The organism is Bifidobacterium myosotis, assembly GCF_002259745.1.
GTDB lineage: Bacteria > Actinomycetota > Actinomycetes > Actinomycetales > Bifidobacteriaceae > Bifidobacterium > Bifidobacterium myosotis.
In genome coordinates this window covers 57,672-115,342 of record NZ_MWWW01000013.1, presented here as the reverse complement: position 1 = coordinate 115,342, position 57,671 = coordinate 57,672, and the positions used below count along the sequence as shown (strand labels likewise).

The following is a 57,671-nucleotide window of genomic DNA, read 5'->3' as shown; positions in this document are numbered from 1 at the left end:
CGACGAGGTGGGCGCCAAGTTCTGGGTGGACATGGCCCACTTCGCCGGTCTTGTCGCCGCGGGCCTGCACCCGAGCCCGGTGCCGTACGCGGACGTGGTCTCCTCCACGGCCCACAAGACGCTCGGCGGCCCGCGCTCCGGCTTCATCCTGGCCAAGCAGGAGTATGCCAAGAAGCTCAATTCCTCGGTGTTCCCCGGCCAGCAGGGCGGTCCGCTCATGCATGTGGTGGCCGGCAAGGCCGTGAGCTTCAAGGTGGCGGGCACCCCGGAATTCAAGGACCGCATGCAGCGCACGCTCGACGGCGCGAAGATCCTCGCCGACCGTCTTCTCGCCGACGACGTCAAGGCCAACGGCATCACCGTGCTCACCGGCGGCACCGACGTGCATCTGGTGATGGTCGACCTGCGCAACTCCGAGATGGACGGCAAGCAGGGCGAGGATCTGCTGGCCGCTTGCGGCATCACCATCAACCGCAACACCGTGCCGTTCGACCCGCGCCCGGCCTCGGTCGCCTCGGGCCTGCGCATCGGCACCTCCGCGCTCGCCACGCGCGGCTTCGGGCCGAAGGAATACGAGGAGGTGGCCGACATCATCGGCACCGCGCTCGCCGCCGGCCCGTCCGCCGACGTGACCGCGCTCAAGGCCCGCGTGGACAAGCTCGTTGAGGACTTCCCGCTCTATCCTGACCTCGACCAGATCCACTGATTTACTGATTGATCTACTGATTGCTGATTTACCGGCTCCCCTCCGTGAGGGGAGCTGTTGAACGAAGTGAGACTGAGGGGAGTCGCGGAACCAGCTCGTAACTCCCCTCAGTCGGCTTTGCCGGCGGCTACTCTCAAGGAGGGGAGCCAAGTCGTATTTCCTGCCTGCTCAGTGAGAAACGGCCCGAAACAGGCGGCATGCCGCATTGTGCGTTACCCTTGTCTGTTATGAGCGATGAACTGACCACCAAGGTATTCGACGCCGTGTGCGCGCAGGCCGACCGCGCCGCCCAGGCTCAGCGTCGGCTTGCGCAGGCCGACACCGAGGCCAAGAACGAACTGCTGCTCGCCATCGCCGACGCGCTTGACGCCCACGCCGACGACATTGCCGGCGCCAACGAGTTTGACATGATCGCCTCACGGGATGCCGGCATGGATGCCGGCAAGCTCGATCGTCTGCTCTTCGATGCCCCGCGTGTGGCCGCCGCCGCACAAGGCGTGCGGCATGTGGCCACTCTTCCTGACCCGGTGGGGCAGATCGTGCGCGGCTACAACCTGCCCAACGGTCTGCGCCTGACGCAGACACGCGTGCCCATGGGCGTCATCGGCATGATCTACGAGGCCCGCCCGAACGTCACCGTGGACGTGGCGAGCCTGTGCCTGAAATCCGGCAACGCAGCGCTGCTCCGTGGCGGTCACGCCGCCGAACGCACCAACGCCGCCACGCTGTCCGTCATCGCCGACGTGCTGGAAAGCCATGGCTTCGACCCGGCGCTGGTGCAGTCCGTGGACCGGTACGGGCGCGAGGGCGCCACCGCCATGATGGAGGCGCGCGGCCATATCGACGTCCTCGTGCCGCGCGGCGGCGCGGGACTCATCCAGGCCGTGGTGCGCAACTCCAAGGTGCCCGTCATCGAGACCGGGGCCGGCAACGTGCACATCTACGTGGACCGCTCCGGCGACCTCGGCAAGGCCATCCCGATCATCCTCAACGCCAAGACCCAGCGCGTGGGCGTGTGCAACGCCGCCGAGAAGCTGCTGGTGCATAAGGATGTGGCCGCCGAGTTCCTGCCCGCCATCGCCACGACCCTTGCGCAGGCGGACGTGGTGCTGCAGGCGGACACCGTCTCCTACGACATCATCCAAGGCGCCGCCATCGAAGGCGCCGCGCTCAACCACGCCACTGACGAGGATTGGGACACCGAGTATCTCGCGCTCAGGATGGGCGTCAAGGTGGTCGCCGATCTGGACGAGGCCATCGAACACATCAACCGGCATTCCACCGGCCATACCGAATCGATCATCGCCGAGGACTACGAGGCCATCGAAACCTTCACCAAGCGTATAGACTCGGCAGTGGTCATGGTCAACGCCTCCACCCGCTTCACCGACGGCGGCGTGTTCGGCTTCGGCGCCGAACTCGGCATCTCCACGCAGAAGATGCACGCCCGCGGTCCGATGGGGTTGCAGGAGATGACCACCACCAAATGGATCGGCTACGGAACAGGACAGGTGCGCGCATGAGCGAGAACATCAAGGATACCGCCGGCGAGGCGCAGGACGGCAAGCTCGGACTGAAGATCGCGGCCGAACGGCTGAGCATCGTGCGGTACGTCTTTCTGGTCCAGATCGAGGATGGCATCGCCTCCGCCGCCCAGCGTGCGTCGCTGGAGTATGCGGACGCCGTGCTCATCGGCTGGCCCGAGACCGATTCGCCCGATGTGGTGGATCTGGACGACGATCAGCTGCACACCGTCCGCGAGCACATGGAACTCATGGAAGGCTACATCGCCAAGTTCTCGCAGATGGAGCGCGACGGCGACATCGACGGCATGACTGACACGCTCATCCGCATCACCGAGCGGGTGGCCGAGATTCGTCGTCTCTACCAGCCGGACTTCCCGCTGCCCACGTTCGCGGAGATCCGCCGTGTGGTCCAGGACGAGTGGAACGAGGATATGGGCAAGATCGACCCACAGGAAGGCGACCCCACGGCCGACGAGATCGAGCAGGAGACGCAGGCGGCCGACAAGGACGGCATCGCATGAGCGGCAGCGAACCGGCCGAACTCGTCGCCGTACAGTACGCGGAGACCGTGGAATCGGAATCAGGGCAGATGCCTGAGCCGGACCGCCCGATGGGACGGGACCCGAGGACGGCCCGGAATGGGGGCGACCGCATCGCAACGGGCGAACCCGGCGGTGAGGGCGCCCGACGCATGAGCGACCTGTCCGGTCAGGACATGGAGCATGCCGGACACGGCCGTGGACGGCTTTCGGCGCGCGGCAACTGGCATAGCCGGCTGCGCATCGGCATCATGGGCGGCACCTTCGACCCGATCCATAACGGCCATTTGGTCGCCGCATCGGAGGTCGCATGGGTCTACGACCTGGACGAGGTGATCTTCGTGCCCACCGGCCGGCCCGTCTTCAAGTTGGACAAGCATGTGACCAACGCCGAGGACCGGTATCTCATGACCGTGATCGCCACCGCCTCAAATCCGAAGTTCACCGTCTCGCGCGTCGATATCGACCGTCCGGGCGTCACCTACACCATCGACACGCTGCGTGACATCCGCGCCCAGCATCCGGATGCGGAGCTGTTCTTCATCACCGGTGCGGACGCCGTGGCCGAGATCATGCAGTGGAAGGACGCCGAACTCATGTGGGACCTCGCCCACTTCGTGGCCGTCACCCGCCCGGGATATTCCAGTCCCGACGGAGTGACCCTGCCCGAAGGCAAGGTGGACACGCTCGAAATCCCCGCCTTGGCCATCTCCTCGACCGATGTGCGTCGCCGTGCCGAGCACAACGAGCCGGTCTGGTACCTCGTGCCGGACGGCGTGGTCCAATACATCGGCAAGCACGGCCTATACTCGCACGTCCACGACGAGTAGAGACCGGCGGCCCCGGCCCGCTACTTCGCCTGTGCCAGACCCATCCTGATCTTCAACGTCATCACACGTACGGCGGATTCGGTCACCTTCTTGGCGAACGCCTCGTCGGCCGAGGCCTGCATGTTGAGCCCGCGCAGAATCGGCTCGGCATAGTCCACCTGACCGATGCAGGCCAGGTCGCCTCCCGCCTCGACCATCCTCACGCCGAGCTGTGTGGCGTCGTAGCCGCTCAGGGCTTCGGCGGACAGTGAATCCGAGGTCACCACGCCGTCATACCCCAGGTCGCCGCGCAGGTGCTTCTCGATGATCGCCGAGGAGAACACCGCCGGATTCGCGGGGTCGATGGCCTGATAGGTGGCCAGCGACATCATCACCATGGCCGGTGAGGACTGCCTGATGGCCGTATCGAACGCGCCGATCTCGCTGCCGTCCAACGTGGTGGTCGTGTCGAGAATGCCCTCGGCGGTGAAGTCCGTGTTGCCGGTCACCGCGCCCAGACCCGGATAATGCTTGACCGAGGTTTCGACGCCGGCGTCCCGCATGCCTTCGACGAACGCCACGCCATGCGCCGCATTGCCTGCGGCGTCCAGCCCGAAGTCGCGGTTCAGCGCGCCGATCGGGGCGTTCGAGGCGCGATCCACCGTGACCGTGCCGAGCACCGGTGCCAGATCGACGTTCACGCCCGCCGCCGTCAGCTGCGACCCCCACGTCTTGGCCGATGCGCGCAATTGATCCGTGCCCATCGCCCCCTGTTCGACGGCCGAGGGCATCACGTCGAATCCCGTGCCGGTCAGATGCTGCACCTGTCCGCCTTCCTGATCGGTGGCGATGATGAGCCGGTTGCCGCTCGGCGCATAGCCCTGCAACTGGTCGGCCGCGGCCTTCACGCTCGCGGTGCCGCCGGTCCAATTGCCGATGATGAGTACCGAGCCCGCGTGGTCGTTCTGGATGGTCGACGCCAAGGCCGACGGGTCGGTCCCGGCGAACAGCGGCACCATGACGAGCTGTCCGACACGCTCCGTCATACTCATCGCCGAGACCAGCCGACGCGCCTGGGCGGCGGCCGAATCGTCGGGCTTGGGGGAGGAGATGCGGTTGAGCGACTGGTTCCCACCGCCGTCCGCGGCGTTCTTCGCGCCGGTGCCCGAGCCGGATGCGGCGTTCGCGCCGCGTAGGAAGTCGAACGCGCCCGTGCGCCACCCGTAGGCCACCGTGCCCGCCAAAGCCAGCGCCAGCACGCAGATGACGGCTGCGACCACCATGCCTACATGGGAGGCCTTGCGGACGGAACGGGAGACATGTAGATGGCGTGGACGAACTCTTCTCATGATTCCCAAGAGTAGGTCAGGGTGTGCTCCTGCGCGTCGGCCGGGTTCGCTGGAAGTAGCCTGTGCGCTCGCGGCATAATCCCCATTCCCGACCTGTCTGTAGGCTGGGACCATGTCTTTCAACGACCCTTTCTCGATACTGTTCGGCAACGGAGACGGCGATTCACGCCGCGGCAAGGCCGATGACGACGATCCGATCATTCTTGACGTCGAGGCCGATGGGGATGGCCCCGACCATGGTGGCGCCGGACGCGTCTCCAACGCCGGAGGCACCCGCCCGCCGCACGGCCCCGGCAATCCGCGACTGACCCGCATGCCGGCCGGCTCGGGCGGCGATTCGAGCCGTGGCACCAAGGTGCTGATCGGCGTGGTGTTGGCGCTGGTCGTCATCGTGGGTCTGTTCTTCGGTCTGTCCCGTTTCATCACGGATCTCATGTGGTATGGCCAGCTCGGCTTCCAATCCGTGGTGTGGACCCAGCTGGGCGTCAAGGTGGGACTGTGGGTGGCGTACGCGCTGCTCATGGCGCTGACCGGTTTCGTCGCCGCATGGCTGGCGATCCGCGCCCGCCCGGACGCGGCGGACGGCTCGACCATCCGCATCAACGGCGACGTGATTGAAGTGGGCAAGTCCTTCAGCTCGAAGACCGCCCGCCGCGTGGCCGTGGTGGTCTCGCTCATCGTGGGCGTGATCTTCGGCGCGCAGTTCAACGCCAACTGGAGCGAGATCCTGCTCATGTTCAACGCCCAGAGCTTCGGCGTCACCGACCCGCAGTTCGGACTGGACACCGGCTTCTACGTGTTCGTGCTGCCGGGACTCAAGCTCGTGCTGGCGGCCGTGGCCATGCTGCTCGGCGTCGGACTGGTGTTCTCCCTGATCACCCATGTGCTCATGGGCGGCATCCGCCTGACCATGCCCGTCAAGGGCCGTGGCCTGTTCGCCATCACCAAGCGCGCCCGCCGCCAGATCGCCATCTGGTTCATGCTCAACATGTTCGCCTGGGCCGCGCGTCAGGCCGTGGGCGTGTTCGACCAGCTCACCGTGCAGGGCTCGCGCATCACCGGTGCCTCCTACACCGCAGTGCACGCCAACATCCCGGTCACCTTCATCATGGCCGCGCTCACCGCCATCCTCGGCGTGGTGCTCGGTGTGTGGCTCATGCGCTCCCATGCGCTTGAAGGCCAGGCGTCCCTTGGCGTGCGCGCCTCGGCGGCCATCAAGGCATGGCGCGTGCCGGTGGTTTCGGTCGCCGCGTTCGTGGTGGTCTCCCTCGTGCTCACGATGGCATGGCCGCTGCTGCTGCAGCGCTTCCGGGTGAACCCGAACGCCCAGGAGATGGAATCCACCTACATCCAGCGCAACATCGACGCCACCCGCGCCGCCTACGGTCTCGACAAGCTCAAGACCGAGCAGTACACGGTCACCAGTAAGGGCGAGCAGGGCGCACTGGCCAAGGAGGCGGACACCACCGCCCAGATCCGACTGCTCGACCCGCAGGTGGTCAGCCCCACGTTCAAGCAGCTGCAGCAGTCCAAGCAGTACTACACCTTCGCCGACACCCTCGCCGTGGACAAGTACGAGATTGACGGCGTCTCCCAGGACACCGTGATCGCCGCTCGCGAGCTGGACCTCGACGGCAACGACAACCGCAACTGGGTCAACGACCACACCGTCTACACCCACGGATACGGCGTGGTGGCCGCCTACGGCAACAAGGTGACCGCCGACGGCCAGCCCGAGTTCTTCGAGTCGGGCATCCCCACGCAGGGCAAGCTCACCGATGCCGAGAAGTACGAGCCGCGCATCTACTTCTCCCCGAACACCACCGAGTACTCCATCGTGGGCGCCCCCGAAGGCACCCAGCCGTGGGAGTTCGACTACCCGACCGGTTCCGAGGGCGCGCTGACCACGTTCAAGGGCGACGGCGGCCCGTCCGTGGGCAACCTGCTCTCCCGCATCCTGTACGCGATCCGCTTCGGCTCGGACCAGATCCTCTTCTCCGACCGTGTGACCTCCGACTCGCAGATCCTCTACGACCGCTCGCCGAAGGAACGCGTGGCCAAGGTCGCGCCGTACCTGACGCTCGACGGCCGCGTGTACCCGGCGGTGGTGGACGGTCGCGTCAAGTGGATCGTCGACGGCTACACCACCTCCGACGCCTACCCGTACTCGCAGATGACGAATCTGGGCACCTCCACGAAGGACTCCACCACGGTGTCCTCCGCGACGGTCTCCTCGCTCGGCTCCCAGCAGGCCAACTACATTCGCAACTCGGTCAAGGCCACCGTGGACGCCTACGACGGTTCCGTGGATCTCTACGTCTGGGACCAGTCCGACCCGGTGATCAAGGCGTGGGAGAAGATCTTCCCCGGCCAGTACCACCAGCTGAGCGAGATCTCCGGCGACCTGATGAGCCACCTGCGCTACCCGGAGGGCCTGTTCAAGGTCCAGCGTGACCTGCTCTCCAAGTACCACGTCACCTCGGCCAACCAGTACTACTCCGGTGAGGACTTCTGGCAGACGCCGGTGGACCCCACCGAGTCCCAGGCCCAGCAGGACCAGGACATCCTGCAACCGCCGTACTACCTGACGCTGCAGACCGGCGGCACCGAGGAGCCCATCTTCTCCCTGACCTCCACGTACATCCCGGCCGGCCAGTCCACCCGTGAGATCTTGACCGGCTTCCTGTCGGTGGATTCGGACGCGGGTAGCGAGAAGGGCGTGATCGGTCCGAACTACGGCACCATCCGACTGCAGGAGCTGCCGAAGGACTCGAACGTGCCGGGCCCCGGACAGGCGCAGAACAACTTCAACGCCAATGCGGATGTGTCCAAGGAACTGAACCTGCTGCAATCCGGCGACACCCAGGTGGTGCGCGGCAACCTGCTCACGCTGCCGCTCGGTGGTGGTCTCGTCTACGTGCAGCCCGTATACGTCAAGTCCTCGGGCACCACGTCGTTCCCGCTGCTTAAGAAGACGCTGGTGGCCTTCGGCGATCAGGTTGGTTTCGCGGACACCTTGGACGAGGCGCTCGATCAGGTGTTCGGTGGCGATTCCGGTGCGGCCGCGGGCGATGCGCAGAACGCGGATGGATCCGACTCGGCCTCGCAGGGTTCGACTGGCTCGTCCGGCTCGTCCGACGAACAGGGCGGTCAGTCCGGCGATGCGAACAACGGCTCGACGGACCAGTCCGATCAGGGCAAGGCCGACGGTTCCGGTTCCGGTGCTTCCGGCGGCACGTCCTCCGGCACATCCGGTTCGGGCGCGGCACGCAGCCCGGAGCTGCAGCAGGCCCTCGAGGATGCCGCCCAGGCCATGAAGGACAGCCAGTCCGCCATGAAGAACGGCGACTGGACCGCCTACGGCAAGGCCCAGCAGCAGCTCGAGGACGCCCTGAACAAGGCCCTCGAACTCGACAAGTAGGCCTAGGGCCGCTGCTCATGGGATTCTGGGCATAATCGGGCCGATTATTGGCCGATCGTCCGGTCGCGGACTGCCCGTGCGTGATGTTCTGGGCATAATCGGACCAGTTAACTGGCCGTGGACTGTCCGTGCATGGGATTCTGGGCATAATCCGACCGGTTATTCTGGGCATATACGGTTCATATACGACGTTCTGGGCATATGCGTGTCAGATACAGGCGATTTTCCGCCGTATCTGACACGCATATGCCCAGAACTGTTATTTGGCGTCGGTTCATGGCCGGTATATGCCCAGAACCGACCTCTCCGCGCGCGGCGATGCTAGGCTGTGCGCATGCCCTATACGTTCACGTTCAGACCGGCCGTCGAATCGGATCTTCAGGCCATCACCGACATCTACAACGCCTCCGTCATCGCCGGCGGGTCCACCGCCGACCTTGTCCCGCGCACCCTCGATCAGCGCCGGGCATGGGTGGAATCGCACCGGCCGCCCTACGGCGTCTTCGTGGTGGAGGCATCGACGGCCGAAGGCGGTGCCGCGGCGGGCGGCGGCGAAGCGGGGAACGGCGTCGGCCCCGAAGGCATCGGTCCGGAACGCGTTGTCGGTTCCGGAGACGATACCGGGGCGACGATGCCGGTGGCCGAAGACCGCGACGGGATAGATGACGATGCCAAGCCTGAGAGCAGCATCGATTCCAAAGATGGCACTGGCACCGCGACGCGGGTCATCGGCTTCGGCGCGCTGTCGGTCTTCTACGACCGTGCCGGCTACGACGGCGTCACCGACCTCGCCTACTACATCGACCCCGCATGGCAGGGCAGGGGAGTGGGCACCTTCCTGCTCGGACGGCTGCTTGATGAGGCCCGTGCCCGTCAGATGCGCAAGGCCTGTGGCATCATCTTCGCGGACAACGCCGGCTCCATCGCCCTGATGCGGCGCTTCGGCTTCACCCGGTTCGGTCTCATGCCCTCCGCCGCCACCGACTCCACCGGCACCATGCGAGACATGTCCTACTGGTATCTCGATCTGTAGTCACCTGTATGGAAGTCTGCCGACTGGATTGCCGGGCCTCCCTTTCGATGAGCCGACTCGATGAGCCGACTCGGCAGCCCCGAGGCGTGCTCGGTGCTCAACGGGTTCCTATCGCGGGATGCCCCGATGAAGAACACGGAGCCAGCTCGACTGTCCGGCCGTTCGTTGCGGCTCACGACGGGTCTCACCCCCGGTGTCGGTGTAGCGGAGGCGTGAAGTCGAGGCGGGCCGAGTACAATCTTGAAGGTTGATTTGCCGCCCCGCCGCATGCCGATTGCATGACGCCGGGCACGGCAATGGAAGTGCATGAGAAGCAACGAGGAGCGACATGGCATCGGATTTCTGGCTGATCGTGGGACTGGGCAATCCCGGCAAGAAGTATGAGGGCACCCGTCACAACATGGGCTTCATGACCGCGGACCTGCTGGCCGAACGCTGGTCGGTGGCCTTCTCCGACCACAAGGGCCTCGCCATGCTCGGCAAAGGCGCGATGAACCTCGAGGGCCGTACCGTCAAGTTCTTCCTGGCCAAGCCGCTCACCTACATGAACGACTCCGGCAACGCCGTGGCCTCCATCTCCGCCTACTACCAGATCGAACCGGACCACATCGTGGTGATCCACGACGACATGGACCTGGAATTCGGCCGCATCAAGGTCAAGGCCGGCGGCTCGGCGGGCGGCCACAACGGCATCAAATCCATCGACCGGTCCTTGGGCACGCCGAAGTACGCCCGCGTGCGCATGGGCGTCGGCCACGCCAAGCGCGGCCCCAATGCACACGACAACACGGTCAACTGGGTGCTCGGCGGATTCGGCCCCGACCAACGCAAGCAGCTGCCCGAATTCCTGGCCGACGGTGCCGACGCCGCCGAGGACATCGTCTTCAAGGGCCTCGCCAAGACCCAGGAGATGTTCAATGGCCGCTGACGCCGCATCCGGCACTCCGGCCACCGGCGTCTCCGGCATCGCATCCGATTCCGTGTCCGGTTCCCGCGCCGCATCAGCCTCCGCCGCATCCTCGCAGACCGTAGCTTCCCCGGCCTCCGTCAATGGTCAGCCGATCGATGGCTCACTGGCCGGCGTGCTGGCCCAGTTGCTCAAGGACCCGAACTTCCGCGCCCTGGCCGCCGGCGACATCACGCCATCCGAGGAATCCGGCGCCGACCCGTCGATTCTGGCCGGCATGCCCGACGGCCTGCGCCCGGCACTTGCTGCGGCCATCGCACAAGGTCTTGCGCAAGACGATGCCGCGCAGGCCACCGCACCGACCACCATGCGGACCGCCCCGCAGAACGCTGACGACGAGTCCGGCCATCGCGCCGGCAAGCCGGTGATCCTCGTCGTCGCCTCCGGCCGTGAGGCTGAGGAGACCGTCGGCGCGCTGCGGTCCTGGTATGACGGCGACCCGAACGACATCGCCCAGCTTGAGGCGTGGGAGACGTTGCCTCATGAACGGCTGAGCCCGCGCGCCGACACCGTGGCCAGCCGCATGGCCGTGTTCCGCCGGCTCAAGCATCCGGACGCGCACGACCCGATGTTCGGTCCCATCCGCATTCTGGTGATGCCGGTGCGTTCCCTTATCCAGCCCGTGGTCAGGAATCTGGGTGACGTGGAACCGCTCGTGTTCACCGTGGGGGAGGACCTGCCGCTCGACGAGGCCGCCAGGCGACTCATCGAGAACGCCTACACGCGCGTCGAACTGGTCATGGACCGCGGCGAATTCGCGGTACGCGGCGGCATCCTCGACGTGTTCCCGCCGACCGCGCCGCATCCGGTGCGCATCGAGTTCTTCGGCGACGAGATCGACACCATCAGGGAATTCCACGCCTCCGACCAACGCACCTACGGCGATGGCCTCAGGACCATCTGGGCCACCGCATGCCGAGAACTGCAGCTCACCGACGCGGTGCGCAAGCGCGCCAAGGCGCTCATCGGTTCAATCCCGAACGCCGAGGACATGCTCGAATCCATCGCCAACGCCATCCCGGTCGAAGGCATGGAATCGCTGATGCCCGCGCTCGTGGACCATCTGGAGCCGGTGCCCTCGCTGCTGCCGAAGGACGCCGTCATCCTGCTCAGCGACCCGGAGAAACTGCGTCGTTCCGCCGAGGATCTGGCCAAAACCGCAAACGAATTCCTGGCCGCCAGCTGGCACGTCGCCGCATCCGGTCACGGCGCCGGCGCGCCCATCAGCTTCGACGAGGCGAGCTTCCTCGATTTCGAGGAGACCATCAGCGCCCTCGAATACTCCGAACATGACGTGGTCCGCCTCACCAGTTTCGGCGTGGACGCCACCCTGCCCGGCCATGTGCAGCTCGACGCGCAGAACCCGGCCGAATTCCGCGGCGACGAGGCCAAGGCCAGCCGTGGCATCGAAGGCCTGATCGACGCCGGATTCGACGTCACCATCACCGCAGCCGCAGCCGGCACGCTCGCCCGACTCAAGCGCGCCATCAACACCACCGGCATCGCCACGTTCGACACGATCCGCTCCCAGGCCATCGACGGCTTCGTGGATGGTGCGGCGAAGATCGCCCTGCTCACCGAGCGCGACCTGACCGGCCGCACGTCCGCAGTGGCCGTCGCCAAGACGCCGAAGCGCCGCCGCAAGGCCATCGATCTGATGGAGCTCAAGAAGGGCGACTACGTGGTTCACGAGCAGCACGGCATCGGCCGGTTCGTGGAGATGCGCCAGCGCACCATCGGCACCGGCGCCAACCGGACCACCCGTGAATACCTCGTCATCGAATACGCGCCCAGCAAACGCGGCGCGCCGGCGGACAAGCTGTTCATCCCCACCGATCAGCTCGATCAGGTCAGCAAGTACATCGGCGCCGAGGTGCCCAAGCTCAACAAGCTGGGCGGCTCCGACTGGGCGGCCACCAAGGCCAAGGCACGCAAGCACGTCCACGAGATCGCCGACGACCTCATCAAGCTGTACTCCGCCCGTCAGCGCGCCCGCGGATTCGCCTTCAGCCCGGACACCCCGTGGCAGAAGGAACTGGAGGACGCCTTCCCCTACCAGGAGACCGCCGACCAGCTCACCACCATCGACGAGGTCAAGGCGGACATGGAGAAGTCCGTGCCGATGGACCGCCTCATCTGCGGCGACGTGGGCTTCGGCAAGACCGAGATCGCCGTGCGCGCCGCGTTCAAGGCCGTGCAGGACTCCAAGCAGGTGGCCGTGCTCGTACCCACCACGTTGCTCGTGCAGCAGCATTACGAGACGTTCAGCGAACGCTTCGAGGGATTCCCGGTGAACGTGGCCGCCATGAGCCGCTTCCAGACCACCAAGGAGATCAACGAGACCATCGCCGGGCTTGAAGAGGGCACGGTGGACGTGGTCATCGGCACGCACAAGCTGCTCAATCCCAAAGTCAAGTTCAAGGACCTGGGCCTCGTGATCATCGACGAGGAGCAGCGTTTCGGCGTCGAGCACAAGGAGACCCTCAAGGCCCTGAGAACCAATGTGGACGTGCTGTCGCTCTCCGCCACGCCTATCCCGCGCACGTTGGAGATGGCCGTGACCGGCATCCGCGAGATGTCCACGCTCGCCACGCCGCCCGAGGACCGACTGCCCGTGCTCACCTATGTGGGCGCCTACGAGGACGCGCAGGTCACCGCGGCAGTGCGCCGCGAGCTGTTGCGCGGCGGCCAGGTGTTCTACGTGCACAACCGCGTGCAGGACATCGCGCATGTGGCTGACAAGCTGCACACGCTGGTTCCCGAGGCCCGCGTCGGCATCGCCCACGGCAAGATGGGGGAGAAGCAGCTCGACCAGATCATCCGCGACTTCTGGCACCGCGACATCGACGTGCTCGTGTGCACCACGATCATCGAGACCGGTCTCGATATCTCGAACGCGAACACGCTCATCGTGGACCACGCCGACCGCTTCGGCCTCTCGCAGCTCCACCAGCTGCGCGGCCGTGTGGGCCGTGGCCGCGAGCGCGCGTACGCCTACTTCCTGTACGACCCTGCCAAGCCGATGACTCAGCAGTCGCACGACCGACTGGCCACCATCGCCCAGAACACGGCGCTCGGCTCCGGCTTCGACGTGGCGATGAAGGATCTGGAGCTGCGCGGCACCGGCAACCTGCTGGGTGACGAGCAGTCCGGCCACATCGAGGGTGTGGGATTCGACCTCTACGTGCGCATGGTGTCCGAGGCGGTGGAGAAGTACAAGGAACCCGAGGAGAACGTGGAGCCGGTGGCCGTGTCCATCGACCTGCCCATCGAGGCCTCCATCCCGGTGGACTACATCGATTCGGACAAGCTGCGTCTCGAGGCGTACCGCAAGCTCGCCTCCGCGCGCAACGAGACCGATCTGAAGGATCTGGCCGAGGAGCTCGCCGACCGTTACGGCAAGCTGCCCGAGGAGTTCGAGACGCTGTTCGACGTGGCGCGGCTGAAGTTCAAGGCCCGCAAGCTGGGCGTCTCCGAGATTCTGGCGCAGTCCAACCGTGTGCGCGTGGGCCGTATCGACCCGCCCGAATCCGTGCAGATGCGCATGGCCCGCATCTACAAGGGCACGCAGTACCGCCCGGTCACCCATCAGCTGCTGGTCCCCGCGCCGTTCAACGGCTCGCTTGGCCAAGGCCCGATGAGCTCCGACCAGATCGTGCTGTGGGCCAACCAGCTGTTGGACGATTTGGCTTGGACGCCCAAGCCGCGCAAGTAGCGGCGGCATAGCGGCGGCGGTTTATAGCCTGCGGTCTGGTTGGGGCGGGGCGGAGGTTACGGTCTGCTGCGAGTGGGAGTGGGGCGGAGCCGGGGGACCCCGCGCGACGGCGTCGGATGCCTCAAACGCGCCTCAAACGGACTGTAAGTATGCGGAGCGACGAAGCTGCCGCGTACATACAGTCCCTCCGAAGCCCCGAACGGACGGTATGTATGCGGGATGACGCAGTACCCGCGTACATACAGTCGCTAAGAGTCCCGAAACGGACTGTAAGTACGCGGGACCTTCGACGGGACGCGTACTTACAGTCCGTCTGACCGCCCGGTCGGTCCGGGCTGCGTTCACGGGATGATTGCGTCCGGCGCGTCTCCGGACGCGACCATCCGCTCAAACCAGACAGTCTCTTCGATGCGACTGTTTCTGGGTGCGACTCCCTCTCCTGCATTCGGAATCGACGTGATTCCGAATGCAGGGCGGACCGGAGGAATTATCGGGAACGAATCGATTCAGTTGTTTGAACCGTACGGTCCCTGTTACCTAGAATATGCCGTGTAGCATTGGTCGCTTTCGGGGCCGATGAGAACCGGATATTCCCGCCATCGTTCGAAGCCGTTTTCGTCCCAGTAGGAGACCATATCATTGGGCACCGGTGCGGAGGATCCTGCCGGATAGTAGGTCCATGTACCGGTGTTGCCTCCATTATCGGAACCGGTCCATGAGTACTTTCCGTTGTCAAGGTCTCGGAAGGTGCTGGGAACATAGGTGGCGACCGTTGAAAATGAAGGTTCGGGGGCGCTGGTTGCCACGAATTGCATGGTGCAATTCTCCAGCAAAGCCGGGTGTCCTCCCATCAACCCTGCGAAGTAATCTCCTGCAATCGACGAGCAGCGGCTGTCATCCTCCGCATTCCATTTGGTCACGGCGGCATCGACCGCACCGCGCGCCTTGTCGAGCGCGTCGGCGGCTTCGTCGAGCGCCTTGACGTTCGTACCGGAATCCAACAGCTTGTTCGCGTTGTCCAACGCTTTGGACAACGCATCGCGCACCGCCTGATCATCGACCTTGCCATCGGAGGAGTTCAGCGTCGAGGTCGCGGTGTCGATGACGCCCTTGAGCTTCGACTTCGCGTCGGCGAGCGCTTGCTTCTGCTGCTCCGTGGTCGCCCCGGTCAGGGTCTTCCGGATGCTCGCAATCGTCGTGCGCAGCGCGTCAGCCGTGTTGCGCACGGTCTCGGGGTCGGAGGCACACGAGTCGACCGCTGTGTCCGCCGCCTTTTGCGCCTTCTTCAGCGTCTCGGAGAGGGTCGAGGAGGCATCCGATGCGCCGGCGGCGTCCGCAGCCTGCTGGGCCTCGCCGATGATTTTGTTGAGGTCCGACTGCGAGTCCTTCAGTTGCAGCACCGATTCCTGGCAGCTGGCCACGGCACGGTCGCGGCTCGTGCGCCATACCGCGAATCCGACGATGGCCGCTACGACGATCGCAACGGCGATGACAGCAGTGATGATGACCGTGGTCCTGTTGATGCCGCCGGGATTGCGCACCCTCACGTCCTGTGAGCCATGCGCCTCCTGCGGTTGCTGCCTGGTCTGCTGCTGCGGTGTCGATGTCGGCGTTGCCATCGGCGGCACCGGCACCGGCGGCAACGCGGCGGTTGCCGAAGCCGGGCCGCCCGCGTTCGCGGCGGCATCGGTGTTCATTGCGGCATTGGCATTTGCGGAGATACCAGCGTTCGCGGAAGCATTGGCGTTCGCAGAGGAACCGGCGTCTGCGGGAGCCGTGACGTTTGCTGCATTCGCTGCATCGGAGGCTGACGTCATCTCCGGCATCACCTCATCGGGCAGCTGGCTTCCGCACTTCGCGCAGAACCTGCCGTGTCCGGTCACGGCGGTGCCGCAATACGGGCAGTGCATGGGCGACCAATTCCCGATTCCACTCATCGTCTTCCCTCGTTTCATCCGGTTCCATCCGGATCTCGTCCCTTGCACGGTCCGTTGTCATCCGGCCGCCGGTGTACCCGACCGCCCATGGAACAGTCGCCACGCTCCCACATGTCGAAGTATTGCAGTGGGGAATTCCCGGCTGCCCATGGAACAGTCCCTTGCTCCCACGATAGTCCCGGGACAGCGATGTCTGGCCGCGTCGGACTGAACTGTGACGTCGTAACGTCGGCGGCTTATGGCCTGCGGTCCGGTCGTGGCGGAGCCGGGACTCTGCGTGCCGCCGTCGAATGCCTCAAACGTGCCTCAAAGGGGACTGTAAGTATGCGGAGTGACGAAGCCGTCGCGTACATACAGTCCCTGGGAAGCCCCAAACGGACGGTATGTACGCGGGATGACGCAGTACCCGCATACATACAGTCGCTACGATGCCCGAAACAGACTGTAAGTATGCGGGACCTTCGACGGGACGCGTACTTACCGTCGGTCTGACCGCCCGGTCGGTCCGCGGCCGCCTTTTCGGGATGATTGTGGGCGTGCCTTCGGACGCGACCATCCGCTCGAACCGGACAGTCTACGGGTATCGTCGGGTATCGTCCGTGATCCGCACTGTCCAGCGGCGGGGATTAAGTGGCGGCTATGAGTGATGATTCCGCAACCGTCGATTCCGCAACCGTCGATTCCGCCAACGTCTCCAATGTCGCGAATGTCGCCAACGTCGCCAATGTCGTTGCCGATGTCGCCCGCATTGCCGATTCCACCAATACCGCCAACGTTGTCAACACCGCCAACACTGCCGGTTCCACCAATTTCGTCTATTCCGCCAACACTGACGACTCCGCCGCAGCCGTGCCGTCCGCCAACGTCGGCACTCTCGCAGGCTTCACCATCCCGCGCCTCGGCATGGGCACGATGGCGCTCGCCATCGAGGGCCGCCCCGCCAGCCGTGATCAGGCCATCGAAACGATTCACGCCGCGCTCGACGCCGGCGTGCGCTACCTCGACACCGCCTGGTCCTACTATCTGCCCAGCCGGCCCGGCACCGGAGAGCCGGAGGATATGGGCTACGGCGAGTATCTGGTCCGCGACGCGCTCGCCACATGGCATGGGCCGAGCGAAGCCAAGGACGAGGTGCTCGTGGCCACCAAAACCGGCTGGCTGCGCACGCTTGACGGACAGGGCCGGTACGGTTGGCAGGCCGACGCCCGGCCCGAAACGATGATTGCCAACGCCAAGGAGTCCGCCCGCAGGCTCGGCGTGGACGCGCTCGACCTGCTCTATTCCCACTGCAACGACCCGCAGGTGCCCTATGAGGACCAGATGGGTGCCCTGAAACAGCTCGTGGACGAGGGCGTGGCCAAGGCCGTGGGCATCTCGCGCATCGGCAACGAGGACATCGAAACGGCCCATCGCATCCTCGGGCCGAGCTTGGTGGCCGTGCAGAACCAGTTCTCGCCGGTTCACCGCGACCCCGAACACACGATGGAGACCTGCGAACGATTCGGCCTCGCGTTCGTCTGCTGGTCGCCGCTCGGCGGGTTCCTCGACCCGTTCAACGAGCACCTGTTCGACCGGTTCCGCGAGGTGGCCGAGCGTCACGACTGCTCGTACCAGCGCGTGACGCTCGCATGGGAGCTCGCGCGATACGGCCGCCTGTTCACCATCCCCTCGGCCCGCAACCCGCGGGAGATCCGCGACTCGTTCCAAGCGACCGAACTCACGCTCACGAAGGATGAGCTTGCCTATCTCGACGGCAACGCATGATGACGGGAGAGGGTAAAGGTGCCTATGGGCGTGTTTCTAGTGGGCTGTCTCGCAATTGATTGAGTGGTACTGGCCCCCTCTGATGAGGGGTTGTCAGCGAAGCTGACTGGGAGAGAGACATAAGCTGGCCCTCAATTATTAGTGAGACAGCCCACTAATTAACGTGGTATGACTCGCAGGAAACCGGTGGACGGGCCGGTTATGGGCGTGTCCCTGATGAACTTCCTGATGAACTTGATTCTGACGGACGTGCGCGTGGACTTGCGACAGAGGTGCATAACGCGCGGATGCGCGGTGGCGACATGGTCGAATGACCATGCTCTGATGCGCGGCGGTGCCCGGACGCCCGTCCTCGGGCTCTATTGGTTCACTTGTCGTTTATCCCTTGTTCTATAAGGCTTCCGTTAGTATTCCGTTAGCGCTCGACGAGAAATGTGAGCGTTCACAATGTTTTTTGGGCGTGTTGTTCACAACGTCCACAAATCGCACTAGTCTTAGGACTGTCATTAAGATACACAACCGTTTTAAGGAGTAGTTGTGGCAGCAATTGAAAGCGTGTACGCGCGTCAGATTCTCGATTCCCGTGGCAACCCGACCGTCGAGGTCATCCTCGACACCGAGGATGGCGCTGAGGGTCGCGGCCTGGTTCCGTCCGGTGCTTCCACCGGTGAGGCCGAGGCTTGGGAGCGTCGCGATGGCGACAAGTCCGTCTACGGCGGCAAGGGCGTCCTGAACGCGGTCAAGGCCGTGAACGAGGAGATCGCTCCGAAGGTCATCGGTCTGGACGCTTCCGACCAGCGCGCTCTCGACGATCTGATGATCGAGCTCGACGGCACCCCGAACAAGGGCCGTCTGGGTGCCAACGCCATCCTGGGCGTCTCCCTGGCCGCCCTGTACGCCTCCGCTGAGTCCGCCGGCCTGCCGCTGTACCGCTACATCGGCGGCACCAACGGCCACATCCTGCCGGTTCCGAACATGAACATCATGAACGGTGGCGCCCACGCTGACTTCGCCACCGACATTCAGGAGTACATGATCTCCCCGTACGGCTTCGACTCCTTCCACGAGGCTCTGCGCGCCGGCGTTGAGGTCTACCACACCCTGAAGAACGTCCTGAAGAAGGAAGGCCTGAACACCGGCCTCGGCGACGAGGGCGGCTTCGCCCCGAAGCTGAAGTCCAACAAGGACTCCCTGAACTACATCGTCGACGCCATCTCCGCCGCCGGCTACGAGCCCGGCAAGCAGATCGGCATCTGCCTCGACGTGGCCTCCTCCGAGTTCTACAACAAGGAGACCGGCCTGTACCACTTCGAGGGTGGCGATCGTGACGCCGAGTACATGCTCAACTTCTACGAGCAGCTCATCGACGAGTACCCGATCGTCTCCATCGAGGACCCGTACCAGGAAGAGGGCTGGGAAGACTGGGCCAAGATCACCGCCAAGCTCGGCGATCGTCTGCAGTTCGTCGGCGACGACCTGCTGGTCACCAACCCGAAGCGCCTGCAGAAGGGCATCGACATGGGTGCCGCCAACTCCCTGCTGGTCAAGCTGAACCAGATTGGTTCCGTCACCGAGACCCTCGACGCCATCGAGCTGGCCACCGCCAACGGCTTCACCTCCATGGTCTCCCACCGCTCCGGCGAGACCCCGGACACCACCATCTCCGACCTGGCCGTCGCCAAGAACACCCGTCAGATCAAGACCGGTGCCCCGGCCCGTGGCGAGCGCGTTGCCAAGTACAACCGCCTGCTCGAGATCGAGGAGGAGCTCGGCTCCACCGCTCAGTACGCCGGCTACAGCGCCTTCAAGGCCTGCAAGAAGTACCTGGCCAAGTGAGCACAGGCCCCAGCTTCTGGGGCATACGGGATGGAAACGCCTGTGAAGGCGTGACGTTCCGGTGAACATCGATACCCGTCGCATCCGTTCGGTCGAATGCGACGGGTATTTTCGTATGACATGAGCAAGCAGTCCCGGCCCGGCAAAACCGGCACGTCGAAACCCAGAAGAAAAGGCAGCGCGGGACCGATCGCCTTTTTCGTCTCGCTGTTCATCGTGGCGCTCGGTACCATACAATTGGTCGCCACGTTCCACACCTACGCACTGAACCTCGCCGAACTCAACGGTCTCAAGCGCGAGGAGGCGTCGTTGGTCGCCAAGAAGCAGGATTTGGAAAACGACATCAAACGGTGGAATGACAAGGCCTATGTCACCGCCCAGGCGCGTGAACGTCTGGGATTCGTGTTCCCCGGAGAGCAGGCGGTCCGCGTGCTGCATCCGGAGGCCGTGACCGGCACCGAGGCGAACGATGAGACGTCCGGTTCGTCCGGCGAATCGGACAAGAAGGTGCTGCCGTGGTATAGCGAGCTTGCCTACGCCTTCAAACAGGCCGATGAGCCGGTGACGGACACCAAGTCCGGCTCCACCGCGGATTCGTCCGGCGATACCGGTTCCGGGTCGCAATCCGCTGATTCGTCCAAAGCTGATTCGTCCAAGTCCGATTCGGGACAGGCTGATTCCGGACAGACCGGTTCGTCCGCGTCCGGCGATGCCCAGCAGAATCAGACGAACCAGCCCGCCCAATCAGGCCAGTAGGACGCGCCCGCCCGATTCCGCACCGGAACGGCTGCCCGCCGACCGACCGACGATGCCCCATCGTCCATACCCGACCACCCGACCATCACCATAACTTCGACCATCAGGGAGGAACCCCCAACGTGACCACCGACAGCAGCGACATCACCGCCAAGGCCGCGTCTCTCATCGACGCCGTACTCGCCGAGCCGGCGAGCGATCACGACATCGAACTGGTGCAGCGCCAGCTCGGTCGATACCCGCGCGGCATGGTGGCCGTCGGCGCCCGGTGCGTGTGCGGACGACCGCTGGCCGTGATCACCCGTCCGGTGCTTCCCGGCGGCATTCCGTTCCCCACCACCTGCTACCTGACCGGCCCCGAGGCCGTCAAGGCCGCCTCCCATGTTGAGGCCGCCGGCGTGATGCAGCAGTACAACGACATGCTCGCCGCCGACGAGGATCTGCGTGCCACCTACGGTCGCGCCCACGAGTTGTATCTGGCGTTCCGCCACGAGCTGGCCGTGCGTCTCGGCGACAGCGAGGAGCATATCGAAGGCACTTCCGCCGGCGGCATGCCCGTGCGCGTCAAGTGTCTGCACGCCCTGCTCGCGCAGTCTCTGGTGATGGGGCCGGGGGCGAACCCAATCGGCGACATGGTGCTGGCGAAGGTCAAGGACGAGTTCGACCCCGCCGTCTGCCGCTGTACGCTTGAGGACTGAGCCGGACACCGCACCCAACCCGCAGGACAGGAGTGGGCACCGTTCGGCGGCGGGCCCGGGCTTTCCGCCGAGTTCCCAGCCGCTCAAGGCAGCGACAAGCCGGCGATAAGCCATCGAAAACCATCGATAAGTCACTGAAAAGTCACTGAAATCAAAGGGGGAGAAGCCATGAGCAAGGACTGCGTCACCGTGGCCGGCATCGACTGCGGCACCAATTCGATCAGACTGAAGATCGTGCGCGTCAACAAGGACGGCATGCACGAGGTGGTGCCGCGCATCCTGCGCGTGATCCGCCTCGGTCAGGACGTGGACAAAACGCACCGTTTCGCCGATGAGGCGCTTGAGCGCGCATACACGGCCGCGCGCGAATTCGCAGGCGTGCTCGCCGAACATCCGGTGGACGGCCTGCGGTTCGTGGCCACCTCCGCCACACGCGACGCCGAGAACCGCGAGGAGTTCGAGGACGGCATCGAATCCATCCTCGGCGTGCGCCCCGAGGTGATCCCCGGCACCGAGGAGGCCGATCTGAGCTTCCTTGGCGCCACGTCCGTGGTGAGCCGCGACGATCTCAGGCCCCCGTATCTCGTGGTCGATCTGGGCGGCGGCTCCACCGAGCTCGTCATCGGCGGCGACGGCGTGACCGCTCCCACCACACAAGTGCAGGGCGCGTTCTCAATGAACATCGGATCGGTGCGCATGACCGAACGCCATCTGAGGACAGACCCGCCCACGCAGGCCGAGATCGACGAGGCCATCGCCGACATCGACGAGCACATCGACGAGGCGTTCCGGTATGTGGACGCTGGCAAGGCGCGTACGATCATCGGCGTGTCCGGCACGGTGACCACCATGACCGCGTTGGCGATGGGGCTCAAGGAATACGACCACACGCTGGTGGACGGCCGTCGGATGAGCCTTGAGGACGCCTACGCCGTGGACGACCGGTTCCTGAGGATGACCCGCGCCGAGCGCCGCGAGTACAAGACCATCCATCCCGGCCGTATCGACGTGGTCGGCGGCGGCGCCGTGGTGTGGAGCCGTGTGCTCGCCAAGGTGAGTGCGGCGGCGGCCGATCATGGTGAGCCGATCGACTCCTACGTGGCCAGCGAACACGGCCTGCTCGACGGCATCGTCCTCGACTACGGCCGTCGCCTGCTTGCGCGCTAGCCGCGCGTATGGCGTACAATGATACGGTTGGACTGCGGTTTGCTGCCCGGTCCGACGCCTCCATGGCGAAATCGGTATACGCAGTCGACTTAAAATCGATCGCTTCGGCTTGCGGGTTCGAGTCCCGCTGGAGGCACGTACGGCGAATGACGGCATAAGGCCGAACGTCTTGCAGGGCAGGGCTTCTGGGCCTTTCCGCCGCCGTTTCACGGCAATCCATAGCGGATAACCACCGTGAACGATCACGGAACAATATGTGATTCCTCGCAATAATGGGCGCAACGGGCGCAGAATACGCTCAAAGTGTGCCCACATGATGCCCACATGCCATCGGATGTGAACATTGGGCCTCAGGACGAAGACGACGAAGGCGGTTTGCCGAGGGCGGACTCCGGCTTTTCCCGAAACAAATGCCCGTTACCCTATGGTTCGTCGCATTGAACGAGATCGTCAACATAGATCAGTAATCCGAAACGAGGCATTGTCATGGCGTCACGCTGGACCGAAGTCGAACGAGTCGAACAGGGCGCCCTGCCCACCATGCTCGCGCAGGCCGTCATCATCGGCACTGCGCTGACCGTAGGGGCCATCGCATGTTCCGGGTTCTACCTGTCGATGATCGGCGACCCCGAAACCGGCGCTCCCGTGGTCGCGCTGGTCCCGTGGATGACGGTGACCGTGCTGGTTGCCGTGGCGTTCTCCTACATCGTCGGATTCGCCCTGCTGTGGTGCGCCGAATCATTCACCAACCGCATGGCCGACAAATTCAAGCCGTGGGCCTATGCGGTGGTGGGCCTCATCGGATACGCCATCTGGGGGCTGTTCGTGATGGGCACCACGATGAACTCCCTCGACAGCGCCGTTAACGGTGTGGTGCTCGCCAACTCGGACATGCTGGCGCTGACCGCCAACTACGCCGTGTTCGGTTTCATCGCCTTCCTGCTCGCCCAGGCGTACGCGCCCAAACTTGCCACGCGCAAGGGCGTTGCCATCGCGTTGCTCGTGGTGCAGATAGTGCTGGCGGTGCTCGGCGCGGCGGTGTTGTTCATGATGTTCGGACAGCTGCCCGCGTCGAAGTAGGAGAGAGCGGCGTGTCGCTCACGGCGAAGGGGTCGAGACAATCGTACGGAAGTGCTATTGTAGGGCGCATTGTGTCGTAAAGGAGGACCAATGGCAGATCAGATGCCCAAGGTAAACGCCGAATTCGGTTCCACGCCGGTCATCGAGTTCCCGGCCGAAGAGGCCCCGAAAGGTCTGAAAGCCGTCGAACTGACCGAGGGCGACGGCCCGATGGTGCGTCGCGGCGACACCGTGACCGTGAACTATCACGGCGTGGTGTGGGGCAAGGACAAGGCCTTCGATTCCAGCTTTGAGCGTCACCAGCCGGCCAGCTTCGGCATTGGCGTGGGCCAGGTCATCAAGGGTTGGGACCAGACCGTGCCGGGCCACAACGTGGGCTCCCGTCTCGTGGTCTCCATCCCGCCGGAGTACGGCTATGGCTCCCGCGGCGTTCCGCAGGCCGGCATCGGCGGCGGCGACACGCTGGTGTTCGTCATCGACATCATTTCCACGCGCTGATCGCCGATCAGCGATACAGCAGACGAACGCCGGGGTTGAATCCGGCGTTTTGTCGTATATGCGCTTGCATACGAAGAACAATCCACATACGTAACAGATACGGAAGGGACGATTATGGCAGAGGATAAGGTCTACCTGCTCACGCAGGAAGCGTACAACAAGATGAAGGAGGAGCTGGCCTACCGCGAAGGCGAGCTGCGTGAGGAGATCGCGCATAAGATCGCCGTGGCCCGCGCCGAAGGCGATCTGTCCGAGAACGGCGGCTATCAGGCGGCCCGTGAGGCCCAGAGCAAGAACGAGGGCCGCATCGTCGAGCTCACCGTCAAGCTGCGCGACTCCAAGATCATCGAGAACGCGCCGGAAGGCACTGTGGGCAACGGTTCCGTCGTGACCATCGAGCTCAACGGCAACGAGATGACCTACGTGCTCGGATCCCGCGACATCGTGGCCGGCACCGATTACGACATCATGACCCCGGATTCGCCGATCGGCCAGGCCATTCAGGGCGCCAAGGTGGGTGACGTGGTCTCCTACAAGGCTCCGAACGGCCGTGAGCTGTCCGTGACCGTCAAGGCCGCCAAGCCGCTGGCCTGAGCTGTCTGAGCCGTCGGATTCACTGGATTTGCCCTCCGGGCCGCTGACCTGAGCCTCTGGTCTGGATTGTGGCTTGATTCGGCATCACGTCCGGCATCGCACGGCATGACATGCTGTCCTAACGGGACGAAACGTAAGTTTCAGATGACGCTGACTTACGTTTCGTCCCGTTTTTCATACGTAATGTGGGACGAAACGTAACTGAATGCCGATTGAAACTTACGTTTCGTCCCGTTTTGCTTTCGCTGATATCGCTTCGCACGGTTTCGTGTACGGTTTCGATGGCGACGAGCACGCCATCGAACGCAATGGGTAGCCGGGAGGTTGTGGGGTGCGAGCCCCGACCGTAGGCTTGGCCGAGCGGCCTTGAGCGTGTCGGGTCTCACGCCCCACGACCTCCCGGCGTCATCCTCAAAGGAATACGACGAATCGACTGCTCCTTCAGTTCCGCTTTGCGGATCAGCCGTCCTTGACGGGGGAGTTGCAGCGCAGCGGCCCTTCTGACACAGGGTGTTGGCTCCTTGCGGTCGGTTTTCGCAAGGGAACGCAAATCAGCTCCACAACGCGACGATCACCATGTAGATGGCGACCATATGGCAGGCGTAACCCGCGACGGTGCCACAGTGGAAGATCTCATGGAATCCGAACACTCGCGGCCAGGGGTCCGGCTTGCGCAGCGCGTAGACGATGGCGCCGAGGATGTAGCATGCGCCTCCGGAGCATAGCAGCACCACCACGGCAGGGCCGGCATACGGCGACTTCCAGAACAGCATCATGAACGCCAGTCCGTAGATGCCGAAGACGATGTACACGACGGTGTACAGCCAGCGTGGCGCATTGATCCAGATCACATGGATCACCAGCGCCACCAACGTGCACGCCCACATCGAGATGATGATGAAATTGCGCCAGAATGGTTCCAATGCGAACGAGACCGGCGTGTACGTGCCGGCGATGAGCAGGAAGATGTTCACATGGTCGATGCGCCGCAGCACGTCGGTCACCCGTGGGCTCCAGTCGCCCAGATGGTAGCAGGCCGAATTGGTGAAGAGCACCAGCGATGCGGTCATGAACACCGCGCACGCCCATTTGAGGCCGGCGCCCTGCGCCAGACAGATGAGCACGATGCCGGCCGCCAACGACAGCGGGGCCGCCACCGCGTGAATCCAGCCGCGCATCGCCGGCTTCGGACGTCCATGCACATCGAGACGAATCTTGCGCTCCACTTCGGCCGGGGCGATGCCCTCGACCTTCAGCGCGTGGTTCTCCGACTTCGCCAGCACGCGGCGTGCCTTCTCCTCGGCCTTGGCCCGGATGGCCTCGGCCTTGAACTGGCCTTTGGCGCGGATTGCGTCGGCCTTGGCCTGCAGGGCCTGCTCACGGGCCTTGATGGCCGCCTGTCGTTTGGCCTCCACCTCTGGATTGGGCTTTGCGGCGGCGGGGCGGAACGTGTCGCCATCGCCGGTGCCGTCCCCCTCCCGATTCGACGTGACGGCTTGAGCGTGCTGGCTGTCATCGGTCGCTGATGCCATGATTGCCCCCATTCCAGGACTGATATCCATTCCTTACGCTGCCGTAACCTACGTTAACGTAACTTCGCGACTTGTCAATACGCAAGTCATGTGAACACTATCACCCGGAGATGGCGATACGATGGAATCCGAGAATGAATGCCGAAGAGAATCAAGGGGTCGGGCCATGGTGTATTGCACCGAATGCGGCTTTGCCAACAATGATGACGATGCGTTCTGCACGCAGTGCGGTACGCCGCTGGAACATCCCGCTGCGTCGGCCGGTGCGGGAGCTGACCACACACTGGTGGACCCCGCGCAGACGGCTTCGGGAGCCCCGGGACTCCCGTCGGACGCCGTGGCGGCCGGACAGATGCCGAATGCCGGTCAGACACCCGTCGTGCCAATGCCTCCGTTGGCCGGCGCGGGGCAGCTGCCCGCCATGAACGCGCCCATCACATCGTCCACCGCACCCACCGTGCCGGCGCCTACGGGAGTGATGGCGGTCCAGTCTGGTGTTTCCCCGGCACAAACCTCCTCCAACAAGCGTTCCACGGCCATCATCGTCACGTTGATCGCACTAATCTGCGCGACGGCGCTGGTCATCGGACTGTTCGTGACCCATACCATGGGGTTGTGGGGCGGGCAGCCGGGCGCGTCCACGTCGCAGACCGCCTCCAGCGGCGAGAAAGACGAGAGTGCCTCGGATGACACGGCCGACAAGGACAAGAAGTCCTCGGCGGATGAATCGGACAAGGATACGGACAAGGACAAGGACGAGTCGGACGCCTCGAAGACCGACTCGCAGCCGGAGGAGACCGGCCCGGTCATCACGTCAAGCCAGCTGTCGGCGATCGCCGATCAGTACTCTTCGTCGGACGTGGCCGTCTCCGCGATGGTGATCAACGACGAAAGCGCCAAGGCCAAGTCCTCCTCGGACGCGGTGATCGCCACCACCTCGCAGTCCGGCAAGCAGTTCGTGGCCGCCGGTCTGTATCTGCCGGTGTACCTCGCCGCGATGGACAGCGGCAACGACGACGCCAAGGCGCAGGCAGCCACGATGATGGGCACGATGGACAACGCTTCGGGCAACAATGTGGCCGCGGCGCTCGGCGGCTGGGATGCCGTCAATGCATGGTCCTCCTCCCACGGCTACAGCGGCACCAGCTTCTCGCGTAACTACGGCGACGTGGCCGCCAGCAACAGCGGCTATGAGAACTACAGCTCCTCGAGGGACGCGGCCCTGATGCTCGCCTCGGTGGACGCCAAGGGCGGCGCATCGCTCATGAACGTGGACATCGCTGCCGAAGGCGTCGTGATTCCGGCCGGCATGACCGTCCACGCCCATCGCGGCCAGGGCATTCAGGACACCTGGAACTATTTCGCCATCGTCGAGGCCAACGGGCATAAGGCCGCGGTGTCGGTGGTCACCCAGTATCAGGGCAAGGCCGTGGCCGCCGACCTGATGAGCAAGGTGCTCGCCAGCGTTGACGCGACGTTGAAGCAGTGAGGCGTCATGGCACGTCATCAGCGCCGTCATGCTGTGTCGCGAGCGGGATTCGGCGCGCGGGGAATGATCGTCGTTGCCGTCGCGGCGCTTGTCGCCGTGGCCGTCGTGCTCGCCGGCGTCTTCGTCTGGTGGATGCCGCGTCCCTCGACCTCGACGGGGGAGTCGTCCCGAAATGCCAGCGAGCCGGCATCCGGCCGATCCATCGCATCCGAGGACGTCAGCGGAGCCGCGGATCTCACGACGCCGGGCCATGAGGTCCTGAATCGCAGCGGCGTCCCGCAGCCGAACGCCGGCATCGTCGGTCGCAAGGCCGGCGAAGCGCGCATGGCCGATGTCAAGACGGCCATCGCGACGGCCATGTCCGCCAGTGGCGGCACCTGGTCCGCATACGCCGAGGATCTGACGTCCGGCGCGACCGTCAGCCTCAACGAACAGCCGATGGTCGCCGCTTCGGAGATCAAGCTGTACGTGATGCTGACCATCTATGACCGACTCGCCTCGGGCACGTTGAACACCGGCGGCCGGAACACGGATGCGCTGCTCGGTGAGATGATCACCGTCAGCTCGAACTCGGCCACCAACCAGCTGGTTCTCATGATCGGCGACGGCGACATGGCCGTCGGCATGCAACGGGTCACCGACACCGCGGCACGATACGGATTCGCCTCGTCCAGACAGTTGAGGGCCCTGTCCGATGCGGGAACCGATGGCAGCGGCACCGAGAACTGGACCTCCTCGGCGGACTGCGGCCGTCTGCTCGCTGCGCTCTACCGGGGCCAACTGGTCTCCCCGGAGGCAAGTCAATCCATGCTCACGCTGCTCGAAGGGCAGACCCGACGCAACAAGATTCCGTCCGGAGTGCCGGCCGGAATCCAAGTGGCCAACAAAACCGGAGAGCTCGGCGGCGTGGAAAACGATGCGGCCATCATCTGGGGCAAGGCCGCCGACGGTTCCGCGCGCGATTACGTGCTGGTGATCATGACCTCCGGCGTCGATTCGGCCACCGCGCAGCAGGCCATCGTCGGGGCGTCCTCCGCCGTGTACGCTGCGATGACCGCCTGAGACGGCCGGCGGTTTCGTGCGACATCATGTCCGGCTTCAGGCCGCGTCCTGCGTATCATGGTGCCTATGGCAGATTTCTCACATATCCTCGCAACGCGCCCCGATTTCGACGATGAAGACCGTGAATGGCTCCACCATCTGGTCGCCGACTGGCAGGTGATTGCCGACCTGAGCTTCGCCGATCTGCTGCTGCTGGTGCAGGACGGTTCCGGCAAGTACGTGGTGGCCGAGCAATGCCGCCCCTCCACCGTGATGACGCTGCGCGGCGAGGACGTGGTCGGCGAGGTCATGCCCGACGACATGATGGGCGAGCTGGACGCCGCCATGCAGTCCAGCGTGGTTTTCCGTTCCACCGTGCTCAGGACCGTGGGCAAGGCCACCGTATGCAACGTGTATGCGCCGGTGCGCCACAACGGCAAGACGCTGGGACTGGTCGTGCGCGAGACGAACATGGCCACCCGCGAATCCAACGGCCGGTACGAATCCGAAAGCATCAACGCCGGCAAGCAGCTGTACGAGATGATTCCCCGCGGCCAGTTCCCGTACAAGGACTCGGTCATGAGCCAGCGCCACATCGCCCGCGTGGCGGACGGCTTCATCATCCTCACCATGGACGGCGTGGTGCGCTACGCCGCGCCCAACGCCATCAGTTGCTTCCGCCGCCTGGGTCTGCTCACCACGATGCCCGGCCAGTACCTGAGCGAACTGGGCACCCAGCTCATCAAGGAGAACGACGAGGTGCCCGAGACGCTGCCGCTCGTACTCTCCGGCAAGGCGGCCGTCGATTCCGAGCTCAACGCCAACCGTTCCGCCGTGTCCATGCGCTCGCTGCCGCTGTACGACAACAACGGTCGCGTCGGCGCGATCATCCTGTGCCGTGACGTCACCGAGCTACGCCGTCGCGAACAGGAGCTGCAGACCAAGAACGCCACGATCTCCGAAATCCACCATCGCGTCAAGAACAATCTGCAGGCGGTCTCCGCCCTGCTGAGGCTTCAGGCGCGCAAGACCAAGTCCGAGGAGGTCAAGAAGGAGCTGCAGGAGGCGCAGCGCCGCGTGCAGACCATCGCCATGGTGCACGAGGGCCTGAGCCAGACCGCGGACGAGATCGTGGACTTCGACAAGGTGATCTCCAACCTGCTGCGCATGGCCGTGGATCTGGCGACGATGAAGGACCAGCATATCGAGATCAACTTCATGGGCAAGTTCGGCATGATGCCCGCCCAGGACGCCACGCCACTCTCGCTGGTGCTTACCGAGCTCATCACCAATTCGGTGGAGCACGGATTCGAGGGACGCAAGGAGGGACATATCGTCATCTCCGTGGGACGTTCCGGCTCCAACCTCAACGTGGTGGTGGAGGATGACGGCACCGGCCTTGGCTCCGAGGAGCAGAACGGTCTGGCGCGTTCCTCCGGCTCGGGACTTGGCACGCAGATCATCAACACGTTCGTGACCAACGACTTCGGCGGTTCCGTGCATTGGGAGCCGCGTCGCGAGGGCGGCACCCGTGTGGTGCTCGACATGAAGCTGCGCGCCGCCCAGGAGGAGTAGCATCGGCGTCCCGCGTCGGAGATTCGTGACTTGATACGAGAAAACCCTCCCAATTCGGGAGGGTTTTCCATTACGCACCGACGGCTTGTGCGCCGGCGCTCGTCGGACGAATCGGAGACTGGCCGGAATCAGATCTGCATCTGCATGGCCTGGGAGCGGCGGGCGCGCATGGCGCGACGCTTCAGCGCGCGACGCTCGTCCTCGCTCAGGCCACCCCACACGCCGTAGTCCTGATTGGTATCCAGCGCGCACTTGAGGCACGCGTCAATCACCTTGCAGGTGCGGCAAACGGCCTTGGCCTCCTCGATCTGCTGGTATGCGGCACCGGTGTTGCCCACCGGGAAGAAAAGTTCCGGGTCCTTGTCACGACATGCCGCCTTGGCTCGCCAATCATAAGCGCTGCTCAATGCTTGCCTCCCTAATTTCTAAACCCCTGGCTGGTGTTGTTCCTTACGCTCCTATCAAGGTAACCACGAACCATGGCGTTTTTCAAGAGGTTATGCCTAGAAAGTAGCGAAGTAGTCAAACGGCACATTGGACGAGGCACGCGGCCGCGCCGGTAATCAGCACCGCGCGTCCGGGCGTGTCCAGATCGCGTTGCCCGAGCATGCTCAACAGGTTCGATGGGACGCCCGCCATCAGATCGGCGGAACGCTCGCCGCAGGGGAACACGATGCGCGTGACGCAATGCTCCGGCACACGCACATGCCGCGCGGAGGACACCGCGAATACCACGGTGACGGCGGGGTTGGCCAGCGCGTCGCGGAACGAGGCGGCCTCGTCGTCGGCGTTGAACGGGTCGAGCAGCTCGTCCGCGTCGTCGAAGAGCCGCACGGAGGCATCCGATCCGCCGTGGCCGTCCACTGCCAGTTCCCGCGCCAACGTGGCGAGCAGCGTGGTCTTGCCGCGGCCGTGCGCGCCGATGACCCCGACGTTGCCTCCGGTGACGGGCAAGGTCGCATCCATGAGGGTGATGCCGTTGTCCGCAAGCCCGAACCACAGCCGGTCGGGGAGTCGGTTCGATTCCGCTCGGGGTAGAGGACGCCGTGCGACACGGCTTGGCAGCGGGGCGGTGAACAGCTGCGGGATGGGGACCGATTCCATGAACCGGTCGGCGAGGACGATCTGACGGCAGCAGCGCGCCACGTCATCCACCGAGGCGCAGCGGAAGGCGCTGACCTGTTCGCCGTCATTGCAATACGCCGATCCGGGCAACGCGGGTGGGATCGAGGCTGCGCGGCCGTCGCCGAGCAGCTCCGTCGACTGCATCGCGTCACGCACGCGCAGACAGATGTTGATGGCCATGTTCGCCTTCATATCGGCGTTGACCTGACCGAGCGGATTCTGCGTGCAGGCGATGAGATGCATGCCCAGGGAACGCCCGAGCGAGGCGATGCGCACCAGACGCCCGATGTAATCCGGCAGTTGGTCCTTCAGCGCGTGGAACTCGTCGATGACCACCATCAGGCGCGGCGGCGGCAGTGGAAGATCTTCGATGTGCGCGGCATGGAACGATGCGGCTAGTCGTTCACGACGGGTCAGTTCGGCCTCCAGCGCGCGCAGGGCGCGTGCCGCGTGGTCCAGATCAAGGTCGCAGACGTTGCCCACGGTGTGGGGCAGCCGCTCCAGCGTGCGGAACGCGGAGCCGCCCTTGAAATCAAGGAAGACGAAATTCAGCCGGTCCGGACCGTTGCGGGAGGCAAGCGCCAGACACCAGCTCTGCAGCAATACCGATTTGCCGGAACCGGTGGTTCCCGCCACCAGCGCATGCGGTCCCTGACGGACCAGATCGAGGTCGAAACGACCTGTGCCGGTCGAGCCGAGCGGCACGGCGAGACTGGCGGGCCTCAGCCATTGCGCCACGATGCTGCGCCAAGGCATCCGGTCGAAACCCAGCAGCGTCTCGATGGTGTCCGAGGCCATGGCATCGAATCCGATCGTACCTCCCGTGTCGTCGTTGACGATGGCGCCGGATGGCCCTGCAGCGGCCGCAGCGGGAGTGGTTTCGATTTGGCCGGGGGAGCGCCAGGGGATGGCGATGAGCACCGAGGCGAGGCATCCGATGGCGCCGGGGACCACCATCATCGCGAACATCCATTGCCCTTGCGCGATCATCACTGCGATCATCATGACTTGGGCGAACAGGGGAGCGGCCATGGCGAAGACCATGAGCTTGGCGCGCGGGTCGCTGGCGGCGCCGCCCTTTCCTGCCTGATGGGGCTGCGAGGCGCGTGAGGGGTGTGGACGGCGACGGTGCTGTGCATGTCTGGACATGCCTCCCAGCGTGGACGATGCCGGGGCGCCAGGCAAGCCGTATCGACCCATGTGGTTCCAGCTTGCCGAGTTATCCACATTGGTATCCGAATCGGCATCCGGACATCGGCGCGCCCCGTGCGGGTCAGGACCCAAGCCGCGCGGGATCAGCCTTCGGCAAGGGTGCCCACGGTGCCGGAGGCATGCGTGCCGGCGGCCAGTTCGCTGAACAGTTCGGTGTTCCTCGCGTCATCCAGCAGCACCGACGAACCCACGCCATCCACGTAGTAATCGGGGTCAGTCCAGTAGACGCTGCCCGAGATGCCTTCGGAGCCGGTGGCGTCCTTGAAGGCCATCGCCATCGACACCAAGGTGAGCGGCGAGGTCCGCTCGTCCACGGTGAGCGAGCTCAGACCGGCGTCCGCCACGGCGGTCACCTTGGCCGGATTCGTCAGTGTCTGGGCGCTGGATGCCTTCTTGACGATTGCCGCGATGACCTGACGCTGCCGCTCGTTACGCCCGAAATCGCCCTGCGCATCCGCGTAGCGCATGCGGGAGAAGGACAGGGCCGTGGCACCGTCCGCGGTATGGCATCCGGCCTGCCAGTTGAGGCCGGAATAGGCGTCCTGGACGTCCTGGTCGTAGCAGAGCTGGACGCCGCCGAGTGCGTTCACCACGTTCTGCAGGCCACCGAACTTGATCTGCGCCACATGATCGATCTTCTGCCCGGTGAGCTGCTCGACCTCGCCCACCAGCGCCTTCGAGCCGGCGAACTGCGCCACCGAGTTGATCTTCATGTACTGGCCGTCCACGTTCATCAGCGAATCTCGGGGGATGGAGATCAGGGAGCTCGCGCCGGTCTTGGGCTTGGTGAGCACCAGAATCGTATCGGTGCGGTAGCCGGTGATGTCGTCCACGCCGCCGTAATCGGTCGAACCGTCGCGTTCGTCCGAACCGAGGATCAGCCAGGTGGAGGGCGGGGTGTCCGCGGTGCCGGTCAGCCAGTCGGCCTTATTGAGTTTGCCGTTGACCCAGACCCAGGCGCCGAAGACGGAGGCGGCCAGTGCGGCCAGCAGGACGGCCAGCGCGACGAGGGTGATGTGCGCGGCGCGGTGCCGGCGCGGACGCGCGCCGACAACGGCCATGGCGCCTTCGACCGGGGCTTGGGCCGCCCGCGAGGAGGGCATGGTCGGACGCGTCGCCTGGGCCAGGAAGGACGTCGCCGAGGACACGCCTGCGGGGCGGACCGTGGTGCGCGGGGAACCCGAGGAACGGCGGGTGCGCGTCGGGGTGATGCTCTGCGGTGTCGCGTCGCCTCCTGTGGGGATGACGCGACGGGTCGTGCGCCGCGCGTTGGGGGAGAAGCTGGGGGGCGGTGCGACGGGTCGATCGGCGGGCACCGATGATACGGGGGAGGCGTCGGCGGCGGCGTCATGTGGGACGGAAGCGCTGAAAGCGGGCGCCGCGCTTCTTCGTGAACGGGCGCCGGCCGGACGGATGGCCGGTGGGACGGCGGAGTCGGAATCCGCGGCACGTCGCGGACCGCCTGTCGCGCGGGACGACCAGGTCGGTGCCGGCTGGGCTGTGGAACCGGCGTTGCCCGACGCCGCCGATGTGCGCGGACGGCGGTCGGCGGAGGGAACGAAGCTCGGCGGATTGATCTGCTGTTCCGCTCCACCGGTTTCCTGCGCCATGCAATTCCTCCATGTGCCGTAGATCATGTGCCGTCGATAGTCTGAAAGCCACTTTGTCACAGCGGCGGTCGGACGCGGCAGGCCCGCCATGTTCCTCCGCAGGAACAGCACAATACCGTTCACATGCCATGTGCATCGCGCCAATCCGGGCAAGTGCCTTCGTATAGCACAGTTTTCAGCTGAACGGCGTAATGACACGAGATACCATTTGACAAAAATATGAGGGTATGAGTGTAATGTAAACCGTCAATTGAATGCTTGGGGCAAGGAGAGTCGCATGTGGGGGGTAGTCGACGAATCCGCCGAAGAGCAGGAGCAGTGGAACACGCTATGGGGGCTGTTCAAGCCGGACGGCGACGTGTCCTGGCAGCACAAGGCGTTGTGCGCCCAGACCGACCCGGAGGCGTTCTTCCCGGAAAAAGGCGGATCGACGCGTGACGCCAAGCGTGTGTGCGCCAAGTGCGAGGTCCGTGAGCAGTGCCTCAAATGGGCCATCGACCATGACGAGCGGTTCGGCATCTGGGGTGGCATGAGCGAGCGCGAACGCCGCCGCTACAAGAAAAGCCATCGCGAACAGGCCTGACGCGTGCGCGCATGGCCGGTCGGCGTCGCAATCGCCTCCGCGCAATTGCCTCTGCGCAATCGATTCTGCGGCATGACGCCGTCTGCGTCGTTGCGGGTCGGTGAGTGGTGAGTCCGAGTGGTGGGTCAAGACGTCTCCCACGGCTCCTCTACGTCAGCGCGGCATACGGATGCGCCCGGACCGTCCGGGCACGGCGGGTCTCGCGGATGACAAGCCTTGGTGCCATCGGTGGAATCGTGGCGCCATCGGTGGAATCGGATGAAATCAGTGGTTATGTGGTGGTTTGCCGCCGTACACGCCGACCCGGCGGTGGCGTCTACTAGTGTGGGGGTCTATGAGTCCGACAGGTAACAGTGATATTCAGCAGGCGTTGGCCGAAGCGATGGCATCCAGGCCGTATACCCACCGACAGGATGTCGATGCCGGCATCGCCGCGGTGATCACCGTCGAAGAGGATGTCCGTTTCCTGACGGCCACATTGCGTTCCGTGCTCACGCAAAATGTGCTGCCGGGCACCATCGTCATCGCCGACGCCACCGGTGCCACCGGCCAGCCCGTCACCAGCTCGTTCGAGGTGATTCCCTCGCCGTCGGGCCCGGTCATGGAGATGCCGCAGTCCAAGCACGTCAACGTGCGCATCGTCAGAGCCAAGGGCGCGCGTTCCTTCGGCGATGCCGTGAACAAGGCCCTCGACTATGCCGAACTCAATCCCGAGACCCGCGCGTTGTGGCTCCTGCACGACGACTCCCGGCCCGCGGACGCATACTGTCTGGAGCGGCTGTTGGAGGCATGGCGCAACACGCCCGGCGCCAGCGTCCTCGGCTGCAAGCAGTGCGATTGGGACGGCACCCAACTGCATAACGTGGGCCTGTACGCCGGCCGTCACACCGTGCACTCGCTGGTGGTGGACGGCGAGCCCGACCAGGAACAATACGACGGCCGGCAGGATGTGTTCGCCGTGTCCCTGGCCGGGGCATTGGTCTCCCTGAACCAGTTCCAACGGATCAAAGGCATCAATTCCTGGTTCACCACCTATGGCGAATCGATGGATTTCTGCCGTCGCGTATGCCTGAGCGGAGGCCGTGTGGTGGTCGTGCCGCGCGCCGAGATCGCCCATCGCCGCGCCCGTTACGAGGGCGTGCGCACGCGCGGCGGCGAGGCGCTGACCTCGGACCACGCCGTACGCCATGGTGTGGCCGTGGCCCGTGCCGCCCAGCGCTACCGGTACACGGACATGGCCATGTCCTCCTGGATTGTCGTGTGGCTGTGGCGGCTCATCCGCAGCTTCGGCGTGGCCATCGCCATGCTGTTCGGCAAGAAACCGTTCGAGGCGTGGGTCGAGTTGTGCCTGCCGTGGCTGGCGCTGACCTCCATCCCCGGAGCCATGCGCTCGCGCCGTCTGGTGGCGAAGCAGGCCAAGGTGCCCATGTCCTCGCTGCAGGTGCTCACCGCTGACCGTCGGCAGATCACCCAGTTCCATGACCGGCGCGACGCCTTCGAAGCCCAACAGGGCGTGGTGTTGCTCAGCCCGCTGGAACGGGCGCATCTCAAGGCGCGTATCCGTCGGCGCTGGACATGGGCGCTGATGATGGCGTTCGTGTCATTCGCGGGCATCGTGGGCCTGCACTGGCCGGTGTTCCGGGCCGTGTTCTCGGACGGCTCGCTGTACTCGCATGCGCTGCTGCCCACCGGGGCCAGCTTCCACCAGCTCGCGCAAGCCGCCACCACGCCGTGGGTGTTCGGGGCCGGCACCGGCATACCCGCGCCGCCGACGCCGTGGCTGCTCGTGCTGATGGTCTCCTCGCTCGTCACGCTGGGCCATGTGGGCGGCGCCCTCGCCCTGATGCTGTTCGCCGCGGCTCCTCTTGCCGCATTGTCGTTCTGGGCGCTCGCTGGCATCTTCACCCGTTCGGATGTGGTCCGCGTGCTGGGAGGACTGCTGTGGGCCTCCACGGGAATCATGTTCGGCTGGTATGCGCAGGCGAACCTGCCGATGCTCACCGTGCTCGTGTTCCTGCCCGCCGCCTTCGCATTCGTGTTCCGGGCCGTGGGCATGTACCACACCGAGGACCCGCTCAGACCGCGCCCATCCGTGCAGGCCGCCGCGCTGTCCGCCCTGTGCTTCATCCCCGCGGTGGCCGCCGAGCCGCAGCTGTTGCTGGCTTTGATCGTGGCATTCCCGGCGTTCCTGTTGTTCGTCCGGCGCAAGCGGGCCACACTGCTGCTCATCCCCGTGCCCGCCGCCTTCGCCGTGGCCCCCACGCTGGTCAATGCGGTCCGTTACGCCCATCTGGGCTCGTGGCGCCAATTGTTCGGCGACATCACGACCCCGTCGTCCGACGTCAACGGTTCGCCGGCTGCGTTGAGTCTGCTTGAGGCCGCGGGCCGTGCGTTGGATTGGCGGCCGCTGTCGGCCGATCCGCTCGATCTGGCGGTCACCGTGCTGTTCCTTGTCATGACCGTGCTCGCCATCGCCTCGCTGGTGCTGCCGTTCGCGCTTAGGGCCTCGCGTCTGATGTGGGTGGTCATCCTCTGCGGCGCGGCGCTGGCCCTGGTCTCCAGCAGGGTGGCCATCGCGGTGGATGCCGACGGCGTGGTGGCCGGTTCGGCCTCGCCCGGCATCCTGCTGATGATCCTCGGCTTCCTGTCCTGCGTGTCACTGGTGGCCGGCGGCGCGGTCAAGCGCTTCCACCCGTTGCATGCCGTCGGTGAGATCGAGACGACGCGCCGTGACGGTCTGCGTCCGGTCATCGTCTCCGGTCGTGCCCTGCTGTCGATTCTGCTGGTGTGCTGCGTGGCCGTGCAATGCTGGTACGGGATCGAACGGCACCGCGATGGCGGGCTTGCCATGTCCCGCGCGGGCCTGCCTATGGTCACCACGGACTACCTGTCCTCGGGCGCCGATCACCGGGTGTTGGCCATCAGCGCGCAGACCCGTAACGCCGTCGATTACGCCGTGATGCGCACTTCGCGTGGCGATCTCATCGACAGTTCACCCGCCCAGCGTGCGCGACTCGTGAACGGTGAACACGACGCCATCGACAGCGCGCTTGCCCAGGCGTGCGCCACGCTGTTGTCGAACCCGGACGAGCAGGCCATCGCCACCATCTCCGGTCTGGGCTTCGGCGGCATCTACGTGGTTTCGGACGGCGAATCCGCAGCCACGGCCACGCCCTATGAACAATTGAACGCCAACATCGCCGCGTCGGACGGCACGCAGGCGCTGGTGAGCACCAATGACGGCGTCTACTATCGCCTCACGCTCCGGTCCGCCGAATCCCAGAACGTGGACACCTCTTGGCAGCGCCGCACGCAGAGCAGCGGCTGGCGTGTGGCCTGGCTGGCGTGCCTGTCGGTCGTGCTTGCACTGTACTGTCTGGTCGCCCTGCCCCGCAGACGACTGGTGAACGGATTGGAGGAAGCATGAGCGCAAACGCATCCACGCCCAGACGCGTCGCCCGCGTGATCATCGGGCTGATCACCATGATCGTCCTCGTAGCCCTGTTCGCCGCGCTGATGGTGCTGCCCGGACCCTCGACATGGGTGGACAAGGTCGCGGCGGGCAACAACGCCATCGACCGGACCGTCAGCCCCACGCAATCGGATGCCTACTGCCCGGCGCCCATGGCGCTCGCCGACTCCGGAACCTACGGCGACAGCGCCTTCCAGGCCACGGTCGGCGACCTGACCACGCAGGCCCGCTACGCCTCGTTCGGTTCGGTCTACAGCGCCTCCGCAGCCGAGTTCGGCGGCAAGTCCTCCTCGGATTCCGTCGCACTCAAGGACGCGGACACCACCGACGAGGACGACGTGAAGACCGCATCCGAGGCGATCGATCAGGGCTCTCGCCTCCTCGACACCCGCATGCTCACGGCGCAGACCGGCACGGGCACGGCCGGGGCCATCGCATCGTGGGCGTCGGAAGGCGATCTCAAGGGCGTCTCCGCCGCATCCTGCGTCACCACGGCGTTGCGCGAGTCGTTCCTGCTGCCCTCCACGGCCACCGGCACCACGCAGCAGCTCATCGTCGCCAACCCCTCCACCAAGCCCACCACGGTCGATATCGCCGTATGGGGAACCACGGTGGCCGGCAGACTCACCCTGTCCACGCAATCCTCGCTGGTCGTACCGGCCTCGGGTGAGGGGATGCTGGAGCTGTCCGCGGCGGCCAGCAACCAGAATGGTCTGTACGTGACGGTCTCCAGCAAGGAGACGCCGGTCTCCGCCGTGGTCCGTGTGGTGTCCATGGACGGTCTGACATCCAAGGGCTCCGACTTCGCCACGCCGCTCGGCACCGCCTCCAATGCCTCGGTGGTTCCCTCGATCCGCGAGGGCGATGCCGTCACGGCCTATCTGTTCGCTGAGGCCGACACCAGAACCACCCTGTCATGGATCACGGGTCACGGTCTCGTCGAGGCCAAGGACCTCACCGTGAACGCCGGCAAGGTGTCGGTCGTGGATCTCGGCGATGCGCCGAAGGATGCGCTCGGCCTCGTCTCCAGCGCCGAAGACAAGCTGTTCCTGACCGCCAAGACGACCCGTTCGGGTGATGACGGTCAGGCCGACTTCGCGCTCATCAACGCCGGCGCCGCCGTGGAATTCTCCGGACTGACTCTGCCGGACGGCGTCACCGGCACCATCACGCTGGCCAATCTCGCCAATACGGAGACCAGCGCCACCGTGCATGCGTACGATGCCAAGGGCAACGCGCTCAAGAGCCGCGAGGTCAAGCTTGGGGCCAACGCCGGCACGTCCATTCCGGCCTCGGAGCTGGCCTCCGACGATGCCGACGCTGCCGTGATCCTCGTCGAGGACCAGTCCAAGCATGTGGGATGGGGCGTGCGGTTCACCCGCGACAAGCTGGGCGACGGGAAAGTGGCCGGTCTGGCCGCCATCGGGGCGACGCCGCTGATGCCGGCGACCGCCCATATCTGGGCCCGCAACGATTCCTCCATCGTTCGATAAACCCTCACAGCCCCCAGTCGGGGTCGATCTCCTCCGGACGACGCCCGTACAGTTCGGCGATCCGCGACACCAGCTCGTCGCGAATCGCCAGCTGGAGCTCCATCTTGGTGGGGGCCTCGGTCTGCAACGGCATGCGGTAGAGCACGACGCGCGCCGGAATCCCATGGCTCGCCGGGAAGCACTGCGAGGTCAGATTCGGCTCGGTCTGCCACGGCGTGGGATCGGAGGGCGGCACATCCTCCACCGCGAACTGCAGCGGACGCACCAGCTGAGGCCACGCCTCGCCGAGCCTGCGCACCTGCGCGGCCACCATGTCGTCGAACATGCCGGTACGGGTGCGGTAGCGGGGCAGACGGGTGCCGAACATCGGGGTGCGGGTGCCGCGTCCATGCCGATTCCGGTACACGCGGGCGTTCCAAGGCGGTTGAAGCATGGTTCCCACCATAGGACAAGGCGACGGACATGCGCCTCCAACGACGATTTGCGTTACCATTGGTGCACGGGGAAACTTTGCCTAAGGAGGACACGGACGGATGAAGGTGCGCTCGTGGACCGCATGCGATATGGATGAACTGTGCCGTACGACCAAGGTGTACGGCTTCGATCTGGACAATACGCTGGCCAGTTCCAAACAACCGATGAAGCCCGCCATGATCGAACGGTTCAGCGCGCTGACCGCGCGGGCCGAAGTGGCCCTGATCTCCGGCGGCAGCATGGACGTCGTCACCTTGCAGGTGCTGGATGTGCTCGACGGGACCGCCGACCGCACCCATCTGCACGTCATGCCCACATCCGGTTCGCGATACTACCGTTGGAACGGTTCCGCATGGGCGTTGGTCTACTCTCATGATCTGGACCCGGACACCGTCGCCACGGTCGAATCCAGTCTGGAACGCCATGCCAAGGAACTGGGGCTGTGGGAGGATCGCGTATGGGGGCCGCGCATCGAGAACCGCGGCAGTCAGATCACCTTCTCCGCCCACGGCCAGTACGCGCCGGTGGAGGTCAAACGCCAATGGGACCCGGACAACCGGAAGAAGCAGGCGCTCGCCGAAGCAGTGCGGGCCGACCTGCCCGACCTCAAGGTGCGCTCCGGAGGGTATTCCAGCGTGGACGTGAGCCTCAACGGCATGGACAAGGCCTATGCCGTCCGGCAGCTCGCCTCCGCGCTCGGCATCGAGACGCGGGACATCCTCTTCACCGGCGATCGCATGACGCCCGGAGGCAATGACTATCCGGCGGTCGAGGCGGGGGCGAAGGGCGTGAGCGTCACCGATCCCGGGGATGCGCTTGGCCTGATGGATGCGCTGCTGGCGCGTCTGCCATAGGCGTGCGGGCATGGATGCCGCACGGGCCGACGGTCGGCGTGCCGGAGCCGGATGGCGGGGGAGCGATGGCGCTCTGGGGACGCTGTGCCGTTCGGTGCGCGATGTAGTGCTGCCGCGGGGCTGCGCCGGCTGCGACGCCCCGGACGCCGTGCTCTGCGACGATTGCCGTGCGCTGTTCGACCGGTGTTATGGGCGTGAACTTCAGGGCAGCCTGTCGGACATGGCCTATGCGGCCGCCGTGTATCAAGGCGTGGTGCGGCGTTGCATTCTCGACTGGAAGGACCATGACGATGCCGAGCTCGACGGCCCGTTCGCACGGATTCTGGTCGCCACGTTGGGCCGGTCGGGGCTGATGGCGGCTATGGCGGCGATGCCGACTATGCCGGCTTGTGGTCCGGACCTGAGGCGACCGGTGCTGGTGGTTCCGGCGCCTTCGTCGCCGGCCTCCATGCGGCGTCGTGGCAGACGCCATCTTATGCCGCTGGTCCGTGCGTTGTCCGAGGCGCTGTGTGAGGCCGGGATTCCGTCCCGCACGTCCCTGGCGCTGGTGAGCACCGCGGGAGGCGGTCGTTCGGTGCAGCAGATCTCCGCGGCCCAGCGCGCCCAGCGCATCGGCGGTCATATCGCTGTGGCGCCCGGCGCATCACTGCAAGGTGCCCCGGTGCTGCTGGTGGACGACATCATCACCACCGGCTCCACGCTGAGGCAGTGCACGGACGTGCTGCGACACGCCGGCGCGCTGCCGGTCGGCGGGCTGGCGCTGGCTCAGGCGGTGGCCTCCCATCGCGGGGACTGCGAAGGTGACGAAGGTGACGTAGGGGAGGCCGGTGGTGATGGGGGTTCACCGTCACGCAACGCATGAATCACGCTTACGACCACGCCCCAGATGGGCGGCGGCGCACAGCCGTCCGGGACGTAATCCGGATACGCGGGATTCTCGGCATGCAGCACCAGATGCGCGCCTGCCGCAACTAGCCGTTTGACCGCCAGCTCGCCGTCCAGCACAGCCACCACCACGTCGCCGTGTGCGGGCTCCTTCGACCGGTCCACGATGAGCAGGTCGCCGTTCGCGATGCCGGCGTCCCGCATGGCATGGCCGGCCATCTGCACGACGAACAACGTCGGCGACCCCACCCATGGCTGCGGATTCATGCGACCCCACTTCTCTCGAACGTATGTTCGATTATAGTATGTGGGGTGCATATCCCGCGACTATCCGCGCCTACTTGCGACTATTCGTGGTTATTCATGGTTATTCGGCGATGTGGTATTTGGGCAGCGTGATCTCGAAGTCCGCGCCGCGTTCGTCATCCACCACCTTGACGGTGCCGCCGTGCAGCTGCGCCGCCCACAACGCGATGGACAGGCCCAGCCCGGTGCCGCCCGATTCGGTGCCGGGGCCGGTCTTGCCCTTGACGAATCGGCGGAAGATGCTGGAACGGTCCGAAGGAGCGATCTGCGAACCGTAATTGACCACATTGGTCACCACGGTGCCCATGTCGCGGTCCTCGCGCGCCTCGACCAGTACGGTGGTGCCATCGGCCGAATGCTTGAGCGCGTTGGCGATGATGTTGGTGAACAGCTGGCGCAGACGGTCCTGATCGCCCTCCATCGAGATGTCGGCGGGCACATGGACCAGAATGTCGTGGGCATGTCCGCCGTCGGCGATCTCCAGCGGTTCGATGGTCTCGTCAAGGAAGTCGGCGAAATTGAACTTCTCGATGTTCAGGCTGGCGGCGCCGGCCTCCATGCGGCTCAGGTCGAGCAGGAACGCGATGAGATCGGACAGACGTTTGGTCTGGGTCAGGATGCCTTCGAGGTTGGCCGGGGTGGGTTCGGTGACGCCGTCGGCCATGTTCTCCACCATCGCCTGCAGCGCGGAGACGGGCGTGCGCAGTTCGTGGCTCACATTGGCGATCAGGTCGCGGCGCATTTTGTCCGCGTGCTCGAGCTCGCCCGCCATCTCATTGAAGGAGCGCGCAAGCTGTCCCACTTCGTCGTGGCGGTCCTGATCGATGTCCACGCGCACGGTGTAGTCGCCCTCGGCCATCGCCTCGGCCACGTCGCGCATCTGGCGCAGGGGAGCGGTGATGCCGCGGGAGAACACGTAGGTGATGCCGAGAGCCACCACCAGGGTCAGCGGCATGGCGATCCATCCCGACCAGCCGTATTTGAGCAGAAACCAGCACATCGCGAACGCGATGGCGGTGGCGATTACGATCAGGGAGCTCAGCTCGAGCTTGAGCGAGGAGAAAAAATCAACCGACTTGGTGTACTTGCGCAGCACACCAAGTCGGCGCTTGGGTTGTTGTTTCGGCATACGTCCGAATATATCCGAACCGTATGCCGAGGATGATCGGGAGCCTGTCGGGTCTGGGCTGCCTGCCGGGCTCCTTGCCTAGACTACTTGGCCGGCGGCTCGAAGGCGTAGCCCACGCCGTGCACGGTGCGGATGGTGTCCGCGCCGAGCTTGTGGCGTAGCGCCTTGACGTGGCTGTCCACCGTGCGGGTGCCGGAGGCGTCCACCCAGTCCCAGACCTCCTCGAGCAGCTTCTCGCGGGTGAGCACGGACTTCGGTCGGCGGGCCAGCGTGGCCAGCAGGTCGAATTCCGTCGGGGTCAGATGCACCTGTTGGCCATCGACCGTCACGATGCGCTGGGCGGGGTCGATCACCATCGAGCCGAAATCGAGGATCTTCTCGTTCTCGGAGTTCTTGGCGATAACCTTGGCCCGCTCCACGCGGCGCAGCAGCGCCTTGCAGCGGGCGATGAGCTCGCGCATCGAGAACGGCTTGGTCATGTAGTCGTCGGCTCCGGCGCCAAGGCCAATCACCTTGTCCGCCTCGTCGTCACGGGCGGTCAGAATCAACACCGGCACGGGTCGTTCGGCCACGATGCGTTTGGTGGCCTCGAGACCGTCCATCACCGGAAGCATGATGTCCATGATCACCAGATCGGGGCGGAGCTGCGTGGCCGCCTGCACGGCGGAGGCGCCGTCGCCGGCCACGCGGGCGGTCCATCCCTCAGCGGTGATGCGCTGGGCGATGGCCGTGGCGAGCGTGGGCTCGTCCTCGACCACCAGCACCGTGTGCGGTGTCGTATTCTGACGCGCTGTGGTATTGAGCATAAAACCGGTTCCTTTGTCCTTTTCGGTGGTTGCCCTCTATCAGTCCTCTTCCGGCTTCAAGAATACAACCCCGAGGGCGGGAACGGTGATGTTCGCGGAGTACGGGCGGGAATGGTACTCACCCTCGACCGCCTCCACCGTGCCGTTGTGGATGTCGGAACCGCCGTACTTGGCATCGTCGGTGGTGAACACCTCGGTCCACTTGCCGCCGGTGGGCAGCGCCACCTGATAGTCGGACCAGGCCTCGCCCGAGAAGTTGACCACCACGGCCAGCGTTTCGCCCTTGGAGCCGATGCGCAGGAAGCTCAGCGTGTTATGGTCGCCGTCGTCGCTGGTGAGCCACTGGAAGCCCGCCGGGTCGAAGTCCTGGCTCCACAGTGCCGGATTGGCCTTGTAGAAGGCGTTGAGGTCGGCGACGAAGCGCTGGATGCGGCGGTGCTCCTCCCAGTTGAGGCAGTCCCAGTCGATGGAGGCGTTGTAGTCCCACTCGCCCCACTGGGCCAGTTCATTGCCCATGAAGGAGAGCTTCTTGCCCGGGTGCGCCCACTGGTAGGCGAACAGGGACCGCACGCCGGCCAGCTTCTGCCAGCCGTCGCCCGGCATCTTGCCGTAGAGCGAGCCCTTGCCGTACACGACCTCGTCGTGGCTGATGGGCAGCACGTAGTGCTCGGAGTAGGCGTACACCATCGAGAAGGTGATCTCGTTGTGGTGCCACTTGCGGTTGATGGGCTCCTCATGCAGGTACTCGAGCGTATCGTGCATCCAGCCCATGTTCCACTTGAGGCCGAAGCCGATGCCGCCGGCGCTCGTGGGCGCGGTGATGCCCGGCCATGCGGTGGACTCCTCGGCGATCATCATGATGCCCGGGTTGTTCTTGTACGCCGTGGCCGTGGCCTCCTTGAGGAAGTCGATCGCCTCCAAGTTCTCGCGGCCGCCGTAGATGTTCGGCCTCCACTGGCCGGGCTCGCGGCTGTAGTCGAGGTAGAGCATGGAGCTGACGGCATCCACGCGCAGGGCGTCGATATGCAGGTCCTCAAGCCAGAACAGGGCGTTGGCCACGAGGAAGTTGCGCACCTCGTGACGCCCGAAGTTGAACACGTAGGTGCCCCAGTCCGGGTGCTCGCCGCGCAGCGGGTCCGGATCCTCGTACAGCGGGGTGCCGTCGAAGCGGCCGAGCGCGAAGGCGTCCTTCGGGAAGTGGGCGGGCACCCAGTCCATGATCACGCCGATGCCGGCCTGATGCAGGCTGTCCACCAGGAAGCGGAAGTCATCGGGGGAGCCCAGACGGGAGTCCACGGCGTAGTAGCCGGTCACCTGATAACCCCAGGAGCCGGAGAACGGGTGCTGGGCCAGCGGCATGAACTCCACATGGGTGAAGCCCTCCTGCTTGACGTATTCCACGAGCTGCTTGGCCAGTTCGCGGTAGGTCAGGCCATGACGCCAGCTGGAGGCGTGCACCTCGTAGATGGAGACCGGGCCGGCGGTCGGCTCGGTGGTGCGGCGGTGCTCCATCCAGTCGTCGTCCTGCCACTTATAGTGCGACTCGGTCACGATGGAGGCCGTGTTCGGCGGCACCTCGTGCTGGCGCTCCATCGGGTCGGCCTTCATCACCCACTGATGGTTGGCGTTGAGGATTTGGAACTTGTAGTGTTCGCCTGCGGCCACGCCGGGGATGAAGATCTCCCACACGCCGGAGGAGCCGAGCGATCGCATGGCATGGCGATGGCCGTCCCAGTCGTTGAAATCGCCCACCACGCGCACGGCGTGGGCATTCGGCGCCCACACGGAGAACGAGGTGCCCACCACCTGGCCCGGGCGTCCGTCGGCGCCGCCCATCGGGTCGTCGTAGCGCAGCACATGTGCGCCGAGCACTTCCCACAGCCTCTCGTGGCGGCCCTCGCCGAACAGGTAGGTGTCCATGTCGCCGAGCGTGGGCAGGTAGCGGTACGGGTCGTCCTCGATGATGAGTTCGCCCGTCTCCCACTCGGTGCGGATGCGGTAGTCGGGGATTTCGGGCTTGTCGGGGGTGCCCGCTGCGGGCAGGGTCGCGACGAACACTCCGTTGTGCTCGTGGCGCATCGGGTAGTTGCCGTCCTGGGTCAGGACGGTCACCGCCTTGGCGAGCGGGCGCAGCGTGCGGATGGTGACGGTATCGGCGTGCTTGCCGGTGCCGAGATGACCTCCCAGAACAGCGTGGGGGTTGTAGAATTCAGCGTTGCTTACCGCATCGAGGTCGCCGGTGGCGACTGGTACGGTGGCGGTATCTTCCTTGATGTGCGTTTCTGTAGCCATGCCCCAAAGTGTATATGCGCCTAGGGGGGAAACGCGACATTGGCGCGTCGAAAAATGGCGAATTCACGCGCTTTTTATCTCTTCCTGCGCACTGTGAGCGCTCCCATGGGCAAGGTCCGGGGTATCTGGCATAATTATTCGAGTTTTTGTGTGTAAGCCGATCGGTTCTCGGAGGGTACATGTCTTACAAAGTCGGCGATATGGTCGTCTATCCGCGTCATGGTGCAGCCAAGGTGGAGGCCATCACCGAGCGGACCGTCAAAGGGGTGACCCGGCAGTATCTGCAGCTGTCCGTGCTGTCCTCCGATGGTTTGGTGATCAACGTTCCGGTCGAGAACGCCAAGAAGGTGGGCGTCCGTGACATCGTCTCCGCATCCGAGGTGGCCAAGGTCTTCGAGATCCTGCGCACGCCCATCGTCGAGAAGGAGATGAACTGGTCCCGTCGATACAAGCTGAACGTCGAGAAGATCGCCACCGGTGACGTGAACAAGATCGCCGAAGTGGTGCGCGACCTCGCCCAGCGCGATGTGGACGAGCACGGTCTGTCCGCCGGCGAGAAGCGCATGCTCACCAAGGCCCGTTCCATCCTCACCTCCGAGATCGCGCTGTCCGAGAAGATCGACGAGACCGATGCCCAGCGCCTGCTTGACGTGAACCTCGGCTACGAGCCCGCCCAGCCCGGCGATGAGAAGCATCACACCGAGGAGCCCGAGGAGGCCGCCGCCGATACGCTGGCCCGTATCGAGTCCCAGAAGAAATCCAAGAAGAAGTGATTGTCACCCCGGTTCCGCCTGAGACGGACCGGGGGTTTGTTTGGCTCTGTTAAACCAGAATTGACATGGGTTAATTTCCTAGGGGGAATCCGTCCCACCAATTCACAGCTTATGTCAATGGTTGGTGTATCAGAGCCTTGTTTTTTGGTCTGTCCAACCGGTATCGGCATGTCTTTCCCGTGGGGCTTCTCTTGCCAGAGTTGCCGGCACGAGGTGATTGAGAAGGAATCCGTCAGCGGTATCGGCATGCCGAGTCGGGTTAGCATAGTCTTTGTTGTTATCCCGTCGCCGTACATTCCGGCGTGATGCGGAAGGACAATGCAATCGTAGGGGAGGCACGCATGGCCAACGACAATCTGTTGATCGGGCAAGGATTTGACGCCCACCGGTTCGCCGAGCCAGGTTCCGGCCGACCCCTGTGGCTGGCAGGACTGCACTGGCCCGTGCCTGAAGACGCGGACGCCGTTCAGGTCGCCCGGTACGAGGGCATCGAAGGGGATTCCGACGGCGATGTGGCCGCCCATGCCCTGATCGACGCGGTACTCTCCGCTGCGGGGTTAGGCGATATCGGCTCCCTGTTCGGCGTGGGCGCAGGGGCGCACGGTGCCGGCATGCACGGCTGCGAGATGCTGCGGGAGACCGTCGCGTTCGTGCGCGACCACGGCTATGAGTCATCCTCGGCTTCCGTGGCCATCATCGGCAATCGTCCCAAGATCGGCACTCGCCGTGCCGAAGCGGAGGCCGCGTTGTCCGAGGCGATGGGATGCCGGGTCTCCGTGACCGCGACCACCACCGACCATATGGGCTTCACCGGCCGCGGTGAGGGTATTGCCGCCATCGCCACGGCCTTGGTACGGCCGGTGTGATGAACGATTATCGGATCGTGGTCGCTGGATTGTAGCTGTCGAATCCGTTGCTGCTGTTTTATCAATCGCCTTCAGGGCATAGGTTCCGTCGCCCGCTGATTGTCGATTGTTAATTGTGCTGCGTACCTATACGCTGCGGCGATGGGTACGGCGCCGGCTGCGTCGTCCGCATGATATCGGCTGCAGTATCGGCGTTCGGTCGTCACCAAACTGCCGTGTTTCGCGACAATATCTCACTGAGCGGCTCTTAGCGTGACATTGTCGCGAAATTACGACGGAGTTCGCGACAATGTCTCACTGACTCCGTCTCAGTGTTACATTGTCGCGAAAACATACGTTTTTTCGCGACAATGTAACACTGGAAGCACCACTGACGTCCCGATTATCGAGAACGAAACCAGCCGTCACTGTGATGTCACCGTGATTTCAGCGATGCAATGGCTTTGGCGATGGCCCAGAACAACGTCGAAATCGTGACGATGATGAAGCTCGGGGGAGCGGGGAACATCGCGGACAACACCAGCCCGAGCCAGATCGAGACCAGACACAGCACGCTGGCGATGACCATTGCCTTGAACGGCGAACCCGCAAGGATGTTGGCGGTCGCGGCCGGGGTGATGACCAATGCGAAGATGAGCAACGTGCCCACGGCCGGCACGGCGATGGTAATCACGCCTGCCATGATGGCCATGAACGCCACATTCATCAGTCCGATCGGCACGCCCTTGGCCTGTGCCACCTGCTCATCCAGCGAGCTGAACAGCAGCGGACGGTAGATCACGGCCAACAGCACCAGCAGGAGTGCGTCGAAAATGGCGAAACCGATGATCTGATCGGTGGTGATGGTCAGAATCGACCCGAACAGGATCGACTGCATCTGCTGGGATGCGGAGCTGGAAAGTCTCGCGAAGAACAGACCCAGACCGGTCGCGAACGCCAGTACCGTGCCGGTGGCGATCTCACGTTCGGAGACGCGCTTGCCCAATGCGCCAATGACCAGTGCACCGCCCAAGGCGAACACACCCATGCCCAGCGAGACCGGAAGACCCAGCAACACGGCGCCCGTCGCTCCTGGTAGTCCGATATGTGCCAGTGCATGCGCGGCGAAGGTCGAATGACGCGCGATGGTGAAGTATCCCATCACGCCGGCGGCCAGCGCGATGAACAGTCCGGCCGCGAAGGCGTTGGTCATGAACGGGGCGGTGAGGGTGCCCATCCATTCAGGGTCGAAGGAGAAATCGATGGTGCTCATCACCTGCCGTCCTTTCCGGTGTCACGGCCGTTGTGGCTGTTGTGACCGTCGAGTTGAGGATTGGTGTTGCTGTTTGGCCGGGGTCGGCCGGTGCCGCCCGCGCAACCGCTTCCGTTATTGCCACTGGTGTCGTCGGTGACGGTGTTGTCCGGGCCGTCACCGTGATTGACGTGGACATGATCATGTACGGGATTCTGCGCGACACCGGTAGCGCGTTGTATGCCGTCATCGGCATTGCCGGAGACGACGGTGGGCTGTGCATCGTGCCGCTCGCCGGATACATGGTGGTGCATCTGGGCCACTTCCGCGACCGTGTGCATGTCCTGCATCTGATCGCGCGGCTCGTCCGGCGTGGGAGTCACGAACATGTCGCCCTGCGGCGTGGTGACCACCTGCACCTGCGTGCCGTACAGATGGGTGAGCAATGTGGAATCGAGTACCTTGCCCATATCCGCGTAATGGGGGTGTCCGTCCAAAAGGTATACGGCGCCGGTCAGAATCGGCAGCAGCATGTTCAGATCGTGTGCGACCACCTGGATGGTCATGCCGAGTTCGCGGTTGAGCTTGGCGAGCACATGCACGGTGGCGCGCTGGCTTGCCAGATCGAGATTGGCGAGCGGCTCGTCCAGCATCAGCAGCTTCGGATCGCATACAAGCGCCTGGGCGATGGCCACACGCTGGCGCAGGCCGCCGGATAGCTCGGAAAGACGGTACTTGGCCTTGTCCGCGATGCCGATGAACTCCATCGCCTCATGCACCTTGGCCCGCTGCGCCTTGGTGACCGGGTGGATGCCGAACCGCGTGCCGGTCAGTCCCAACAGCACCGACTGTTCGGCGGTGAGGTTGGAGTCGATGTCCGAGGCGTAGCTTTGCGGTACGTAGCCGATCTGTGCGTTGCGCTCGCCGGCGGGGCGTCCAAGAACGGTCAGTGTGCCGGCGGCCAGCGGAAGGAGGCCGAGTTCGGCCTTCATCATGGTGGTTTTGCCGGTGCCGTTGGTGCCGACTATGGCGGTGACCGAGCCGGAGGGAATGGCGAAGGTGCCATGCTGCCAGATGACGCGATCGCCGCGGCGCACGGCGGCGTCCTTGAAGACGATGCAATCGGATGATTCACTCACGTCGCACGATTATCGCAAACGATGCTGACAATCGTTCTCAATATTGAAGGTGGCGGGGAACGGGCGCAACGGGAAGGTATGGGCGTTCGTCACAGTGCTCCGGTGGAGTCCCGTGATGGTGAGCCGCGATGGTGAGTTGTTCCGCATGGGGTGTCGGGCCGCATCGTGGATGCATGAAGCGTATACGCATTGTCCCCATAGCGCCTATTGCGGCATTTTTGGGTTTGAGTGGCACGAAACTGTGCCCCCGCAGCTGATTTGGCCCACGAATCGGACTCCGGGGGCACAGCCGTTGCCCCGGCAGCTGATTTTCATCCGATTTTAAGCTGCGGGGGCACACGGTCATAATTGAAAAACCGCATGATTCCGCCATTTTCGGAAGAGACGGCAATTCGACCCGCAATAGAGGTGTGCCCCCATAGCCCAAATCAACGTGAATTTGAGTTCCGGGGCACACCTCTGCTCATAATCAACGACAAAACACCTGGGCGTCGGCCCGTATGAGGGGTTTCGAGGTTCTTCCGGTTGCGGCAAGCCTGACGGTCGATGGCTACTCGTGATAGCTACTTGCCGGGGTCGGGCTGTCCGGCGTTGGACGGTACTTGTGTATCGGACGATGTATTGGAGTCGTCGGTACCGTTCTCGTCCGAACCGTTGCCCGTGTAAGCCTTGCACTGACGGATGTACTTCTGCGATGCGGGATCGTCGTTTGTGTTGTCGTCGGACGTGCCGTCCTTGGAATCCGTACTGTTGCCGTCGCTTGGCTCGGCGGTGCCGTCGGATTCATCCGCGGACGTGTCGTCATCGGTGCCGGCCTCGCAACCATAGCTGGGGTCGACCGCGTCAATGATGGTGTTGACGAGCTGGTTGATCCATGCATCCAGTGTCTGGACGTCGGCCGGCATCTGCTCGGTGACGCCGACCACCGGCACGTCGGAGCGGCCGGCCGTACCCGTGATCATATTGGTCGCATCACTGGCTTCCTGCGTGTTGTTGATGAGCACGTCCACCTTGCGTCCCTCGATGATCTTCTGGAACGATTGCAGATCGGCCGGGGCGGCCTCGCCGCCGGAGGCCTGCGACTGCGTGTAGTCTTTGGGCGTGGAGTCCTCGAAGCCAAGATCGGCCATGAGGTAGTAGGCGACGGGTTCGGTCGCCGCATAGGTGAGGTTTTCGTGGGACTTGGTGAAGTCCGCGGTCCAGGAATCCAGCTGCTTCTCGCCGTCCTGCCAATCCTTGAGCCGCTGCTGGAAGTCCACCTTCTTGCTCGGCATCGCCTTGACGTAAGCTTCGGTGATTGCGGTGGCCATGCCGGAACGGGCATCCTTGGAGAACCACAGGTGCGGGTTGTCGCCCTCCACCGCGCCCACCACGGATGCGGCGGAAACGAGGGTCGTGGACTTGGAAAGCGACTTGGTGGCCCATGAGTCGTATCCGGCGCCGTTGGCCACCACGACCTGGGCCTTGGAAAGTTTGGCCACATCCGAGGTCTTCGGCTCGAAATCGTGGGCGTCCACGTTGGTGGAGCTCACGATGGAGGTGACTTCGACGTCGTCGCCGCCCAGCTCGGCGGCCAAGGAGCCCCACTGGTTGATGGAAGCCACGACGGTAATTGGCCCGGTGGCCTCGGTGGTGGTGTCCGGCTCGGTTTCCGTCTCGGCCGGCGCGGAATTGTCGGCACCGCAGGCGGCGGTGGCGCACAGCAGAACAACGCTCACGGTCGCTGCCGCGAACCGTGCGAATCGAGTGAAGCGAATCCCCATGGCATGCCTTCTTCATTGAGCCGTCGAAACAAAACTGACTTGTTTCAACAGTAGCCTATCGTTGCGAATAATCACCGAATCCTGACAGGAAGGATAACGATGTCCACAAAAATCGACGGCAAGAAGGTGGCGGCCGAGATCAAGGCCAACCTTGCCGAACGTGTGGCGAAACTCAAGGCCCAAGGAGTGGTGCCGGGTCTGGGCACGCTGCTGGTGGGCGAGGATCCCGGCTCGCTCAGATACGTGGCCGGCAAGCACGCCGATTGCGCCGAGGTGGGCATCAATTCGGTGAGGAAGGACCTACCCGCCACAGCCTCGTTCGACGAGATCGCGGACGCGGTGCGCGAACTCAACGAGGACCCCGCCTGCACCGGATTCATCGTGCAATTACCGTTGCCTCGCGGCATCGACCAGAACGCCATCATCGACCTTATCGACCCGGCCAAGGATGCCGACGGCATGCATCCGTACAATCTCGGCGAATTGGTGCTGCATGTGCGTGGAGACATCACCACGCCGCTGCCGTGCACTCCTCGCGGCGTGATCGAGCTGCTGGACGCCTACGACATCGATCTGAACGGCAAGGAGGTGTGCGTGCTCGGCCGGGGCATCACGATCGGGCGTACCATCGGCCTGCTGCTCACGCGCAACGCCGTCAACGCCACGGTGACGCTGTGCCACACCGGTACGCGCGATGTGACGGACCATATGCGCCGGGCCGACGTCATTGTGGCCGCGATGGGTTCGGCCGGATTCGTGACGCCGGACAAGATCAAGGAGGGCGCCGTGCTGGTCGACGTGGGCGTCAGCCGCGTCTTCGATGATGAGGCCGGACGCTACCGCATCAAGGGCGATGTGGACAAGGACTGCTACGACAAGGCCTCCGCCTACACGCCCAACCCCGGCGGCGTGGGCCCCATGACCCGTGCCATGCTCCTCGCCAACGTAGTCGAAATGGCCGAGCGCTCGCTGTAAGCGTTCCTTGGAATTGACCGCTGTGTGGTGGGGGTGTGCGCATCGCGACACACTCAAGGCCGTTCGGCCAAGCCTACGGTCGCGATGCGCACACCCCCACCACACGCCTCTCGATAGTCTATAGCTTTTCAACTACGCAATACGGAGGCGCAGGGGTGGGGCATGTGCATCGCGACCATAAGCAGCGGAAGCGTGTGCTAAGCTCTGCGAGCACGCGCCGGAGCGAGGCCGAACGGCCTTGAGTGTGTCGCGATGCACATGCCCCACCTCTGCGGCGGTCAGCTTTGACGGGACGGCTCAGGGTGTGAAGTCACGAGGTGATGTGGCAGTATCCGGGCGACACGCCCGGATTCCTCTAAGAATTTTGACTATAGATGCCTGTATTCTGAATATTTGTGCCCTTATTGGGCGTGCGCATAACTGAATATCGAGTAATTATCCATCCATCTATTGAGAAACCATATATATACATGGCAGAGAACAACACTGAAGTCACCAAGGTCGCCATCAACGACATCGGCACCGAAGAGGACTTCATCAAGGCAGTCGATTCCACCATCAAGAACTTCGATGATGGTGATCTGGTCGAGGGTACCGTCGTCAAGATCGATCACGACGAGGTCCTGGTCGACATCGGCTACAAGACCGAGGGTGTGATTCCCTCCCGCGAACTTTCCATCAAGAAGGACGTCGATCCCGACGAGGTCGTCAAGGTTGGCGATCCGATTGAGGCCCTTGTCGTCACCAAGGAAGACAAGGAAGGCCGTCTGATTCTGTCCAAGAAGCGTGCTCAGTACGAGCGCGCCTGGGGCGACATCGAGAAGATCAAGGAAGCCGACGGCGTCGTTGAGGGCACCGTCATCGAAGCCGTCAAGGGCGGCCTCATCGTCGACATCGGTCTGCGTGGCTTCCTGCCGGCCTCCCTCGTGGAGATGCGCCGCGTCCGCGACCTGTCCCCGTACATCGGCCAGAAGATCAAGGCCAAGATCCTCGAGCTCGACAAGAACCGCAACAACGTGGTCCTCTCCCGTCGTCAGTACCTCGAGGAGACCCAGTCCGAGGTCCGTGAGACCTTCCTGTCCCAGCTCAAGAAGGGCCAGATTCGTGAGGGCGTGGTGTCCTCCATCGTCAACTTCGGCGCCTTCGTCGATCTGGGCGGTGTTGACGGCCTGATTCACGTCTCCGAGCTGTCCTGGAAGCACATCGACCACCCGTCCGAGGTCGTCAAGGTCGGCGACAAGGTCACCGTCGAGGTGCTCGACGTCGATCTCGATCGCGAGCGCATCTCCCTGTCCCTCAAGGCGACCCAGGAGGATCCGTGGCAGCGCTTCGCTCGCACCCACGTCCCCGGCCAGATCGTCAAGGGCAAGGTCACCAAGATCGTTCAGTTCGGTGTCTTCATCTCCGTCGAGGACGGCATCGAGGGCCTGGTGCACATCTCCGAGCTCGCCAACCGTCACGTCGACAACCCGGAGACCGTGGTCAAGCCGGGCGAGACCGTGTTCGTCAAGGTGATCGACGTCGATCTCGATCGTCGCCGTATCTCCCTGTCCCTCAAGCAGGCCAACGACTCCGTCGACCCGAACTCCGAGGACTTCGATCCGGCCATCTACGGCATGCCGGCCGAGTACGACGAGCAGGGCAACTACAAGTACCCCGAAGGCTTCGACCCGAACACCAACGAGTGGATCGCTGGCTTCGAGAAGCAGCGCGAGGAGTGGGAGGCCCAGTACGCCGCCGCTCACGAGCTGTGGGAGGAGCACAAGGAGTTCGTGGCCAAGGAGCTGGCCAACGCTGCCGAGTCCGCTGCCGCCGACGGTCAGGGCCCGAAGGAAGAGAAGCCGGTCGAGGAGACCTCCAACTACTCTTCCGCTGCGCCGACCACCGGTACCCTCGCCGACTCCGATCAGCTCGCCGCCCTGCGCGACCAGCTGCTCGGCAAGTGAGTTCGCCGCGAAGCTGACGCCTAGCGTTTGATGAAAACCCGGTCCGATTGGGCCGGGTTTTCTCGTATGCGGTGTCCCTAGGGGAACCGGGCCGCGAATCGGGGTTGCAGGCTGTCAACATTCATCGACGAATTGCTGACGAGGGCTGCTGACTACCGGCTACTGGCCCAATGGCATAGCGATGGCGGTATTCCGCTACGATGAAACGCATGATGAGAATCGGATTGACGGGCGGCATCGCCGCGGGGAAAAGCACGGTGGCGGCGCGCTGGCGCGAGTTGGGCGCACTGCACATCGACTACGACGCCCTGGCACGCAGGGTGGTCGAGCCCGGGGGAGTGGCGTTACCGGAGATCGCCAAGGAATTCGGCCCCCATGCGCTCAATGCCGATGGCACATTGAACCGGTCGTGGGTCGCCGATCATATCTTCGGCAAAGCGGCCGAGCCGGGGGCGCGCGAACGGTTGGACGCCATCGAACATCCGCTGATCTACGATGAGGCGCGTTGGCTGGAGGCGAATGCCGCGGCCGCCGCCGAGCGCGACGGGAATGGCGCTCCGCTGATTGTCGTCCACGACGTGCCGCTGCTCGCCGAGGTCATCGACACGATTCCATTCGAATTCGACCAGATCGTCACCGTCGAGGCGCCGGTATGCATGCGTCTCGACCGGCTGATCGAGAATCGCGGCATGACCGTGGAACAGGCCGAGGATCGTATCCGCAGCCAGTCGAGCGAGGAGGAGCGTCGTGCCATTGCGGATGTTGTCATCGACTCCACCCAGCCGTTGCCCGACATGCTGGCGCAGGCCGATGCGCTGTACCGGCAGTGGGAGGCGTGACCGCACGGCGGTTATCCCGTAAGGGAACCTCGTTATGAGCCCGGTCTAGGATGGTGACCCATGGGATTCAACATCGAGCGTGCGAACAAGCCTTTTGTGGTCAAATCACCGTACCAGCCGTCCGGCGATCAGCCGCAGGCCATCGCGGAACTGGCGCAGCGCATCGAAAACGGCGAGAACGATGTGGTGCTTATGGGCGCCACCGGCACCGGCAAGACGGCCACCACCGCGTGGCTCATCGAGAAGCTCCAGCGTCCGACCCTCATCATCGAGCCCAACAAGACCCTGGCCGCGCAGCTGTGCGCCGAATTCCGCGAGCTGATGCCGGACAACGCCGTCAGCTATTTCGTCTCCTACTATGACTACTACCAGCCCGAGGCGTACATCCCGCAGACGGACACGTACATCGAAAAGGACTCCAACATCAACGACGATGTGGAGCGTCTGCGCCACCAGGCCACGGCGAACCTGCTGACGCGCCGCGACTGCGTGGTCGTGGCCACGGTTTCCTGCATCTACGGCCTCGGCACGCCGGAGGAGTACGCCGGCCGCATGCTGCTGCTGAAAGAGGGCATGGAGATTAATCGCGACGACCTGCTGCGCAAGTTCGTGGCCATGCAGTACAAGCGCAACGACATCGCCTTCACGCGCGGCACTTTCCGCGTGCGCGGCGACACGGTGGAGATTATCCCCGTCTACGAGGAGCTGGCCGTGCGCATCGAATTCTTCGGTGACGAGATCGACCGCATCTCCACGCTGCACCCGCTCACCGGTGACGAGATCGCCCATGAGAGCGAAATCCACATCTTTCCGGCGTCGCATTACGTGGCGGGGCCGGCCCGCATGGAGCGCGCGCTCAAGACCATTCGCGAGGAACTGGACGAGCGTCTGGCCGAGCTCAGGAAGCAGGGCAAGGAGCTTGAGGCGCAACGTCTCAACATGCGCACCACATATGATTTGGAGATGCTTACGCAGGTGGGCGTGTGCTCCGGCGTGGAGAACTATTCCCGTCACTTCGACGGCCGTGCGCCCGGTACGCCGCCGCATACCCTGCTCGACTTCTTCCCGGACGATTTCCTGCTGGTGATCGACGAGTCGCATGTGACGGTCCCGCAGATCGGCGCGATGTACGAAGGCGACGCATCCCGCAAGCGCACACTGGTGGAGCACGGATTCCGTCTGCCGTCCGCGATGGACAACCGTCCTCTCAAATGGCCCGAGTTCCTGCAGCGCGTCGGTCAGACGGTGTATCTGTCCGCGACGCCGGGCGATTACGAACTTGGACTGTCCGACGGAGTGGTCGAACAGATCATCCGACCGACCGGTCTGTTGGACCCGAAGATTGAGGTGCGTCCGGTCAACGGGCAGATCGACGATCTGCTGGGGGAGATCAAGGCGCGAGTGGCCCGCAACGAGCGCGCGCTGGTGACCACGCTGACCAAGAAGATGGCCGAGGATCTGACCGATTACCTGCTTGAGCGCGGCATCAAGGTGGAGTACCTGCATTCCGACGTGGATACGCTACGCCGTGTGGAACTGCTGCGCATGCTACGCGAGGGCAAAATCGACGTGATCGTTGGCATCAACCTGCTGCGTGAGGGTCTCGACCTGCCGGAGGTCTCGCTGGTGGCGATTCTCGATGCCGACAAGGAGGGATTCTTGCGTTCCTACCGCTCGCTCATCCAGACCATCGGACGCGCGGCCCGCAACGTGTCCGGCATGGTCATCATGTATGCCGACGAGACCACCGAGGCCATGCGCAAGGCCATCGACGAGACCGATCGCCGTCGGGCCAAGCAGATGGCCTACAACCAGGAGCACCATATTGATCCGAAGCCGCTCATCAAGAAGATCAGCGACGTCAAC

At 64.4% G+C, this 57,671-nt stretch carries 43 protein-coding genes, 1 tRNA gene and 2 pseudogenes (2 of these 46 cut by a window edge); 32 read left to right on the top strand and 14 right to left on the bottom strand.

Features of this window, described 5'->3' with window-relative positions; translation table 11 throughout:
• The 4 genes from glyA to nadD form a co-directional block, all read left to right on the top strand.
• Nucleotides 1–706, top strand: partial view of a serine hydroxymethyltransferase gene (gene glyA / locus BMYO_RS06405; protein ID WP_094667664.1) — the 3' portion only. 602 nt of this gene lie to the left of the window's left edge; only the last 706 of its 1,308 coding nucleotides appear in the window; its start codon lies beyond the left edge, outside the window; its stop codon occupies nt 704–706.
• A 227-nt stretch (nt 707–933) separates the two neighbouring features.
• Entirely contained in the window at nt 934–2,229 is a 1,296-nt protein-coding gene (locus BMYO_RS06400; RefSeq protein WP_094667663.1) for a glutamate-5-semialdehyde dehydrogenase, read from the top strand.
• Nucleotides 2,226–2,753 (top strand): phosphoribosylglycinamide synthetase, encoded by a 528-nt coding sequence (locus tag BMYO_RS06395; RefSeq protein WP_094667662.1) that lies wholly within the window; start codon nt 2,226–2,228, stop codon nt 2,751–2,753. The genes BMYO_RS06400 and BMYO_RS06395 overlap by 4 nt, the downstream gene beginning before the upstream one ends.
• Before the next feature lie 170 nt (nt 2,754–2,923).
• Entirely contained in the window at nt 2,924–3,601 is a 678-nt protein-coding gene (gene nadD / locus BMYO_RS06390; protein ID WP_094667741.1) for a nicotinate-nucleotide adenylyltransferase, read from the top strand.
• 20 nt (nt 3,602–3,621) lie between these two features.
• Here the strand turns inward: nadD and BMYO_RS06385 are convergent, their stop codons facing one another.
• Nucleotides 3,622–4,863 (bottom strand): glycoside hydrolase family 3 N-terminal domain-containing protein, encoded by a 1,242-nt coding sequence (locus BMYO_RS06385; RefSeq protein ID WP_233428182.1) that lies wholly within the window; start codon nt 4,861–4,863, stop codon nt 3,622–3,624.
• 178 nt (nt 4,864–5,041) lie between these two features.
• Between BMYO_RS06385 and BMYO_RS06380 the strand changes: the two genes are divergently transcribed.
• From BMYO_RS06380 to mfd, 5 genes and pseudogenes are all read left to right on the top strand, one after another.
• Nucleotides 5,042–8,350: a UPF0182 family membrane protein gene (locus BMYO_RS06380; protein WP_094667660.1), complete on the top strand. Its 3,309-nt coding sequence runs from the start codon at nt 5,042–5,044 to the stop codon at nt 8,348–8,350.
• Nucleotides 8,351–8,684: 334 nt separating this feature from the next.
• A pseudogene (locus BMYO_RS12430) lies at nt 8,685–8,864 on the top strand (N-acetyltransferase family protein); the annotation flags it as partial.
• Entirely contained in the window at nt 8,856–9,383 is a 528-nt protein-coding gene (locus tag BMYO_RS12425; RefSeq protein WP_420807297.1) for a GNAT family N-acetyltransferase, read from the top strand. The pseudogene BMYO_RS12430 and the gene BMYO_RS12425, both read left to right, overlap by 9 nt.
• 328 nt (nt 9,384–9,711) lie before the next feature.
• Nucleotides 9,712–10,311, top strand: coding sequence for an aminoacyl-tRNA hydrolase (gene pth / locus BMYO_RS06370; protein WP_094667658.1), 600 nt, complete (start codon nt 9,712–9,714; stop codon nt 10,309–10,311).
• A 154-nt stretch (nt 10,312–10,465) separates the two neighbouring features.
• Nucleotides 10,466–14,065, top strand: coding sequence for a transcription-repair coupling factor (gene mfd / locus BMYO_RS06365; protein ID WP_420807296.1), 3,600 nt, complete (start codon nt 10,466–10,468; stop codon nt 14,063–14,065).
• Nucleotides 14,066–14,598: 533 nt separating this feature from the next.
• On the opposite strand, the gene BMYO_RS06360 is transcribed toward mfd, so the two are convergent.
• Entirely contained in the window at nt 14,599–16,002 is a 1,404-nt protein-coding gene (locus BMYO_RS06360) for a hypothetical protein (RefSeq protein ID WP_143249130.1), read from the bottom strand.
• Nucleotides 16,003–16,905: 903 nt separating this feature from the next.
• On the opposite strand from BMYO_RS06360, the gene BMYO_RS06355 reads away from it, so the two are divergent.
• The 9 genes from BMYO_RS06355 to BMYO_RS06310 all read left to right on the top strand — a co-directional run bounded on the left by BMYO_RS06355 (nt 16,906) and on the right by BMYO_RS06310 (nt 24,395).
• Nucleotides 16,906–17,766, top strand: coding sequence for an aldo/keto reductase (locus BMYO_RS06355; protein WP_094667739.1), 861 nt, complete (start codon nt 16,906–16,908; stop codon nt 17,764–17,766).
• Nucleotides 17,767–18,303: 537 nt separating this feature from the next.
• Nucleotides 18,304–19,602 carry a phosphopyruvate hydratase gene (gene eno, locus BMYO_RS06345; RefSeq protein WP_094667655.1) on the top strand — a complete coding sequence of 433 codons (1,299 nt, stop codon included), beginning with the start codon at nt 18,304–18,306 and terminating at the stop codon, nt 19,600–19,602.
• Nucleotides 19,603–19,722: 120 nt separating this feature from the next.
• Nucleotides 19,723–20,358, top strand: a complete 636-nt coding sequence (locus tag BMYO_RS06340; RefSeq protein WP_169834073.1) for an FtsB family cell division protein — start codon at nt 19,723–19,725, stop codon at nt 20,356–20,358.
• Between the two features lie 122 nt (nt 20,359–20,480).
• Nucleotides 20,481–21,056, top strand: a complete 576-nt coding sequence (locus tag BMYO_RS06335) for a DUF501 domain-containing protein (protein WP_094667653.1) — start codon at nt 20,481–20,483, stop codon at nt 21,054–21,056.
• A 168-nt stretch (nt 21,057–21,224) separates the two neighbouring features.
• Nucleotides 21,225–22,223, top strand: a complete 999-nt coding sequence (locus BMYO_RS06330) for a Ppx/GppA phosphatase family protein (RefSeq protein WP_094667652.1) — start codon at nt 21,225–21,227, stop codon at nt 22,221–22,223.
• Between the two features lie 56 nt (nt 22,224–22,279).
• A tRNA-Leu gene (locus BMYO_RS06325) sits at nt 22,280–22,359 on the top strand.
• A gap of 350 nt (nt 22,360–22,709) precedes the next feature.
• Complete coding sequence (locus BMYO_RS06320) at nt 22,710–23,303, top strand: cadmium transporter (RefSeq protein WP_094667651.1); 594 nt, start codon at nt 22,710–22,712, stop codon at nt 23,301–23,303.
• 90 nt (nt 23,304–23,393) lie between these two features.
• Complete coding sequence (locus BMYO_RS06315; RefSeq protein ID WP_094667650.1) at nt 23,394–23,801, top strand: FKBP-type peptidyl-prolyl cis-trans isomerase; 408 nt, start codon at nt 23,394–23,396, stop codon at nt 23,799–23,801.
• Between the two features lie 114 nt (nt 23,802–23,915).
• Complete coding sequence (locus BMYO_RS06310; protein ID WP_094667649.1) at nt 23,916–24,395, top strand: GreA/GreB family elongation factor; 480 nt, start codon at nt 23,916–23,918, stop codon at nt 24,393–24,395.
• Between the two features lie 551 nt (nt 24,396–24,946).
• On the opposite strand, the gene trhA is transcribed toward BMYO_RS06310, so the two are convergent.
• Entirely contained in the window at nt 24,947–25,927 is a 981-nt protein-coding gene (gene trhA / locus BMYO_RS06305; RefSeq protein ID WP_181163345.1) for a PAQR family membrane homeostasis protein TrhA, read from the bottom strand.
• Nucleotides 25,928–26,093: 166 nt separating this feature from the next.
• On the opposite strand from trhA, the gene BMYO_RS06300 reads away from it, so the two are divergent.
• From BMYO_RS06300 to BMYO_RS06290, 3 genes are all read left to right on the top strand, one after another.
• A complete protein-coding gene (locus tag BMYO_RS06300) occupies nt 26,094–27,416 on the top strand; it encodes a zinc-ribbon domain-containing protein (protein WP_158216958.1) in 1,323 nt (440 codons plus the stop codon).
• A 6-nt stretch (nt 27,417–27,422) separates the two neighbouring features.
• A complete protein-coding gene (locus BMYO_RS06295) occupies nt 27,423–28,478 on the top strand; it encodes a serine hydrolase (RefSeq protein WP_233428180.1) in 1,056 nt (351 codons plus the stop codon).
• A gap of 66 nt (nt 28,479–28,544) precedes the next feature.
• Nucleotides 28,545–30,032 carry a sensor histidine kinase gene (locus BMYO_RS06290; RefSeq protein ID WP_094667647.1) on the top strand — a complete coding sequence of 496 codons (1,488 nt, stop codon included), beginning with the start codon at nt 28,545–28,547 and terminating at the stop codon, nt 30,030–30,032.
• A 128-nt stretch (nt 30,033–30,160) separates the two neighbouring features.
• On the opposite strand, the gene BMYO_RS06285 is transcribed toward BMYO_RS06290, so the two are convergent.
• The 3 genes from BMYO_RS06285 to BMYO_RS12145 all read right to left on the bottom strand — a co-directional run bounded on the left by BMYO_RS06285 (nt 30,161) and on the right by BMYO_RS12145 (nt 33,979).
• Complete coding sequence (locus tag BMYO_RS06285) at nt 30,161–30,439, bottom strand: WhiB family transcriptional regulator (protein ID WP_094667646.1); 279 nt, start codon at nt 30,437–30,439, stop codon at nt 30,161–30,163.
• Nucleotides 30,440–30,554: 115 nt separating this feature from the next.
• The gene (locus BMYO_RS06280) at nt 30,555–32,306 is read right to left on the bottom strand and encodes an FtsK/SpoIIIE domain-containing protein (protein ID WP_375137682.1); all 1,752 of its coding nucleotides are present in this window, start codon (nt 32,304–32,306) and stop codon (nt 30,555–30,557) included.
• A 146-nt stretch (nt 32,307–32,452) separates the two neighbouring features.
• Nucleotides 32,453–33,979 carry an LCP family protein gene (locus BMYO_RS12145; protein WP_169834072.1) on the bottom strand — a complete coding sequence of 509 codons (1,527 nt, stop codon included), beginning with the start codon at nt 33,977–33,979 and terminating at the stop codon, nt 32,453–32,455.
• Between the two features lie 277 nt (nt 33,980–34,256).
• On the opposite strand from BMYO_RS12145, the gene BMYO_RS06270 reads away from it, so the two are divergent.
• The 3 genes from BMYO_RS06270 (at nt 34,257) to BMYO_RS06260 (ending at nt 39,527) form a co-directional block, all read left to right on the top strand.
• Nucleotides 34,257–34,562 carry a WhiB family transcriptional regulator gene (locus tag BMYO_RS06270; protein ID WP_094667645.1) on the top strand — a complete coding sequence of 102 codons (306 nt, stop codon included), beginning with the start codon at nt 34,257–34,259 and terminating at the stop codon, nt 34,560–34,562.
• 334 nt (nt 34,563–34,896) lie between these two features.
• The gene (locus tag BMYO_RS06265; protein WP_094667644.1) at nt 34,897–37,989 is read left to right on the top strand and encodes a glycosyltransferase family 2 protein; all 3,093 of its coding nucleotides are present in this window, start codon (nt 34,897–34,899) and stop codon (nt 37,987–37,989) included.
• On the top strand, nt 37,986–39,527 hold the full coding sequence (locus tag BMYO_RS06260; protein ID WP_094667643.1) for a DUF5719 family protein: 1,542 nt from the start codon (nt 37,986–37,988) through the stop codon (nt 39,525–39,527). The genes BMYO_RS06265 and BMYO_RS06260 overlap by 4 nt, the downstream gene beginning before the upstream one ends.
• A 4-nt stretch (nt 39,528–39,531) precedes the next feature.
• On the opposite strand, the gene BMYO_RS06255 is transcribed toward BMYO_RS06260, so the two are convergent.
• On the bottom strand, nt 39,532–39,894 hold the full coding sequence (locus tag BMYO_RS06255; protein WP_169834081.1) for a metallopeptidase family protein: 363 nt from the start codon (nt 39,892–39,894) through the stop codon (nt 39,532–39,534).
• Between the two features lie 166 nt (nt 39,895–40,060).
• Between BMYO_RS06255 and BMYO_RS06250 the strand changes: the two genes are divergently transcribed.
• Together BMYO_RS06250 and BMYO_RS06245 are read left to right on the top strand one after the other, a co-directional pair.
• Nucleotides 40,061–40,855, top strand: coding sequence for an HAD-IIB family hydrolase (locus BMYO_RS06250; protein WP_094667641.1), 795 nt, complete (start codon nt 40,061–40,063; stop codon nt 40,853–40,855).
• 10 nt (nt 40,856–40,865) lie between these two features.
• On the top strand, nt 40,866–41,717 hold the full coding sequence (locus BMYO_RS06245; protein ID WP_143249128.1) for a ComF family protein: 852 nt from the start codon (nt 40,866–40,868) through the stop codon (nt 41,715–41,717).
• Here BMYO_RS06245 and BMYO_RS06240 read toward each other — a convergent pair.
• The 4 genes from BMYO_RS06240 to glgB form a co-directional block, all read right to left on the bottom strand.
• Nucleotides 41,621–42,007, bottom strand: a complete 387-nt coding sequence (locus BMYO_RS06240; protein ID WP_169834071.1) for a LexA family protein — start codon at nt 42,005–42,007, stop codon at nt 41,621–41,623. The genes BMYO_RS06245 and BMYO_RS06240 overlap by 97 nt on opposite strands.
• 100 nt (nt 42,008–42,107) lie before the next feature.
• Nucleotides 42,108–43,175, bottom strand: a complete 1,068-nt coding sequence (locus BMYO_RS06235) for a sensor histidine kinase (RefSeq protein ID WP_094667639.1) — start codon at nt 43,173–43,175, stop codon at nt 42,108–42,110.
• Nucleotides 43,176–43,258: 83 nt separating this feature from the next.
• Complete coding sequence (locus BMYO_RS06230) at nt 43,259–43,981, bottom strand: response regulator transcription factor (RefSeq protein WP_094667638.1); 723 nt, start codon at nt 43,979–43,981, stop codon at nt 43,259–43,261.
• A gap of 39 nt (nt 43,982–44,020) precedes the next feature.
• Nucleotides 44,021–46,273 carry a 1,4-alpha-glucan branching protein GlgB gene (gene glgB, locus BMYO_RS06225; protein WP_094667637.1) on the bottom strand — a complete coding sequence of 751 codons (2,253 nt, stop codon included), beginning with the start codon at nt 46,271–46,273 and terminating at the stop codon, nt 44,021–44,023.
• A 179-nt stretch (nt 46,274–46,452) separates the two neighbouring features.
• Between glgB and BMYO_RS06220 the strand changes: the two genes are divergently transcribed.
• Nucleotides 46,453–47,046 (top strand): CarD family transcriptional regulator, encoded by a 594-nt coding sequence (locus BMYO_RS06220; protein ID WP_094667636.1) that lies wholly within the window; start codon nt 46,453–46,455, stop codon nt 47,044–47,046.
• Nucleotides 47,047–47,387: 341 nt separating this feature from the next.
• Nucleotides 47,388–47,912, top strand: coding sequence for a 2-C-methyl-D-erythritol 2,4-cyclodiphosphate synthase (gene ispF, locus BMYO_RS06215; RefSeq protein WP_094667635.1), 525 nt, complete (start codon nt 47,388–47,390; stop codon nt 47,910–47,912).
• A gap of 415 nt (nt 47,913–48,327) precedes the next feature.
• On the opposite strand, the gene BMYO_RS06210 is transcribed toward ispF, so the two are convergent.
• From BMYO_RS06210 to BMYO_RS06200, 3 genes and pseudogenes are all read right to left on the bottom strand, one after another.
• Entirely contained in the window at nt 48,328–49,164 is an 837-nt protein-coding gene (locus BMYO_RS06210; RefSeq protein WP_094667634.1) for a metal ABC transporter permease, read from the bottom strand.
• A gap of 260 nt (nt 49,165–49,424) precedes the next feature.
• Nucleotides 49,425–50,282, bottom strand: a pseudogene (locus BMYO_RS06205) (ABC transporter ATP-binding protein); the annotation flags it as partial.
• 563 nt (nt 50,283–50,845) lie between these two features.
• Nucleotides 50,846–52,045, bottom strand: a complete 1,200-nt coding sequence (locus BMYO_RS06200) for a metal ABC transporter solute-binding protein (RefSeq protein WP_094667633.1) — start codon at nt 52,043–52,045, stop codon at nt 50,846–50,848.
• Nucleotides 52,046–52,144: 99 nt separating this feature from the next.
• Between BMYO_RS06200 and BMYO_RS06195 the strand changes: the two genes are divergently transcribed.
• The 4 genes from BMYO_RS06195 to uvrB form a co-directional block, all read left to right on the top strand.
• Nucleotides 52,145–53,020, top strand: coding sequence for a bifunctional methylenetetrahydrofolate dehydrogenase/methenyltetrahydrofolate cyclohydrolase (locus BMYO_RS06195; RefSeq protein ID WP_094667632.1), 876 nt, complete (start codon nt 52,145–52,147; stop codon nt 53,018–53,020).
• Between the two features lie 470 nt (nt 53,021–53,490).
• Nucleotides 53,491–54,966: a 30S ribosomal protein S1 gene (rpsA, locus tag BMYO_RS06190; RefSeq protein ID WP_094667631.1), complete on the top strand. Its 1,476-nt coding sequence runs from the start codon at nt 53,491–53,493 to the stop codon at nt 54,964–54,966.
• Between the two features lie 200 nt (nt 54,967–55,166).
• Nucleotides 55,167–55,805 carry a dephospho-CoA kinase gene (gene coaE / locus BMYO_RS06185; RefSeq protein ID WP_094667630.1) on the top strand — a complete coding sequence of 213 codons (639 nt, stop codon included), beginning with the start codon at nt 55,167–55,169 and terminating at the stop codon, nt 55,803–55,805.
• Between the two features lie 60 nt (nt 55,806–55,865).
• A protein-coding gene (gene uvrB / locus BMYO_RS06180) for an excinuclease ABC subunit UvrB (protein WP_094667629.1) crosses the window boundary here: on the top strand, nt 55,866–57,671 show its 5' portion. Its footprint extends 306 nt past the window's final position; 1,806 of the gene's 2,112 nt are visible here — the first part of the coding sequence; the start codon lies at nt 55,866–55,868; its stop codon lies beyond the right edge, outside the window.

Excerpts from the sequence above, each read along its gene's own strand:
- BMYO_RS06400 (WP_094667663.1), top strand. The coding sequence starts at position 934 with ATGAGCGATGAACTGACCACCAAGGTATTCGACGCCGTGTGCGCGCAG.
- BMYO_RS06395 (WP_094667662.1), top strand. The coding sequence starts at position 2,226 with ATGAGCGAGAACATCAAGGATACCGCCGGCGAGGCGCAGGACGGCAAG.
- nadD (WP_094667741.1), top strand. The coding sequence starts at position 2,924 with ATGAGCGACCTGTCCGGTCAGGACATGGAGCATGCCGGACACGGCCGT.
- BMYO_RS06385 (WP_233428182.1), bottom strand. The coding sequence starts at position 4,863 with ATGGTGGTCGCAGCCGTCATCTGCGTGCTGGCGCTGGCTTTGGCGGGC.
- BMYO_RS06380 (WP_094667660.1), top strand. The coding sequence starts at position 5,042 with ATGTCTTTCAACGACCCTTTCTCGATACTGTTCGGCAACGGAGACGGC.
- pth (WP_094667658.1), top strand. The coding sequence starts at position 9,712 with ATGGCATCGGATTTCTGGCTGATCGTGGGACTGGGCAATCCCGGCAAG.
- BMYO_RS06360 (WP_143249130.1), bottom strand. The coding sequence starts at position 16,002 with ATGAGTGGAATCGGGAATTGGTCGCCCATGCACTGCCCGTATTGCGGC.
- BMYO_RS06355 (WP_094667739.1), top strand. The coding sequence starts at position 16,906 with ATGGGCACGATGGCGCTCGCCATCGAGGGCCGCCCCGCCAGCCGTGAT.
- BMYO_RS06340 (WP_169834073.1), top strand. The coding sequence starts at position 19,723 with ATGAGCAAGCAGTCCCGGCCCGGCAAAACCGGCACGTCGAAACCCAGA.
- BMYO_RS06330 (WP_094667652.1), top strand. The coding sequence starts at position 21,225 with ATGAGCAAGGACTGCGTCACCGTGGCCGGCATCGACTGCGGCACCAAT.
- BMYO_RS06320 (WP_094667651.1), top strand. The coding sequence starts at position 22,710 with ATGGCGTCACGCTGGACCGAAGTCGAACGAGTCGAACAGGGCGCCCTG.
- BMYO_RS06315 (WP_094667650.1), top strand. The coding sequence starts at position 23,394 with ATGGCAGATCAGATGCCCAAGGTAAACGCCGAATTCGGTTCCACGCCG.
- BMYO_RS06310 (WP_094667649.1), top strand. The coding sequence starts at position 23,916 with ATGGCAGAGGATAAGGTCTACCTGCTCACGCAGGAAGCGTACAACAAG.
- trhA (WP_181163345.1), bottom strand. The coding sequence starts at position 25,927 with ATGGCATCAGCGACCGATGACAGCCAGCACGCTCAAGCCGTCACGTCG.
- BMYO_RS06300 (WP_158216958.1), top strand. The coding sequence starts at position 26,094 with ATGGTGTATTGCACCGAATGCGGCTTTGCCAACAATGATGACGATGCG.
- BMYO_RS06295 (WP_233428180.1), top strand. The coding sequence starts at position 27,423 with ATGGCACGTCATCAGCGCCGTCATGCTGTGTCGCGAGCGGGATTCGGC.
- BMYO_RS06290 (WP_094667647.1), top strand. The coding sequence starts at position 28,545 with ATGGCAGATTTCTCACATATCCTCGCAACGCGCCCCGATTTCGACGAT.
- BMYO_RS06280 (WP_375137682.1), bottom strand. The coding sequence starts at position 32,306 with ATGTCCAGACATGCACAGCACCGTCGCCGTCCACACCCCTCACGCGCC.
- BMYO_RS12145 (WP_169834072.1), bottom strand. The coding sequence starts at position 33,979 with ATGGCGCAGGAAACCGGTGGAGCGGAACAGCAGATCAATCCGCCGAGC.
- BMYO_RS06270 (WP_094667645.1), top strand. The coding sequence starts at position 34,257 with ATGTGGGGGGTAGTCGACGAATCCGCCGAAGAGCAGGAGCAGTGGAAC.
- BMYO_RS06265 (WP_094667644.1), top strand. The coding sequence starts at position 34,897 with ATGAGTCCGACAGGTAACAGTGATATTCAGCAGGCGTTGGCCGAAGCG.
- BMYO_RS06260 (WP_094667643.1), top strand. The coding sequence starts at position 37,986 with ATGAGCGCAAACGCATCCACGCCCAGACGCGTCGCCCGCGTGATCATC.
- BMYO_RS06255 (WP_169834081.1), bottom strand. The coding sequence starts at position 39,894 with ATGTTCGGCACCCGTCTGCCCCGCTACCGCACCCGTACCGGCATGTTC.
- BMYO_RS06250 (WP_094667641.1), top strand. The coding sequence starts at position 40,061 with ATGAAGGTGCGCTCGTGGACCGCATGCGATATGGATGAACTGTGCCGT.
- BMYO_RS06245 (WP_143249128.1), top strand. The coding sequence starts at position 40,866 with ATGGATGCCGCACGGGCCGACGGTCGGCGTGCCGGAGCCGGATGGCGG.
- BMYO_RS06240 (WP_169834071.1), bottom strand. The coding sequence starts at position 42,007 with ATGAATCCGCAGCCATGGGTGGGGTCGCCGACGTTGTTCGTCGTGCAG.
- BMYO_RS06235 (WP_094667639.1), bottom strand. The coding sequence starts at position 43,175 with ATGCCGAAACAACAACCCAAGCGCCGACTTGGTGTGCTGCGCAAGTAC.
- BMYO_RS06230 (WP_094667638.1), bottom strand. The coding sequence starts at position 43,981 with ATGCTCAATACCACAGCGCGTCAGAATACGACACCGCACACGGTGCTG.
- glgB (WP_094667637.1), bottom strand. The coding sequence starts at position 46,273 with ATGGCTACAGAAACGCACATCAAGGAAGATACCGCCACCGTACCAGTC.
- BMYO_RS06220 (WP_094667636.1), top strand. The coding sequence starts at position 46,453 with ATGTCTTACAAAGTCGGCGATATGGTCGTCTATCCGCGTCATGGTGCA.
- ispF (WP_094667635.1), top strand. The coding sequence starts at position 47,388 with ATGGCCAACGACAATCTGTTGATCGGGCAAGGATTTGACGCCCACCGG.
- BMYO_RS06210 (WP_094667634.1), bottom strand. The coding sequence starts at position 49,164 with ATGAGCACCATCGATTTCTCCTTCGACCCTGAATGGATGGGCACCCTC.
- BMYO_RS06200 (WP_094667633.1), bottom strand. The coding sequence starts at position 52,045 with ATGGGGATTCGCTTCACTCGATTCGCACGGTTCGCGGCAGCGACCGTG.
- BMYO_RS06195 (WP_094667632.1), top strand. The coding sequence starts at position 52,145 with ATGTCCACAAAAATCGACGGCAAGAAGGTGGCGGCCGAGATCAAGGCC.
- rpsA (WP_094667631.1), top strand. The coding sequence starts at position 53,491 with ATGGCAGAGAACAACACTGAAGTCACCAAGGTCGCCATCAACGACATC.
- coaE (WP_094667630.1), top strand. The coding sequence starts at position 55,167 with ATGAAACGCATGATGAGAATCGGATTGACGGGCGGCATCGCCGCGGGG.